Origin of the sequence: Blautia schinkii (assembly GCF_013304825.1) — a bacterium.
In the GTDB taxonomy this organism is placed as follows: domain Bacteria; phylum Bacillota; class Clostridia; order Lachnospirales; family Lachnospiraceae; genus Blautia_A; species Blautia_A schinkii_B.
The window spans coordinates 115,343-173,013 of sequence record NZ_JAAWUO010000002.1 but is presented as its reverse complement, the minus strand read 5'-3'; the positions used below and the strand labels follow the sequence as shown (position 1 = coordinate 173,013).

At 40.9% G+C, this 57,671-nt stretch carries 54 protein-coding genes, 3 pseudogenes and 1 riboswitch (2 of these 58 running past the window's edge); of the genes and pseudogenes, 53 read left to right on the top strand and 4 right to left on the bottom strand.

What is annotated here, in order from left to right; genetic code table 11:
* From HFM85_RS02275 to HFM85_RS02190, 18 genes are all read left to right on the top strand, one after another.
* On the top strand, window positions 1–587 hold the 3' portion of the coding sequence (locus HFM85_RS02275; protein WP_173737180.1) for an efflux RND transporter periplasmic adaptor subunit. The gene continues 865 nt to the left of window position 1, outside the view; 587 of the gene's 1,452 nt are visible here — the last part of the coding sequence; its start codon lies beyond the left edge, outside the window; its stop codon occupies window positions 585–587.
* On the top strand, window positions 584–1,255 hold the full coding sequence (locus HFM85_RS02270; protein ID WP_119240375.1) for an ABC transporter ATP-binding protein: 672 nt from the start codon (window positions 584–586) through the stop codon (window positions 1,253–1,255). Before HFM85_RS02275 ends, HFM85_RS02270 begins: the two co-directional genes overlap by 4 nt.
* Before the next feature lie 4 nt (window positions 1,256–1,259).
* Entirely contained in the window at window positions 1,260–3,392 is a 2,133-nt protein-coding gene (locus tag HFM85_RS02265) for an efflux RND transporter periplasmic adaptor subunit (RefSeq protein ID WP_173737181.1), read from the top strand.
* 17 nt (window positions 3,393–3,409) lie between these two features.
* Window positions 3,410–4,672, top strand: coding sequence for an ABC transporter permease (locus tag HFM85_RS02260; protein ID WP_173737182.1), 1,263 nt, complete (start codon window positions 3,410–3,412; stop codon window positions 4,670–4,672).
* Between the two features lie 243 nt (window positions 4,673–4,915).
* Window positions 4,916–6,532 (top strand): phosphoenolpyruvate--protein phosphotransferase, encoded by a 1,617-nt coding sequence (ptsP, locus tag HFM85_RS02255; RefSeq protein WP_114002607.1) that lies wholly within the window; start codon window positions 4,916–4,918, stop codon window positions 6,530–6,532.
* Window positions 6,533–6,808: 276 nt separating this feature from the next.
* Complete coding sequence (locus HFM85_RS02250) at window positions 6,809–7,678, top strand: DegV family protein (RefSeq protein WP_119240369.1); 870 nt, start codon at window positions 6,809–6,811, stop codon at window positions 7,676–7,678.
* A gap of 21 nt (window positions 7,679–7,699) precedes the next feature.
* Window positions 7,700–9,466 carry an arginine--tRNA ligase gene (gene argS / locus HFM85_RS02245; protein ID WP_119240368.1) on the top strand — a complete coding sequence of 589 codons (1,767 nt, stop codon included), beginning with the start codon at window positions 7,700–7,702 and terminating at the stop codon, window positions 9,464–9,466.
* Window positions 9,467–9,700: 234 nt separating this feature from the next.
* A complete protein-coding gene (locus HFM85_RS02240; RefSeq protein WP_173737183.1) occupies window positions 9,701–10,954 on the top strand; it encodes a serine/threonine protein kinase in 1,254 nt (417 codons plus the stop codon).
* Window positions 10,929–12,005, top strand: a complete 1,077-nt coding sequence (locus HFM85_RS02235) for a hypothetical protein (protein WP_173737184.1) — start codon at window positions 10,929–10,931, stop codon at window positions 12,003–12,005. The genes HFM85_RS02240 and HFM85_RS02235 overlap by 26 nt, the downstream gene beginning before the upstream one ends.
* A 42-nt stretch (window positions 12,006–12,047) precedes the next feature.
* Entirely contained in the window at window positions 12,048–12,695 is a 648-nt protein-coding gene (locus HFM85_RS02230) for an HAD family hydrolase (RefSeq protein ID WP_173737185.1), read from the top strand.
* 29 nt (window positions 12,696–12,724) lie between these two features.
* Window positions 12,725–13,525 carry a CPBP family intramembrane glutamic endopeptidase gene (locus HFM85_RS02225; protein WP_243873789.1) on the top strand — a complete coding sequence of 267 codons (801 nt, stop codon included), beginning with the start codon at window positions 12,725–12,727 and terminating at the stop codon, window positions 13,523–13,525.
* 316 nt (window positions 13,526–13,841) lie between these two features.
* On the top strand, window positions 13,842–14,216 hold the full coding sequence (locus tag HFM85_RS02220) for a GntR family transcriptional regulator (protein ID WP_119241011.1): 375 nt from the start codon (window positions 13,842–13,844) through the stop codon (window positions 14,214–14,216).
* Window positions 14,209–15,108 (top strand): ABC transporter ATP-binding protein, encoded by a 900-nt coding sequence (locus HFM85_RS02215; RefSeq protein ID WP_119241010.1) that lies wholly within the window; start codon window positions 14,209–14,211, stop codon window positions 15,106–15,108. The genes HFM85_RS02220 and HFM85_RS02215 overlap by 8 nt, the downstream gene beginning before the upstream one ends.
* On the top strand, window positions 15,086–17,269 hold the full coding sequence (locus tag HFM85_RS02210; protein WP_173737186.1) for a DUF6449 domain-containing protein: 2,184 nt from the start codon (window positions 15,086–15,088) through the stop codon (window positions 17,267–17,269). The genes HFM85_RS02215 and HFM85_RS02210 overlap by 23 nt, the downstream gene beginning before the upstream one ends.
* On the top strand, window positions 17,269–18,036 hold the full coding sequence (locus tag HFM85_RS02205) for a pseudouridine synthase (RefSeq protein WP_173737187.1): 768 nt from the start codon (window positions 17,269–17,271) through the stop codon (window positions 18,034–18,036). The genes HFM85_RS02210 and HFM85_RS02205 overlap by 1 nt, the downstream gene beginning before the upstream one ends.
* A gap of 178 nt (window positions 18,037–18,214) precedes the next feature.
* Entirely contained in the window at window positions 18,215–18,958 is a 744-nt protein-coding gene (gene rpsB, locus HFM85_RS02200) for a 30S ribosomal protein S2 (protein WP_044960678.1), read from the top strand.
* A 36-nt stretch (window positions 18,959–18,994) separates the two neighbouring features.
* Window positions 18,995–19,933, top strand: coding sequence for a translation elongation factor Ts (tsf, locus tag HFM85_RS02195; protein ID WP_110102467.1), 939 nt, complete (start codon window positions 18,995–18,997; stop codon window positions 19,931–19,933).
* A 331-nt stretch (window positions 19,934–20,264) separates the two neighbouring features.
* Window positions 20,265–20,603 (top strand): type IIL restriction-modification enzyme MmeI, encoded by a 339-nt coding sequence (locus HFM85_RS02190; protein ID WP_330594689.1) that lies wholly within the window; start codon window positions 20,265–20,267, stop codon window positions 20,601–20,603.
* A 23-nt stretch (window positions 20,604–20,626) separates the two neighbouring features.
* On the opposite strand, the gene HFM85_RS02185 is transcribed toward HFM85_RS02190, so the two are convergent.
* Window positions 20,627–21,076: an Rrf2 family transcriptional regulator gene (locus tag HFM85_RS02185; RefSeq protein ID WP_173737189.1), complete on the bottom strand. Its 450-nt coding sequence runs from the start codon at window positions 21,074–21,076 to the stop codon at window positions 20,627–20,629.
* 308 nt (window positions 21,077–21,384) lie between these two features.
* On the opposite strand from HFM85_RS02185, the gene HFM85_RS02180 reads away from it, so the two are divergent.
* Window positions 21,385–22,011: a DUF3786 domain-containing protein gene (locus HFM85_RS02180; protein ID WP_173737190.1), complete on the top strand. Its 627-nt coding sequence runs from the start codon at window positions 21,385–21,387 to the stop codon at window positions 22,009–22,011.
* On the opposite strand, the gene HFM85_RS02175 is transcribed toward HFM85_RS02180, so the two are convergent.
* Window positions 21,933–22,580, bottom strand: coding sequence for a TetR/AcrR family transcriptional regulator (locus HFM85_RS02175; RefSeq protein ID WP_173737191.1), 648 nt, complete (start codon window positions 22,578–22,580; stop codon window positions 21,933–21,935). The two genes, HFM85_RS02180 and HFM85_RS02175, sit on opposite strands and share 79 nt — an antisense overlap.
* 168 nt (window positions 22,581–22,748) lie before the next feature.
* Between HFM85_RS02175 and HFM85_RS02170 the strand changes: the two genes are divergently transcribed.
* The 19 genes and pseudogenes from HFM85_RS02170 to HFM85_RS02080 all read left to right on the top strand — a co-directional run.
* Window positions 22,749–23,519, top strand: a complete 771-nt coding sequence (locus tag HFM85_RS02170; RefSeq protein WP_173737192.1) for an ATP-binding protein — start codon at window positions 22,749–22,751, stop codon at window positions 23,517–23,519.
* An 85-nt stretch (window positions 23,520–23,604) separates the two neighbouring features.
* Entirely contained in the window at window positions 23,605–24,537 is a 933-nt protein-coding gene (locus HFM85_RS02165) for an AAA family ATPase (protein ID WP_173737193.1), read from the top strand.
* A 6-nt stretch (window positions 24,538–24,543) separates the two neighbouring features.
* Window positions 24,544–26,361: a cobaltochelatase CobT-related protein gene (locus tag HFM85_RS02160; protein ID WP_173737194.1), complete on the top strand. Its 1,818-nt coding sequence runs from the start codon at window positions 24,544–24,546 to the stop codon at window positions 26,359–26,361.
* Between the two features lie 16 nt (window positions 26,362–26,377).
* Complete coding sequence (locus HFM85_RS02155) at window positions 26,378–26,563, top strand: hypothetical protein (protein WP_173737195.1); 186 nt, start codon at window positions 26,378–26,380, stop codon at window positions 26,561–26,563.
* Window positions 26,564–26,594: 31 nt separating this feature from the next.
* Complete coding sequence (locus HFM85_RS02150; RefSeq protein WP_173737196.1) at window positions 26,595–27,365, top strand: ATP-binding protein; 771 nt, start codon at window positions 26,595–26,597, stop codon at window positions 27,363–27,365.
* A gap of 90 nt (window positions 27,366–27,455) precedes the next feature.
* On the top strand, window positions 27,456–28,205 hold the full coding sequence (locus HFM85_RS02145) for an ATP-binding protein (protein WP_118411561.1): 750 nt from the start codon (window positions 27,456–27,458) through the stop codon (window positions 28,203–28,205).
* Window positions 28,206–28,407: 202 nt separating this feature from the next.
* Window positions 28,408–29,112 carry a LytR/AlgR family response regulator transcription factor gene (locus HFM85_RS02140; RefSeq protein WP_019162588.1) on the top strand — a complete coding sequence of 235 codons (705 nt, stop codon included), beginning with the start codon at window positions 28,408–28,410 and terminating at the stop codon, window positions 29,110–29,112.
* Window positions 29,113–29,135: 23 nt separating this feature from the next.
* On the top strand, window positions 29,136–30,443 hold the full coding sequence (locus tag HFM85_RS02135) for an ATP-binding protein (protein WP_173737197.1): 1,308 nt from the start codon (window positions 29,136–29,138) through the stop codon (window positions 30,441–30,443).
* Between the two features lie 183 nt (window positions 30,444–30,626).
* A complete protein-coding gene (locus HFM85_RS02130; RefSeq protein WP_173737198.1) occupies window positions 30,627–33,488 on the top strand; it encodes a glycoside hydrolase family 3 C-terminal domain-containing protein in 2,862 nt (953 codons plus the stop codon).
* Between the two features lie 26 nt (window positions 33,489–33,514).
* Entirely contained in the window at window positions 33,515–35,953 is a 2,439-nt protein-coding gene (locus HFM85_RS02125; protein WP_173737199.1) for a glycoside hydrolase family 3 C-terminal domain-containing protein, read from the top strand.
* The gene (locus HFM85_RS02120; RefSeq protein ID WP_005423172.1) at window positions 35,950–36,540 is read left to right on the top strand and encodes a hypothetical protein; all 591 of its coding nucleotides are present in this window, start codon (window positions 35,950–35,952) and stop codon (window positions 36,538–36,540) included. Before HFM85_RS02125 ends, HFM85_RS02120 begins: the two co-directional genes overlap by 4 nt.
* Window positions 36,541–36,566: 26 nt before the next feature.
* Window positions 36,567–37,208, top strand: coding sequence for an aminotransferase class III-fold pyridoxal phosphate-dependent enzyme (locus HFM85_RS02115; protein WP_173737298.1), 642 nt, complete (start codon window positions 36,567–36,569; stop codon window positions 37,206–37,208).
* Window positions 37,209–37,372: 164 nt separating this feature from the next.
* Window positions 37,373–38,254, top strand: a complete 882-nt coding sequence (locus tag HFM85_RS02110) for an SIR2 family NAD-dependent protein deacylase (protein WP_173737200.1) — start codon at window positions 37,373–37,375, stop codon at window positions 38,252–38,254.
* Window positions 38,241–39,086, top strand: coding sequence for an SIR2 family NAD-dependent protein deacylase (locus HFM85_RS02105; RefSeq protein ID WP_173737201.1), 846 nt, complete (start codon window positions 38,241–38,243; stop codon window positions 39,084–39,086). The genes HFM85_RS02110 and HFM85_RS02105 overlap by 14 nt, the downstream gene beginning before the upstream one ends.
* Window positions 39,083–39,409, top strand: coding sequence for a TIGR04076 family protein (locus HFM85_RS02100; RefSeq protein ID WP_173737202.1), 327 nt, complete (start codon window positions 39,083–39,085; stop codon window positions 39,407–39,409). Before HFM85_RS02105 ends, HFM85_RS02100 begins: the two co-directional genes overlap by 4 nt.
* Before the next feature lie 4 nt (window positions 39,410–39,413).
* Entirely contained in the window at window positions 39,414–40,262 is an 849-nt protein-coding gene (locus HFM85_RS02095) for a Sir2 family NAD-dependent protein deacetylase (RefSeq protein WP_243251668.1), read from the top strand.
* A gap of 1,064 nt (window positions 40,263–41,326) precedes the next feature.
* The gene (locus tag HFM85_RS16765) at window positions 41,327–41,428 is read left to right on the top strand and encodes a DUF4357 domain-containing protein (protein WP_244092496.1); all 102 of its coding nucleotides are present in this window, start codon (window positions 41,327–41,329) and stop codon (window positions 41,426–41,428) included.
* 154 nt (window positions 41,429–41,582) lie between these two features.
* Window positions 41,583–42,062, top strand: a complete 480-nt coding sequence (locus tag HFM85_RS02085) for a hypothetical protein (RefSeq protein ID WP_173737204.1) — start codon at window positions 41,583–41,585, stop codon at window positions 42,060–42,062.
* A 320-nt stretch (window positions 42,063–42,382) separates the two neighbouring features.
* Window positions 42,383–43,087: pseudogene (locus HFM85_RS02080) on the top strand (ADP-ribosylglycohydrolase family protein); the annotation flags it as partial.
* A 161-nt stretch (window positions 43,088–43,248) separates the two neighbouring features.
* Here HFM85_RS02080 and HFM85_RS16610 read toward each other — a convergent pair.
* Window positions 43,249–43,524, bottom strand: a complete 276-nt coding sequence (locus HFM85_RS16610; RefSeq protein WP_243873797.1) for a helix-turn-helix domain-containing protein — start codon at window positions 43,522–43,524, stop codon at window positions 43,249–43,251.
* On the opposite strand from HFM85_RS16610, the gene HFM85_RS16120 reads away from it, so the two are divergent.
* The 7 genes from HFM85_RS16120 (at window position 43,480) to HFM85_RS02045 (ending at window position 52,135) form a co-directional block, all read left to right on the top strand.
* Window positions 43,480–43,845 (top strand): hypothetical protein, encoded by a 366-nt coding sequence (locus HFM85_RS16120; protein WP_243873800.1) that lies wholly within the window; start codon window positions 43,480–43,482, stop codon window positions 43,843–43,845. The genes HFM85_RS16610 and HFM85_RS16120 overlap by 45 nt on opposite strands.
* A gap of 610 nt (window positions 43,846–44,455) precedes the next feature.
* Window positions 44,456–45,748 (top strand): ABC transporter substrate-binding protein, encoded by a 1,293-nt coding sequence (locus HFM85_RS02070; RefSeq protein WP_119240731.1) that lies wholly within the window; start codon window positions 44,456–44,458, stop codon window positions 45,746–45,748.
* A 79-nt stretch (window positions 45,749–45,827) separates the two neighbouring features.
* Window positions 45,828–46,715: a carbohydrate ABC transporter permease gene (locus HFM85_RS02065; RefSeq protein WP_119240730.1), complete on the top strand. Its 888-nt coding sequence runs from the start codon at window positions 45,828–45,830 to the stop codon at window positions 46,713–46,715.
* A 12-nt stretch (window positions 46,716–46,727) separates the two neighbouring features.
* Window positions 46,728–47,573, top strand: coding sequence for a carbohydrate ABC transporter permease (locus HFM85_RS02060; protein WP_119240729.1), 846 nt, complete (start codon window positions 46,728–46,730; stop codon window positions 47,571–47,573).
* A 32-nt stretch (window positions 47,574–47,605) separates the two neighbouring features.
* Entirely contained in the window at window positions 47,606–49,705 is a 2,100-nt protein-coding gene (locus tag HFM85_RS02055; protein ID WP_173737206.1) for a glycoside hydrolase family 3 C-terminal domain-containing protein, read from the top strand.
* 4 nt (window positions 49,706–49,709) lie between these two features.
* Window positions 49,710–50,480, top strand: a complete 771-nt coding sequence (locus HFM85_RS02050) for a polysaccharide deacetylase family protein (RefSeq protein WP_173737207.1) — start codon at window positions 49,710–49,712, stop codon at window positions 50,478–50,480.
* An 86-nt stretch (window positions 50,481–50,566) separates the two neighbouring features.
* On the top strand, window positions 50,567–52,135 hold the full coding sequence (locus HFM85_RS02045; protein WP_173737208.1) for a glycoside hydrolase family 43 protein: 1,569 nt from the start codon (window positions 50,567–50,569) through the stop codon (window positions 52,133–52,135).
* 370 nt (window positions 52,136–52,505) lie between these two features.
* Here HFM85_RS02045 and HFM85_RS02040 read toward each other — a convergent pair.
* Window positions 52,506–52,751 (bottom strand): annotated as a pseudogene (locus HFM85_RS02040) (IS1634 family transposase); the annotation flags it as partial.
* Between the two features lie 261 nt (window positions 52,752–53,012).
* Between HFM85_RS02040 and HFM85_RS02035 the strand changes: the two are divergent.
* The 8 genes and pseudogenes from HFM85_RS02035 to HFM85_RS02005 all read left to right on the top strand — a co-directional run.
* Entirely contained in the window at window positions 53,013–53,405 is a 393-nt protein-coding gene (locus HFM85_RS02035) for a pyridoxamine 5'-phosphate oxidase family protein (protein WP_173737209.1), read from the top strand.
* An 83-nt stretch (window positions 53,406–53,488) separates the two neighbouring features.
* Window positions 53,489–53,773 (top strand): fatty acid/phospholipid synthesis protein PlsX, encoded by a 285-nt coding sequence (locus tag HFM85_RS02030; RefSeq protein WP_243873784.1) that lies wholly within the window; start codon window positions 53,489–53,491, stop codon window positions 53,771–53,773.
* Window positions 53,774–53,777: 4 nt separating this feature from the next.
* Window positions 53,778–54,146, top strand: coding sequence for a DUF4186 domain-containing protein (locus tag HFM85_RS02025; RefSeq protein ID WP_173737210.1), 369 nt, complete (start codon window positions 53,778–53,780; stop codon window positions 54,144–54,146).
* A pseudogene (locus tag HFM85_RS16825) lies at window positions 54,146–54,259 on the top strand (YaiI/YqxD family protein); the annotation flags it as partial. The gene HFM85_RS02025 and the pseudogene HFM85_RS16825, both read left to right, overlap by 1 nt.
* A gap of 251 nt (window positions 54,260–54,510) precedes the next feature.
* Entirely contained in the window at window positions 54,511–54,942 is a 432-nt protein-coding gene (locus HFM85_RS02020) for a flavodoxin family protein (protein WP_173737211.1), read from the top strand.
* 104 nt (window positions 54,943–55,046) lie between these two features.
* A riboswitch (FMN riboswitch) is annotated at window positions 55,047–55,161 on the top strand.
* A gap of 218 nt (window positions 55,162–55,379) precedes the next feature.
* A complete protein-coding gene (ribD, locus tag HFM85_RS02015; protein WP_119240721.1) occupies window positions 55,380–56,507 on the top strand; it encodes a bifunctional diaminohydroxyphosphoribosylaminopyrimidine deaminase/5-amino-6-(5-phosphoribosylamino)uracil reductase RibD in 1,128 nt (375 codons plus the stop codon).
* Window positions 56,489–57,142 carry a riboflavin synthase gene (gene ribE / locus HFM85_RS02010; RefSeq protein ID WP_173737212.1) on the top strand — a complete coding sequence of 218 codons (654 nt, stop codon included), beginning with the start codon at window positions 56,489–56,491 and terminating at the stop codon, window positions 57,140–57,142. The genes ribD and ribE overlap by 19 nt, the downstream gene beginning before the upstream one ends.
* An 18-nt stretch (window positions 57,143–57,160) precedes the next feature.
* A protein-coding gene (locus HFM85_RS02005) for a bifunctional 3,4-dihydroxy-2-butanone-4-phosphate synthase/GTP cyclohydrolase II (RefSeq protein ID WP_173737213.1) crosses the window boundary here: on the top strand, window positions 57,161–57,671 show its 5' portion. The gene runs 707 nt beyond the window's last position; 511 of the gene's 1,218 nt are visible here — the first part of the coding sequence; it begins with the start codon at window positions 57,161–57,163; the stop codon falls past the right edge of the window.

The window sequence follows — 57,671 nt, the reverse complement described above, 5'->3', positions numbered from 1 at the left end:
CCGATGCAGCGATGTCTGGCTATTCCAGTTCCGGTGATGACCAGACTTCATCCAGTACATATCCTTTTTATGTGAATCTGGATTCTTCTGACGGACTAATGCTTGGACAGCATGTTTATATCGAAGCAGATGAAGGCCAGGATGAGGAAAAGATCGGTATCTGGCTGAATGATTATTTTATTGTTGATGCAGATACAGACAGTCCGTATGTGTGGGTTGCAGGAGATAATAATAAACTGGAGAAGAGGAGTGTTGTACTGGGACAGTACGATGAGAATCTTGCAGAATATGAAATTGCAGATGGTCTTACAGAGAAAGACAAAATTGCATTCCCGACAGAAACTCTGAAAGAAGGAATGTCTGTGATAGAGGGTACTACAGATCAGACTACTGCAGCTATGTATGATACCGGAGATGATGCAGATTACGAAGACGGTTCTGAGGCAGATTATGGAGATATGGAAAGTGATGGAGCAGAGCCGGAGATGATCGAAGAAGGAATGTCCGACAGCGATATGGAAGATATGACCGGCGAAATTTCTTCTGAAGATGATCTTGTTCCGATGGAAGGAGCACCGACAGAATGATTTTAGACTTAAAAGGAATATATAAAGATTACCAGCAGGGAAAAATGACAGTTCCTGTACTGAAGGATGTGAATTTTTCCATGGAAGAAGGGGAATATGTGGCGATCATGGGACCGTCCGGTTCCGGAAAGACCACACTGATGAATATTATCGGATGTTTGGATAAGCCGACCAAAGGTACTTTCCTTCTGAATGGGGAAGATATTGCCAAATGTTCTGAGAATGAGATGTCAGATCTCCGCCTTAAGACGATCGGTTTTGTGTTTCAGAGTTTTCATCTTCTTCCAAGGCAGAGTGCACTTACCAATGTGGAACTGCCTCTGAATTACGCGAAAGTTCCCAAAAAAGAACGCAGGGAACGTGCATTGAAGGCACTGGAACGAGTTGGACTTGCAGAACGAGTGAATTTCAAGCCGAACCAGTTATCAGGAGGACAGATGCAGAGGGTTGCCATTGCAAGAGCTATTGTGAACAATCCGAAGCTGCTGCTGGCCGATGAGCCTACCGGTGCACTGGATACGAAGTCCGGAGCACAGGTTATGGAACTTTTTCAGAAACTGAATGATGAGGGAGTTTCTGTATTAATGATCACCCATGACCCTGAGATCGCAGCACATGCCAAGAGAGTTGTTACCATCCGTGACGGTGAGCTGCAGGAAAAGAGGTGATAACATGAAAATTGTGAAGAGAGTCATTGTAGGTGTGCTGATCGTGGCACTTGCTTCGGGAGGAATCTACACAGGCTTGAGACATGTAAAAGAATCCAAGGTAACAGAAGTACCGGTAACAAGTGTCAGCAATCTTCAGACAGACTGGTATTCTGAAACAACTTTGGACGGAACCATTACTACCAATGTTACCCAGAATATAAACATGGATAAGGATATGATCATTGATAAGATCTATGTTTCACAGGGGGACGATGTAAAAAAAGGTGATAACCTGATCTCCTTTGATATGACACTTGTGGAGATGGAACTGAATATTGCGAAACTGAAACTGCAGAAACAGGAGCAGGATCTTGCCAGAGCACAGAAACGGCTCGTAAGTCTTCAGAACGGAGGCCCTATCGAGGATAACACAGACAGTACAGATGATACGGGACCGGATTCTGTAAGTGGAAACACAGGTGGCGATAGTGAAATGAGTACTTCAAATCAAGGTTCTGATGGAAGCGCAGATGATTCTATGCAGTCCATAACCGGATCAGTCCCATCGGCGGCAGACGGAAATTATCTGGCTTCTGCAGCACAGCCTTTGCTTCTCAGTGTATTTACAGAACCATCTGATACAGCTGTGCAGGCAGCGGAAACATCACAGGCAAAAGCAACTTCAGAATTTACAGAAGATTCGTCCGGGGAAGATTCATCTCAGGATGCAGAAGACATTTCACAGGACATATCCTCCGGAGCTTCAGAAAGTGAAAGCAGTCAGAATTCAGGCAATGTTACAGATGCTTCTGATGATGCCACTGCCGGACCTTCTTTCCAGGATCCTTCAGCCGGCGATTTTACAGATGGAGGCGCAGACTGGAATTCCGGAACGGATGATACGCCGACAGTATCGCCTACACCGACACCTACCTTAGAACCAAATGAGCTTCCGAATCCGGATTTCACAGAACCTGAGATTCCTGGAATTACAGATGGAGAACCGCAGTTTTACCAGAAACTGGATTATAAATCAGAGCCTTTTACAGGAACAGGTACAGAGGAAGATCCATATGTTTTTCTGGTAAGCAGTGCCAAAGGCAAAGTTACAGTTATGGGATCTTTCTTTAACCGTATGGCCGGCTACAGTGAAGATGGAACAAAGGTAGTACAGGAAGGCGGAAGCTGGTTCCAGCTGGAATTCCATGAGAATGACACCATTGCAGATTTTAATGACAGGAAAGTATCCTGTACAGGATATTATCTTATTGATGGAAGCCTTCTGGAAAAACCTGTTTATATGTATGCAGAGACAGAATTTACATTGGATGGAGCATCAAAGTATGATAAGAATTCCGGTGATGATGATATTCCGGGTGATGGAGGAGACGGAGATGACAGTACAGATGGTAGTGCCATGTCAAGAGAGGATGCCATCAAGATTCAGAAGAATAAGATATCAAGTCTGAAGCTTGATATTGAAGAAAATAATCTGAATATCACCAAACTTGAAAATAAGGTAAAGAACAAACTTGTGACAAGTAAGCTGGATGGAACAGTTGCATATATTGGCGATGAGGCAACCGGTTCTTACAATGGAGATGCTTTTCTTAAAGTAAAGAGTAAGGATGGATTCTATGTGACCGGCACAGTCAGCGAGCTGATGAGGGATCAGATGCAGGAGGGTGCACTTCTTCAGTGCACCAGTTATAATTCCGGAAGCTTTGAGGCCAGGGTTTTGAATGTATCGGATTATCCGGTGGATTCCTCCAACAATTTTTATTATGGAGGAGATTCCAATCCTAATGTATCTTACTATACATTTAATGCGGAGATCACAGATCAGTCCCTGCAGTTTACAGATCAGGATTATGTGACTATAACTCTGCAGTCTAATAAACTTGCAAAAGGAAGCCTTGTTGTGATGAAAGTTTTTATCCGGACAGAACATGGAAACAGCTATGTTTATAAAGATAATAACGGAACTTTAAAGAAACAGCAGGTTACGGTTGGAAGTATTGTAAACAGTGGCTACTATGCAGTTGTAACATCTGGTCTGAAATCGGATGATCTTCTGGCATTTCCTTACGGGGATACTGTACAGGAAGGTGTCCGGACAAAAGAAGTATCGCTGGATGATATGTACAACGAATAACAGGAAGGAGAAATTTCATGTTTGAAAATATACGCCTGGCTTTTCAGGGAATATGGTCACATAAGATGAGATCCTTTCTGACCATGCTTGGTATTATTATTGGTATTGCATCAATTATTGCAATTGTGTCTACGATTAAAGGAACCAGTGAACAGATTAAAGAAGATCTGATAGGTTCCGGAAATAATACGGTACAGGTTCTTCTTTATGATGGAGACAGCACCTATGATATGGATTACGGGTCCTACGGAAACAGTTCTACGCCCCCGGTAATTTCCAATTCCCAGAAAGCAGCTATCGGAGATCTGGATCATGTGATCAGCTCTACATTTTATTACAGCAGCCAGTCTGCAAGCGTTTATTATATGAACACAAGCTTTCAGGGAGGAACGGTATACGGAATTGACCGGAATTATCTTAAAACCATGAGTTATATGGTTCAGTCCGGAAGGGGGTTTGTGCAGAAGGATTATGACAGCTACCGCAAAGTTGCTCTTGTAGATTCCAATGCCGCACAGAATATTTTCGGAAGTGAGAATCCTGTAGGAAAAACCATCGAGGTTGGTTCAGAGCCATATGTTATTGTAGGAGTGATTACCCAGAGTGAGGACAGTATGCCTAAGATCAACACACTTTCCGAGTATGAGGAATATTCCCAGACGATCATGGGAAGCGTGATGATTCCGGATGCTACCTGGCCGATCGCATTTAAGTTTGATCAGCCTCAGAATGTGATCGTCCGTGCAGACAGCACAGATAATATGAGTGCCGTGGGCAAAGCAGCAGAGGATGTGCTGAATACAGGAATCCAGAATGAACAGAATAAGACGAATTTCAAATACAAGGCAGAGGATATCATGGAGAAGGTCAAGAACCTGCAGAAGCTCAGTGAGAGTACCAATCAGCAGCTGATCTGGATCGCAAGTATCTCTCTTCTTGTAGGTGGTATCGGTGTTATGAATATCATGCTGGTATCTGTCACAGAACGTACCAGTGAGATCGGTCTGAAAAAGGCTATCGGAGCAAGAAAGAATATTATCCTGGGGCAATTTCTGACTGAGGCTTCAGTACTGACCAGTATTGGAGGAATTATAGGAGTTGTTCTCGGAATCATACTATCCAGGGTGGTGGCTCAGGTCTCAGGGGCACCAACGGCTATCAGTGTACCGGCTATTATCGGTTCTGTGGTATTTTCCATGCTGATCGGACTGATCTTCGGACTTCTCCCATCTGTAAAGGCAGCTAATCTTAATCCGATTGATGCCCTTCGCAGTGAGTAATAAAAATCAAATCAATGTTGCGGATGCCAAAACTGAGATGCAGACAGAGCAGAGTATTTATGGTTTTCGCGGTACCACGGCAGCTATTTTGTCACTTTTGCTGTATATCTGGTATAAAAAGATAGCATAAATAGAAGTTTTACAGGTTTTTTCAGGATTGCAAAAAATCATGGCAGAATCTTCAGGTTATATGCTATAATATATATCAAGTGGGCAAATATTATAACAGAAGGAGATAATTTCATGAAGGTTTTGGAAGGTAAATCTGTATTTTCCGGTATTGCGATCGGTAAGATCTCAATCCTCCAGAAAGTTGACGCCAGTGTTAAACGTGTTCACGTGGAGGATCCGGAAGAAGAGGTAAAGCGTGTGGAGGCCGCCAGAGAGCAGGCTGTGGCACAGCTTCAGAAGCTTTATGACAAGGCTCTTCAGGAAGTTGGAGAGTCCGGAGCGGCAATCTTTGAGGTTCATCAGATGATGCTGGATGATGATGACTATCTGGATTCCATCCACAACATTATCCGTACAGAGTCTGTAAATGCAGAATATGCGGTTGCAACAACTGGTGATAACTTCTCATCAATGTTCGCACAGATGGACGACGATTATATGAAAGCAAGAGCAGCTGATGTAAAGGATATCTCAGACCGTCTGGTACGTGTGCTTTCCGGCCATGGAGATGGAGAGCTTGAAGCATCCGAGCCGGTGATCGTAGTTGCAGAGGATCTTGCACCAAGTGAGACTGTACAGATGGATAAGAGCAAGGTTCTTGCTTTTGTCACAAGAAAAGGTTCTTCTAACTCACATACTGCGATTCTTGCGAGAACCATGAATATTCCGGCGCTGATCAATATTGAATACGATGAGTCCATGGACGGTAAGATGGCAGTCGTAGACGGAAAGAGCGGAAATCTGATCGTTGGGCCGGATGCAGAGACCCTTAAAAAATATGAGGATATGCGTGCCGATGAACTTGCACAGCGTGCAATGCTCAAAGAGCTGAAAGGTAAAGAAACTGTTACCAAGAGCGGTCGTAAGCTCCACCTTTATGCCAACATCGGAAGTACAGGTGATGTTGCGAATGTACTTGCCAATGATGCGGAAGGCATCGGACTTTTCCGAAGTGAGTTCGTATACCTGGAAAAAGAAGACTATCCTACAGAGGAAGAGCAGTTCCAGGTTTACAAGACTGTAGCTCAGAATATGGCCGGCAAAAAAGTTATCATTCGTACTCTGGATATCGGAGCGGACAAGCAGATCGATTATTTCAATATGGCGCATGAGGAGAACCCTGCAATGGGATATCGTGCGATCCGTATCTGTCTGGACCGTCCGGAAGTATTTAAGACGCAGCTGAGAGCACTTTTCCGCGCAAGCATGTTCGGAAATATTTCTATCATGTATCCGATGATCATCTCTGTAACAGAGGTGAAGCAGATCAAGGCCATTGTAGCAGAAGTAAAAGCAGAGCTTAAGGAACAGGGGATCCCGTTCCGTGATGACGTGGAGCAGGGTATCATGATCGAGACTCCGGCAGCTGTTATGATCAGTGATCTTCTTGCAAAAGAGGTTGATTTCTTTAGTATCGGAACCAATGATCTGACCCAGTATACACTGGCTATTGACCGTCAGAATGCAAAGCTGGATAATATCTATGATTCCCATCATGAGGCAGTTCTCCGTATGATCCAGATGGTTGTGGACAATGCACACAAAGAAGGTATCTGGGCCGGAATCTGCGGTGAGCTTGGTGCAGATACTACACTTACTGAGAGATTTGTAGAGATGGGACTGGATGAGTTGTCCGTATCTCCGACATTTGTTCTTCCGGTTCGAAAGATCGTAAGAGAAATGAAATAAAACACAGATCATAAATAGATAAGGATATTTTTGATAAATAGTGTGACAGCTGCTGTGCATAAATATTTGTATGGCAGCTGTTTTTTTAGTTACTGTTCACGAAGTGAACAGTAATCTGTTTGCGGAATCTTCATGGAAAATTTCCAATTGTGGTATAGAAAAAAATATGATACACTAACATCATGGCTTTCTACAGCAGTTCAAAGAATTAGTCCATCAGGGGCTGATGCATTAATTCTTTGAACTGTGAGATAACAGACCAGGAGGAGAGAAAGAATGGGCAAAATTGCCATTGTAACAGACAGCAACAGCGGTATCACACAGGCACAGGCAGAAGAGCTTGGCGTTTATGTAATTCCGATGCCATTTTATATTAACGAAAAAATGTACCTTGAAGGCGTAACTCTCACACAGGAAGAGTTCTATGAGAAGCTGAAGAAAGATGAGCCGATCTCCACATCTCAGCCGAGCCCGGCCGATCTCTGTGATCTCTGGGACAAACTTCTGAGAGATTATGAGGAAATCGTTCATATCCCGATGTCAAGCGGATTGAGCGCATCCTGTTCTACAGCAATGGGACTTGCTATTGATTATAATGGTCGTGTTCAGGTAGTGGACAATCAGCGGATTTCCGTAACACAGAGACAGTCTGTAATGGATGCTAAGATGCTTGCCGAGGCAGGAAAAAGTGCCGCAGAGATCAAGAAGATCCTTACGGATCAGAAATTTGATTCCAGTATTTACATCACACTGGATACACTGAAATATCTGAAGAAGGGCGGAAGAATCACACCGGCGGCAGCAGCTATCGGAACAGTTCTCAACCTGAAACCGGTGCTTCAGATCCAGGGAGAGAAGCTGGATGCTTATGCAAAAGTCCGTGGCAAGAAGCAGGCGAAACGTGCCATGCTGAAGGCTATGAAGAAAGATTGGGAGACTCGTTTCCAGGAATATGCTGCAAAAGGTGAGATGTGTCTGGAAGCTGCTTATACCGGAAATCTGGAAGAGGCAGAAGAATTCAAGAGAGAGCTTCAGGAAGTATTCCCGGGACAGGAGATACATATGGATCCCCTTTCCTTAAGTGTTGCCTGCCATATCGGATACGGCGCACTTGCAGTTGCATGTTCAAGAAAAGTTACATTATAAAGATATGAGGAGTTTTGAAACATGAAGAAGATTATGGAACAGATGGCGGAAGAACTTTCCGCAGCATTTGAAAAAGCAGGTTACGATCCGTCCTACGGAAAAGTTACTGTTTCCAACAGACCTGACTTATGTGAATATCAGTGTAACGGAGCTATGGCCGGAGCCAAGGCATACCACAAAGCCCCGTTCATGATCGCAGATGATGTTGTTGCACAGCTTGCAGACAGCCAGATCTTTTCCAGGGCAGAAGTTGTTAAGCCTGGATTTATCAACCTGGATGTTAAACCTGAATTTGTTGCTGAATATATGAATAAGATGGCAGAGGATGAGAAGCTTTCTGTTGAGACTGCCAAGAATCCGAAGACCATCATTATCGATTATGGCGGACCAAACGTTGCCAAGCCGCTTCATGTAGGACATCTCCGTTCTGCGATCATCGGTGAGAGCATCAAGCGTATCGGACGTTTTGTAGGACATAAGGTGATCGGTGATGTACACCTTGGAGACTGGGGTCTTCAGATGGGACTGATCATCACCGAGCTGAAACACCGGAAACCGGAGCTGGTATATTTTGATGACAGCTTTACCGGTGAATATCCGGCAGAAGCACCGTTTACCATCAGCGAGCTGGAAGAGATCTATCCATGTGCCAGTGGGAAGTCCAAAGAGGATGAGGCTTACCGCAATGAGGCACTTGAGGCAACCCATCTTCTTCAGCAGGGCAAACCAGGATACATGGCTCTCTGGAACCACATCATGAATGTATCTGTAACAGATCTTAAGAGAAACTACGCGAACCTGAACGTAGACTTTGACCTCTGGAAAAAAGAATCCGATGCACAGCCGTACATCCCGGATATGGTAGAGGATATGAAGAAGCGAGGATTTGCCTATGAGGATCAGGGCGCTCTTGTTGTAGATGTAAAAGAAGAGAGTGATACCAAGGAGATCCCTCCATGTATGCTTCTGAAATCAGACGGAGCTTCTCTCTATACAACTACAGACCTTGCTACTATCGTAGAGCGTATGAAACTCTTTCAGCCGGATGAGATCCTTTATGTTGTTGACAAGCGTCAGGAGCTGCATTTTATCCAGGTATTCCGCTGCGCAAGAAAAACCGGTCTTGTAAATCCGGAGACCAAGCTTTCCTTCCTTGGTTTCGGTACCATGAATGGAAAAGACGGTAAACCGTTTAAGACAAGAGAAGGCGGTGTTATGCGGCTGGAGAACCTGATCGCAGACATTGATGAGGAAATGTACCGCAAGATCGTGGAGAATCGCAGTGTAAAAGATAAAGATGCAAAGGATACTGCCAAGATCGTAGGACTTTCTGCGATCAAATACGGAGATCTTTCCAACCAGGCGACCAAGGATTACATCTTTGATGTTGACCGCTTTACATCCTTTGAGGGAAATACAGGTCCGTATATCCTTTATACTATCGTTCGTATTAAGTCGATCCTGAACCGTTATGTACAGGAGGGAGGAGATTTAAGTACAGGTAAGATCCTTCCGGCAGTCAATGCCAGTGAGAAGAACCTGATGCTTCAGCTTTCCGGCTTTGCAGCAATGGTTGAGAACGCTTTTGAAGAAAAAGCACCACATAAGATCTGTGCATATATCTATGAGGTATCCAATGCATTTAACAGCTTTTACCATGAGACCAAGATCTTAAGCGAAGAGGATCAGGCACAGAAGGAATCCTTCCTTCAGCTGCTCCAGCTTACAAGAAGAGTACTTGAAACAAGCATCGATCTTCTTGGATTCTCTGCACCGGATCGTATGTAATTTGTAAGGCAGGTATTTTGGTAAAATAGAATATTGAAGTGAGATTATTCAGTCCGCAGATATGCCATGGAAAGAGAAAACTCCCTGCATGGCTTCTGCGGACTGTTTTTAGAAAAAAACACTTTTCAAAAAGAACATCATGTGCTATAATACAATACATCTGATTTATCGATCTCCGGGGGTCCCCGGAATTTATCCCATTTATTATTTTTATTAATTTTAACCAAGAGGAAGGTGATCTGTCTGATTGGAACAGTTTTAAAAGACCGTTATTGCGTGATGGAACGGATTGGTCAGGGCGGAGGTGGAAGTCTTTATCTTGCCAGAGATATGGAACTTGGTGTTTTCCGCGCAGTAAAAGAAACTTCCATTATCAGAAAGCAGGAGGCAAAACTGATGCGGTTCCTGGAGCATCCTGCCATACCGAAGATTGTAGATTATGTGGAAGAGGAAGAGTTTTGTTATCTGATCATGGAATATATCCGCGGCCAGTCGCTTGGAGAGATTCTTAAAAACAAAGGGGATTTTTCCATAGAGGAAACTCTTCGGCTGGGAAATGAGATTGCGAAAGTGCTGGAATATCTTCACAGCAGAAAGCCAGCTGTTTGTTATGGAGACCTGAAGCCGGATAATCTTATGCTGTCTGAGAACGGACATCTCTATCTGGTGGATCTGGGAAGTGCCATGCTGAATTACGAAAGAAAAGGAAGGATCTGTGAAGGAACAAAAGGATATGCTGCACCGGAACAGTATCAGGGCAGGGTCAGTCCGGCAAGCGATATCTTTGCTTTGGGAAAAACGCTCCAGATTCTCAGCGGCAGAAGAGGTCTGATGTTCTTTCTATACCCGGAATTTTTCTGGTTTCTGTTTCGCTGTACGAGAAAACAGGAGAAATACAGGTATCAGAATATGGCTTCTGTCAGAAAAATTCTTGAAAAACTGGGGAAAAGATATCGTACCGTTACCTGGCGAAAACGTTTTCTGGAAAGCTTTGGCGTGATGTTTTTTGTGACTGTACTGGTTTTGCTGGCAGGGATCATGAAACCTGCAGAGTTTTCGGCAGCAGTGGCCGAGGTGACAGATCTGTATTATCAGGCCGAGAGATACCAGACAGATTCCGGTTTTTCTGCATCCGGACAGAAGTTTCTACAGGCAGCAGAGAAGAAACTTCAGAAGCTGAGCAGGATCGATCAGGGAAAAGAGGAACAGAGATATATTGCTTTATTACTGGCCTGGAATGCAGAGCTTTTGGATGAGCCGGAACGAGCTGCTCTGTATTATGAAAACCTGCTTCTTTACGATGAAGGATTCAGGGATGGATACGGAGAATATGGAATGTTTCTGATCCGAAGAGAACAGAAGGGAGCCAGCGAGAAATTATGGAAGGATTATCAGGAAAAGGAGAAAAAGAATCTGTTGGAAGAAGGGAAAGGCAGAAATCTTCTGTTGTGGGAGGAGATCAATGAGAAGACGAAAAAAATATCTTAAATATGGTATGAACATTATGAGAAATGTGGGAGGGATTATTCTGTGCATGGCAGTTTTGGGAGGACAGACAGGGGGCTTTCAACTGGTTTATGGCTCTGCTGAAAATGCTGGATACAGTGAGTTCCAAAGTTTTGATACAGGTGGATTTGACATGGACATTGGAGAAGGAACAGGGCAGTTTCCGGATAACTGGGACAGTGCAGATAGTGGAAGTGGAAGTCAGATAGATGATGGCAGGAGTTACGGAGATTATGGAGATTACAGCGAGAGTGGAAATACAGGAGGAGATGTTGAAATTTCCGGGCTGGGCTCAGCAGCAGGAAATGGCGAGTCAGATTGGTCGGGGAATAACGATACCTGGCAGGACAGTACGCATTGGGGGAATACACAGACAGAGTCAGGAAATTATTATGGAACTGATAATGGTGAAAATGCAGGTTCCGGGAATAGCGAAAACTCGGGGAGCACCGGGAGTATAAGTTGGAATGAAAGCAATTATGGAACGGAAGACAGTTTTCAGATAAGCGGTTCGACAAACAGCGGAGATAACAGAAATACAGGAAATCACAGATCAGAGGCAACATTAACACCGAAAATTTCTGCCAGTCCAACACCCGTTCCAACCCGAAAACCAGAGAAAATCCAAAATCCAACGTATCCCCCAAAAGTATCAAAAAGTCCCAGGATTTCACCAGCTTCCCAGAAACAGCAGAAACTGGCTCTTTTCTATTACCGGACAGACAAAACAGCTGATGCAGCATCAGATAAAGAAAAAAATAAAAAAACAACAGAAGAGAAAATACCGGAATTTATAACAGAAATAAAAGATTTCCACATTCAGCTAACCATAAAAGAGAACAACTGTAAGATTCCTGTACAGATCTTTTCTTTCCGTATCAACGGAAAAGAATCCGTCTGGTACTGGCAGGAACAAAAATTAACAGCCAGGATTCCCAAAGGCATATCCAATATAAAAACGGTGGAACTCCTGCTATCTGTACGTTCGGGCAAACTGTATCATGAAATCATGGACTTAAAAGACGAACAGTGATACAATAGGCATACTTACTGATTTTTGCACAGGAGGAATTATATGTATAAAGCAATTTTTTTTGACCTGGATGGAACCCTTACAGAGTCCGGAGAGGGCATTACAAAATCTGTACAGTATGCATTGGAGAAACTCGGAGTTTCCGCACTTGAACTGGAACCTTTGAAGGTTTTTGTAGGACCGCCGCTTCTGGAACAGTTTATGAAATATGCAGGATTTGATAAGGAAACTGCAGAGAAAGCAGTAGAGTATTACAGAGAACGGTATTCAGATAAAGGAATGTTTGAAAATACAGTTTATCCGGGCGTAGAGGAGGCTCTTAAGGAACTGAAGATGAGAGGATACCGTCTTGCAGTTGCGTCTGCGAAGCCGACCTATTATGTAACACAGATCATGGATCATTTTAATCTTACCAGATATTTTGAGGTGATCGCAGGAACAGATCTGCATGGACCGAAGGTTACGAAGTCCCAGGTTATTGAGGAGGCTCTGGAGAGAATGAATCTTTCTGATCACAGAGACCAGGTGATCATGGTAGGTGACAGAGAGCACGATGTTCTGGGAGCCAGAAAATGCGGGATTGAATGCGTAGCAGTATCCTATGGTTATGGAAGCAGGGAAGAACTTGAGAAGGCTCAGCCGATCCAGATCGTAGCTTCTGCTGAAGAACTTCTGAATTTTTTCGACTGACCCCTCTGCACAGGCAGAATATTTTTCGAATGGTGTGGAGGGAACTCTATCCGGTAGGGATCCACTATCTGATTGGTCAGATCCTGGGAAGTGCAGTGCTTTTCTGGCTTATGGGACGAAGTGGGAATGTAAAGGATTCTTATTATAGTTATACCCTTGTGATCACAGGACTTACGGGAGTGCTGGTAATGTTTCCGGCCGTGTATTTTTACAGAAAAGACCGTGTGGGAAGGCTGATCGGAGGACTGACATCAATAGAAGAGCAGAAGCTGACAATCCCGGAAATACTGCTTCTTCTGGCAGCAGGAGCAGGTTTTGCCCAGTATGCCAATGTTCTGGTGGCGATTCTGCAGAACTGGATCCAGTCCACCACATATGGAGATACCATGTCCAAGATCACTTCAGGAAAAAGTCTTTTTATGATGATCTTCTGGATGGGGATCATTGCTCCGATAGCAGAGGAAATGATCTTCCGCTGGTTGGTTTATCTGAGACTTCGGGATCACTTTTCTGTTCTGGTTTCTGCTGTGATCTCGGCAGCATTTTTCGGGATCTATCACGGAAACATCCCACAGGCTGTTTATGCGTTTATTCTGGGGGCTCTCTTTGCCTGGTTCCTGGAAATGGGCGGTAATAAATGGGTCAGCATTTTCCTGCATGTAGGTGCGAATACATGGATTCTTATATTTGGAGAATATGCTGAGATGTTGGTAAAGAAATTCGGGGCAGGAATGCTGCTGATGAGTTATGGTATCCTGGCAGTGGCGATGATTGGTGCATATCAGTATTTTGCACGCAAAGGCGAGAAGCGTGGCTACCGGGCTGTGTGATCCGCGAAAAGATAACTGAAAATTAACATATAAAAAAGAATCTGCATCAGAAGGATAAGTACCTGGAAATTCAGGTACACGTATGCATACTTATCTGGTGGCAGATTCTTTTTTTATGAATCAGATGATTTCAATGTTTTAATTACGAAAAATAATAAACAGTGGGTAGGGAAAATGGAACTGTTATGGTAGTTTATATATTTTTTATATTTATTTAAGACCAGGCATATTGTAGTTTAGACTCATACATGCTAACATAAGTGTATTAAAAAGATTAATACACTTAATACACATATTACAGAGAAAGGAGTGTCATATGCTATTCTTGGATTATCAGGACAGGCGGCCGATCTATGAACAGATCGTGGAGAAATTCCGGCTGCTGATCCTGTCGGGGGCAATGGAACCAGATTCCAGAATGCCGTCAGTCCGCCAGCTGGCCATGGAATTGTCAATCAATCCCAATACCATCCAGCGTGCCTATATGGAACTGGAGCAGCAGGGACTGATCTATCCGGTAAAAGGAAGAGGCAGTTTTGTTACAGGCAGCAGCGAGATACGGCGGATCGGAATGGAAGAAATTTTGCGTGAGCTGAGAGAAACGACAGAGAAGTGCAGAACTTTCGGCATAGAAGAAGAGGAAATTATACATGTGATTAGAGAATGCTACAAGGAGGGAGACAATGATTGAGATCAGAAACTGCAGCAAGGCATTCGGTAAAGTGCAGGCAGTAAATCAGGTAAGCATGGATATCGGAGAACATGAAGTGTTCGGACTTATCGGTTCCAATGGAGCAGGAAAGAGTACGCTATTACGTATCATGGCAGGAATCATCTGTCAGGACAGCGGAGAGGTACTGCTCGATGAACAGCCGGTTTTTGAAAATGAGAAGATAAAGGAGCAGTTTTTTTACATACCGGATGATGCCTACATCCCGGCTAACTATACAGCTTCTGATATGACAGAGTATTACAGATGTTTTTACCCGGGATTTCGACAGGAACAGTTTGAGAAACTGATAAAACAGTTTCATCTGGATAAAAAAAGAAAGATCAGTACTTTTTCCAAAGGAATGAAAAAACAGCTTCTTGTAATACTGGGAATCTGTGCAGGAACGAAATATCTGTACTGCGATGAAACCTTTGACGGACTGGATCCGGTAATGCGCCAGGCAGTAAAGAGCCTTTTTGCATCGGAGATCATGAACCGGGAATTTACACCTGTGATCGCCTCTCATAATCTCCGTGAGCTGGAAGATATCTGTGATCATATCGGCCTTCTTCATAAGGGCGGAATTCTTCTTTCCAGAGATCTGGAAGATATGAAATTTCATATTCATAAGATACAGTGTGTACTTACAGACAAGTCAAAAGAAGAAATGCTGATAAAAGAACTGGACGTTCTTAAGACAGAACATCAGGGTTCCCTTTTACTTCTTACGGTAAGAGGTACAAGAACAGAGATCATGGAGCGCGTTCAAGCGAAAAATCCTCTTTTCTGTGAGATACTTCCACTGACTTTGGAGGAAATTTTTATCAGTGAAACGGAGGTGGCAGGCTATGAAGTCAAAAATTTATTCTAGCGAATATATCAAAAATTCTTCAAAAGGACAGAGGTGGATTCCGGCATTTGCCATGATCGCATTTCTCCTTGCATTTCCGGTAGCGGAACTTATTCTGATGGGAAAATGGAATGAGCGTAGCTACACTCAGAGTCAGCTTGCCTATCTGTATTCAAGCTTGTGGAGCAGTGATTTTCTTACAATGGGAGCGATCGTTGCTGCAGTAACAGCATTTTTGGCTGCAGTAAGCGGATTCTGGTATCTGTATTCTCCAAGAAAAGTGGATTTTTATCACAGCCTTCCGGTAAGGAGAAGTGCACTGTTTTTGCACAGAGTATTACTGGCTGCTATTTATTATCTGATTCCATATATAATCATGGAATTCGTTGCAGTATGCATCGGAGCAGCCAGAGGATATTACAGCCTCTCCATCATGAAAAAGGCACTGATACTGTTGGTAATCCATCTTCTGATGTATCTTCTGGTGTATTTTTCCACAGTGCTGGTGATCGCCTGCACCGGTACCATGCTGATGGGAGCACTTGCATGGGCAGGGCTGTTTATATACAGTATCGTTCTTGCAGTGATGCTGCAGATAAGTGGACATTTGTTTTTTGATACCTGGTACGAAGGCAGTTACGGGATCCTGGCAGCAGTGAGGGATCTGGGGTCTCCCCTTATGGTGATCGTAAGCTTTATAGATAAATACAGCAGCGGGAACTATGGAAAACAGTTAATGATACTGATTCTTGTGCTGCTTGTGATGGCAGTATTATCATGGATGGCGTTTTGCAGGCGGAGATCAGAAAATACCGGAAAAGCACTGGTATATACCTGGATGGAACCGGTCTTAAGTGCCCTGATCACAATACCATCCGGTCTGGGTATCGGTCTGATCTTTTATATGATCCCGGAAGATTCATCCAAAACTGCATGGTGGATCTTCGGAATGATACTGGGAACGATCCTGGTCCATGGAATTCTGGAAGTGATCTACGAAATGGATTTTCACAGATTTTTCCGCAGAAAAGTGCAACTTATGATCTTTGGAGGATTCGTGGCAATCTGTGCACTGACCATGAAAATGGATCTTCTGGGATATGACAGTTATTTTCCGGCTTATGACAATCTTCAGGGAGTTGTGGTAAATGTATGCAATCTCTCATATACAGAGCAGCTTTGCAATGTGGAAAAAAAAGAAAACGGAATCTATAAGATCCGGTATACTGCTACATCAGACAATAGTTCCGGTCTGCTGGATCAGCCGGTGATGAAGAGTAAAGCATTGTATAACAGTCTGAAGGATATCAAACTTCAGAATGAAAAAGAAAAAAGATCCGGAAGGCGTATGTATGTACGCTACATAAATAAACAGGGGTTCAGTGTCTGCAGAAGCTATAGTGTATCTTCTGCACAGGCGCAGAATCTTATGGAAGCCCTGTATGATGAGCAGACATGGAAAGAAGACAGATATTCATTTTTCCAGCTGGACAAACAGTATCTGAAAGAGGTCACCGGTATTTTCTGTGACGGAGATATTCATTCCTTATTTGAAAAAAATGCAGAGAAGCGTCAGGCACTGGTAGAGGCACTTGGAAAGGACATTCTGGAAAACGGCGGTCAGACAGTAAAAGACCAGCCATGTGCAATGCTGATGTTCGATTATACGGGAATTCCGTCAGAAGGCTACATGGATGAAGGGGGAATGAATGTACCGGCTGTGCAGGAAGGAGAGAATGTGTCTACCTCCGTTCTGGTGTATCCGTCATATAAGAGAACACTTGCAATTTTGGAAGAAACAGGATATCCTCTTTCCATGGATGAGCTGCCTGTTGAGTATATTGATGTTTATTACTTCAGCTCCGAAGCTGCCGGCGAAGATGATGAAGCTTTTTCCGACATTGAGTCCACTTCGGATCTTGAAGAAACAGAAAACGGTTATAAAGTCCGTTACGATAAAAAAGAACAGCTGGAAGCCCTGAAAAAATGTATCCGTCCATCACAGCTGGTAAATGGATGGACTATCTGGAATGCAGATGCCACAATGGAAGTGGTTCTGGAAGGACAGGAGAGTACTGGCGAGGATTCCGGACTTTATATGACATTTGCCGGTGAGATCCCGGATTTTATCAGAGCAGATGCAAAGGCAGCCCATGTAACAGAATGGGAGGTAAATGATTAATGGAAAAACCAGTCCGGCTGGATAAATTTCTGGCAGATGCCGGCGCAGGTACAAGAAGCGAGGTAAAAAAATACATACAGAAGGGTCAGGTGCAGGTTAACGGGAAACCTGTGAAGAAACCGGAGCTGAAAATAACAGAAGAAGATCAGGTGGTTATGAACGGGCAGGAGATCCATGCTGCACCGGAATATGTATACTATCTTTTTAACAAGCCGGCGGGCTGTGTCAGCGCAACGGAGGACTCCAGAGATAAAACGGTTCTTGACTATATTGAAGAGAAGGACAGAAGAAAGGGACTTTTTCCTGTGGGACGTCTGGATAAAGATACAGAAGGTTTTCTTCTGATCACAGACGACGGTCCTCTGGCACATGAGCTTCTTTCCCCGAAAAAGCACGTAGATAAGACCTACTATGCAAAAGTATCCGGGAAAGTGACAGAAGAAGACGCTGCAAGGCTCGCAGAAGGTGTGGATATCGGGGAAAAGGATCTCACACGTCCGGCAAGGCTGGAGATCCTTTCTACCTGGGAGTCTGGTACGGAATCTGCAGAAGCTGGTAATAACTGGGAATCTGAGATCCGACTTACCATTCACGAGGGAAAATTCCATCAGGTAAAACGGATGATGGAGGCATTAGGAAAAAAAGTGACTTATCTGAAAAGACTATCTATGGGACCGCTGGCGCTTCCTTCAGATCTTCCGACAGGAAAATACCGTCCGATCACCGAAAAAGAACTGGAACTTCTGAAATCCTCCGGAAAGCGCTGAAAAACAGAAAAAATGGAAAAATCCCCTTTACATAAGGGGATTTCCTATGCTATAATTCAGAAGTTGCAAAAATAAGCACGCACGGCGATTCTGTAAGGATGGTGCCCTACGGTGTGAGGATGGGTCCAGAGAGAAGGCGACCTGTGCGGAAGAATTTAACCAAAAAAGGAGAAAAGACATGAGCGTTATTTCAATGAAGCAGCTTTTAGAGGCGGGTGTTCATTTCGGACATCAGACAAGAAGATGGAACCCTAAAATGGCTCCGTACATCTACACAGAGAGAAATGGTATCTATATCATCGATCTTCAGCAGTCTGTAGGAATGGTTGACGATGCTTACAATGCAGTAGCAGATATCGTTGCCAACGGTGGACACATCCTTTTCGTAGGAACTAAGAAACAGGCTCAGGATGCTATCCGTACAGAGGCAGAGCGTTGTGGAGAGTTCTTCGTAAATGAGAGATGGCTTGGTGGTATGCTTACAAACTTCAAGACAATCCAGAGCCGTATCGCAAGACTGAAAGAGATCGAGACAATGGAAGCTGACGGAACATTCGACGTACTTCCTAAGAAAGAGGTTATCGAGCTTCGCAAAGAGCTTGTTAAGCTTCAGAAGAACCTTGGCGGAATCAAAGAGATGAAGAGAATCCCAGATGCTATCTTTATCGTAGATCCTAAGAAAGAGAGAATCTGCGTACAGGAGGCTCATACACTTGGAATCCCGCTTATCGGTATCTGCGATACTAACTGTGATCCGGAAGAGCTTGACTATGTAATCCCGGGAAATGACGATGCTATCCGTGCAGTAAAACTCATCGTTTCCAAGATGGCTGACGCTGTTATCGAGGCTAAGCAGGGAACTGCTGAGGCAGATGGCGAGATCGAGGCTGAGTCTGAGGAGTTTGCAGCTACAGAGGAATAATTCGTATAAACAGAATATTTCAGGAGGAAACGAACAATGGCTATTACAGCAGCACAGGTAAAAGAGTTAAGAGAGATGACCGGCGCCGGAATGATGGATTGTAAGAAAGCTCTTACATCTACAGATGGTGATATGGATAAAGCAGTTGAGTTCCTGCGTGAGAAAGGTCTTGCTACAGCACAGAAGAAAGCAAGCCGTATCGCAGCAGAGGGTCTCTGCAAAACTCTGGTAACAGAGGATGGAAAGAAAGCAGTCGTTGTTGAGGTTAATGCTGAGACAGACTTCGTTGCAAAGAACGAGAAGTTCCAGAGCTATGTTGCAGATGTTGCAGCACAGGCACTTAACACAACAGCAGCTGATATCGATGCTTTCCTTGCCGAGGCATGGGCACTTGATACAACTAAGACTGTAAAAGAGGCTCTTGCAGCTCAGATCGCAGTAATCGGCGAGAACATGAACATCCGTAGATTTGCTCAGGTTGAGGAGCAGAACGGATTCATCGCTTCCTACACTCATATGGGTGGAAAGATCGGCGTTCTTGTAGATGTTGAGACAGATGTTGTTAACGATGCTGTTAAAGAGATGGCTAAGAACGTAGCTATGCAGATCGCAGCTCTGAAACCGCAGTACACAAGTGACAAGGAAGTAAGCGCTGACTACATTGAGCATGAGAAAGAGATCCTTATGGCTCAGATCCAGAACGATCCGAAGGAGTCCCAGAAACCGGCTAAGGTTATCGAGGGAATGATCACAGGACGTATCAAGAAAGAGCTTAAAGAGATCTGTCTTCTTGACCAGACATACGTAAAAGCAGAGGACGGAAAACAGTCCGTTGCCAAATACGTAGAGCAGGTAGCAAAAGAGAATGGTGCTAAGATCCAGATCAAAGGCTTCGTTCGCTACGAGACAGGCGATGGTCTTGAGAAGAAAGAAGAGAACTTCGCTGAGGAAGTTGCAAAACAGATGGGTAAATAATCCATTAACTTAAGTTTTCATTATATTATTTTAATAAGTCTGAATTTAAGTATTTAAAGGCTCTGAAAGCCTTATAAACACTACGTTTCACAGTGATTATAAGGTCTTCGGGGCTTTTTTCTATATTTTTCTAAAAAAGTCCTAAATACCGCCAAGCATCGCTGGAAATCACCAAGAATTTCCTCAAATTGAGTATTGAGTAAGGAAAAACTGAGTAAAAACTGAGTAAAAGCAAAGACTTGCAATCTTCAGCGAAGTTACTCAAATTATCAGCGGTTTCATCAGATTACCATAATTTCAAAAATCAAATTATTAACTTAAAAACTAATCTATATACCATGATTATCTGGAAGGGTTTGATACAAGGCACATGAGAAAAGCTGTGATTGAGCTGTTCCAGGTGCCTGATACAAAACCAGAAGACAGAGATCCATATATGGAAGAATTTCTGGCACAGTTCCCATATGTAAATGGTGGGTTGTTTGCAAATGAAGATATTGAAATTCCACAGTTTACGGATGAAATCAGAAATCTTTTACTGGAAAAAGCATCAGCAGATAACGGTTCAGAGAACAAAGAGACCAGCTTCCTTTTGGCGTTAATACAGGATCAATTAAAAATTATTTTCCACTATAACATAAAAAAAATGGTGACATTTCGTATCTGCTGAAGGTACATAAGAATATTCTCCTGTCATATAATGTTCTGTAAATCAATCTGCATGGATGTTCGCTGATAATAGGTATTTATGATGTCCTGTAAAGTAATCGTACTCATTTTTTCTTCGGCAGCCTTTTGAATTTCATTATAGAATTCCTGTAAAGACAACTGAATATTAATGCCAACGCCACAATCAGGGTTGGTATGAGTATCTAAATGAAGCAGCGGTTTCTCGCCTTCAACTGCTTTATAAATATCCAGCAATGTAATCTGGTCGGCTGGTTTTGAAAGAGAAGGACGGGCATGTCCGGCTACACTGGTCATAAGTCCGGCTTTTTTTAGTTTTAACATAAGCTGGCGCACAAATCCGGGATTTGTATGTACACTTTCTGCAATTGAGGCACTGGAGAGAGATTTTTCCTGGTTGATAGCAATCAGAACCATCACATGAACAGTATCACTTAATTTCGTTGAATATTTCATGATAAGAAACTCCTTGTAGTATGATATAATGATTTTGCTTTCACATTTTTGAGACAAAATATTTCTGGTTTGTTAAAAACATCTCAAGTTCTCAACAGTTCTTTTCAATGTGTTGAGAAATTGTACATATTCTTTATTTTGATGATTGTAAATAATATAATTACAACTATAATGAAATTTAAAGGAAAAGTCAATACAGGAATAAAACTTACGGAGGATTGTCTAATATGTTGATCGCAGGCAAGTTAAAAGGAAATATAGACATTGATTATTACATGATGCGATAAAATATTTACAAAGGAGAACTTATGGAATACAAAAATCAAACAGAAAATCGTGCATTTCAGGAAATGTTGCAGGCAGCAGTAAAACGGCTGCAAAATCGTTCCGGAGAGGAGATTGCTGCAAAAAGCGGGACTGTTTTTCATAGCAGCCGAAATGTACTTGAGATAATGAGTTTTTATGAAACGATTGAAATTCAACTTCCTGAATTCTATATTAACTCAGACATAGATGAATGGCATTATCTGACATTGTTGCATTATCTGGATATGGCCGATGGCACAGAGGGCTCACAGAAGCTCATTACTTTTGGTAACCTGAAAGATGGATTGATACGGGGAACCAAGTTTGACCGGACAGCAGAGCAGAAACTGGAAAAACTCTTACAGGGCAAAGATCCTGAAAAAATTAAAAAAGCATGTAAAAGTCTGGGTGCAGAATTCACAGAGACAAAGGCGGATCTGTGTGCTGTTTTTCCAGTTCTGCCAAGATATCCGGTAACTTTAAAGATATGGTTTGCGGATGAAGAATTTCCTGCATCTGGAAAACTATTTCTTCAAGATCATGCCGATCATTATTTGAGTGTAGAAGATGCAGTAACAGTCGGAGAAATCTTGCTGCAAAAATTATCGGAAGCATTTTCTTCCCTCTGATCATGAATCAGAAAACTTTCCAGTCCGGCTTTGATAAATTTGTCAATTGTTGTCTGAATCTGTTGCCAGTCATTACAGTGATTGCGGAGCATCAGTCTGTTGATGGAAAGGCAGCCATTCATTTGAAAATAAAAAACCGATTCTGCCTGCTCAAAGGTCAGGAGGCTGTGTGACATAAGCCAGGTCACATAGCCTTCTTTTGTATTTTCTGCTAATTTTTCCAGAAGAATGGGGGCAATTGCATCATCCAGAAACAGTGCCCTGTATTGTGATTCCATCTGTATTTTCTGACAGAACGGATAGGAACAGCTTTTTTGATTTAGACAGAATAAATGATCTACAGTTGTTAACATATCCTGAGTCATATCATTAAAAATATCTGATAATACATCATGGACATCGTAGTAATGAAGATAAAAAGTGCCACGGTTGATTTCAGCATTTTTGCAGATCTCTGTAACTGTAATTTTCGTAAAACTTTTCTGCTTTAACAATTCTAAGAACGTATCTTTTATGGTTTGCCTGGTATAGCGGGTACGGCGATCTTGTTTTCTCGTTTTTTCTGACATTATATACTCCTGTATTATTTGGTATCATATGATTTCTCAACAATTTTTCTGATGTGTTGAGTAGCCATACAAATCTCACAGATTGATTATTGTAATTCATATAGTAACAACTATAATGAGATTTAAAGAAAAAGTCAACATATTGTTCAGAATTTTAGGAGGAAAAACATGGGACATGTAATTGCAGTATCAGGAAAAGGCGGCGTAGGAAAAACAACTCTTTGTGGATTGTTAATTCAATATTTATGTGAAAATAGAAAACATCCGGTTTTAGCTGTAGATGCAGATGCAAATGCGAATTTGAATGAAGTGCTCGGCGTTGAACCGGAGATTACACTCGGAGAGCTGAGAGAAGAAATTGAGCGGGCAGGCGTAGACCCACGATATCAGATTCCCTCCGGTATGACAAAACAGGCATATCTGGAAATGCGTCTTTCTGATGCGATTGCAGAAGAAGACGATTATGATCTGATGGTAATGGGACGAACCCAGGGACAGGGCTGCTATTGCTTTGTAAATGGTCTTGTGCAGACCCAGGTTCAGAAACTGCAAAGCCATTATCCATATATTGTGGTTGATAACGAAGCAGGTATGGAACATATCAGCAGAGGAATCCTGCCAATGATGGAAGTTGCGATTCTTGTAAGTGACTGTTCCAGAAGAGGTGTTCAGGCAGCCGGACGTATTGCAAAGCTGATGAAGGAGTTAAACTTTAAACCACAGAAAACTGGATTAATCGTGAATCGTGTTCCAGATGGAAAACTGGATGCCGGAACTCTGGAAGAAATCCGAAATCAGGGACTGGAACTGTTAGGGGTTGTACCACATGATGACCAGGTATATCAGTATGACTGTGCTGGAAAGCCGATCATACGGCTTCCGAAAGATTCTCCTGTAAGAAGTGCACTGGGAGAAATTGTAAAGAAGTTAGGATTGTGAGTTGGAGGATTGAAAGTTTGAAGATTGAGTAAACAGAAATATTATCTGATTTGGTATAACCAATTGCAAAGAAAGGAATATCTTCATGAGAAATCATTGGACAGAAATAGAAAAATATTTAGAAGATCAGAAGATAGCGCAGGAACTGATTGGAGAACTGAGAGATTTTCACATGCGTTATGAGGTAGAGGATCAGGTAAAGGAACGGGTAGAAAAACCGGATATCCTATTTTATGGGAAAAAGATTCTGGAAATGTCAATAGCAGCGCTTCTTCAGGGAGATAACCTGTTACTTTCCGGTGCGAAAGCTACAGGAAAAAATGTACTATGTGAGACACTGGCATGGATATTTGGAAGACCGGAATACGACATTTCTTTTCATGTAAATACAGACAGTGCCGATCTGATTGGAACGGATACCTTTATAAATAATGAGGTTCGCCTTCGGAAAGGCCCCATCTACCAATGCGCGGAATTTGGAGGATTTGGAATCCTGGACGAAATCAATATGGCAAAAAATGATGCGGTTTCTGTACTGCATGCCACACTGGATCATCGGCGCAGAATCGATATTCCAGGATATAACAGGATTTTACTTCATCCGGCAACACGATTTATCGGTACGATGAATTATGGTTACGCAGGTACCAGAGAGCTAAATGAAGCATTGGTTTCAAGGTTTATGGTAATTGATATGCCTGAAATGGATGAGGATAGTGTCCTTTTTGTATTAAGACAACATTTTCCAGATGGGAAAAAAAGTGCGCTGAAAGCTTTTGCAGGACTGTTTCTGGATTTGCAGATCAAAGCTTATCATGGAGAAATCTCAACAAAATCTCTTGACCTGAGAGGATTGGTTTCTGCTGTAAAAGCAACAAAAAGCGGACTTTCTCCAATTGATGCAATCCAGATGGGAATCATAAATAAAAGTTTTGATGTATTTGAAAAAGAGATCATAGAAGATGTGGTTTCTACCAGAATCCCATCTTCCTGGACCGGAAAAGACATATGGGGGTAAACTTGTATGGAGGATGTCAGATGGCCGGCGGAACAACTGGAAGAACATCGTCTGGAGATCAGCAATCGTATCAGAAATCTTTTTTGGACAGTCAGTGGTGATTATGATATGGAATTTGAACCGGACACAGAAAAATATGTTTACTCAAAACAAACGGTTCTGTATGAGGCAGTGAAGCAAGGTGCCTTTGCACGATATTTTGATCAGAAGAAACTTGGCATGTATTTGATGAAAAAATTACATTTTTCTGCTAGCGAAGATATGCTTTTGCCTCTTGCTGGATTATGCATGGATGCTGCAGTGAATCGTTTTATCATTCGAGAACGTTTGGGAACAAAGGAAATCAGAGAACAGGCGTTCAGAGAATTGGAAAAGGCCGAGGAAGAGCAGGTATCAGACAAAGCTGGAACAGACCTGATTCATAGGATTAGGCTTCTGTATATAAGGCATGTTCTGGAGAACACAGACGATGAGGGAGTGGATCCACAGGCAGAGATTTCATTGTACAAGATTCTTTCTCTGAAGGATGCGGAAAATATGGAAGATGTCATAAACGTGATAGATGAGATTTATAATCATGTTCTGGATCCCTCTTTTGAAAAAAGGAATGGAAATCTGGAGAAGATTCTGAATTTACCGGATATGGCATTGGCCAATGACGCGTGGCAGGAATGCATGACGGATGAACAGATGGAAGACATCATTCAAAAATATCTTTCTAATCTCAAAAAAAAGATGATGAGTCTGGATATCAGAAACAAAAAGAAAAAAAGATTTTATTTCTCTCCGGAAAATGAAGAAGTTCCGGAAAGCTCGGAGAATATAAATCCACAGGCAGTGCGACGGATACGGGAATATGTGGAACTGAATTACGGGAAATCGTATCTAAGTGAAGCGGAGCAGGCCAGAGTCAACCGGAAATTTTGTACAGGAATCCACAAAAACTGTATCCTGTATCTTACAGATGGAATTTTACAGAACCCTGTGATAAAAAATAATCAATACCGTTTTTCTCAGCTGCAGTTTGAAAAAAATAAAGCCTATTATGGAAATAATCACTGGATCATCAAAAGAAATATTTCTGAGTTGACAGAGTCACTGAAACGGGCATTTATAATCCGAAAGGATGATTTTGTCAGCAGATCTGATGCAGGGCAGCTTGTTCCTGAAAGGTTATGGAAAATTGGAAGAACAGACGATGACAAGTTATTTAATAGAAAAAAGAGATCAGAAGATTCTGAGTTTGTAATAGATGTCCTGATTGATTCCAGTGGTTCCCAAGCTGGCAGACAGGCTCAGGTAGCGGCGCAAGGATATATTATCAGTGAAGCATTAAGCCAGGCAGGAATTCCTCATCGGGTGACAGGATACTGTGCTTTCTGGGGATATACAGTACTTCAGAGATTTCGGGATTATGAAGATCCAAGGGAAACAAATGAAAGAATCTTTCAATTTCGGGCGTATGCCAATAACAGAGATGGGCTTGCACTGAAAACAGTCTCTTCCTCTCTCATGGGGCGACCGGAAAAAAATAAGATTTTAATCGTATTAAGTGATGGAAAACCCTGTGATATGAGCATACAACGACCAGGAACCCGCCAGCCCAAGATCTATGACGGAGAAGGAGCTGTGAAAGATACTGCATATGAGGTGCGTCGGGCCAGAAATCAGGGAATTTTCGTAATTGGTATTTTTGTAGGGAATGAAGAAGAGCTCTCCGTGGAAAAGAGAATCTATGGAAAAGATTTTGCCTATATTCGTAATATCAGCAATTTTTCCCGTATGGTAGGAACTTTTTTGCGAAGACAAATTGATATGGAATGAAAATGGAGGAATCACTATGGGTAAAATTGAATTTGCCAATTGCCAGGATGTAAGAAATCAGAAAAAGATACAGGAATTAGATTGTCCACGCTGTCATGAACCGGGAGGCATTGAAGTCTTTGTGAAAGACGGGATACTTGCAGAGGATGGAGTATGTGATAACTGCGGATATATTCTTCCGGAAGGAACAGAACTGGAGTAAGTGGAGTAAGAAGCATTTAAGGAGATAAGAGATGAAAATTGCTGTAACTGGAAAAGGCGGAGTAGGAAAAACTACGATATCTGCAGTATTAGCACGGCTGTATGCAGAAGAAGGGAAAAAAGTATTTGCAGTAGATGTGGATCCAGATGCAAATCTTGGACTTGCACTGGGTTTTTCAGAAGAAGAACTGGAGAGTATTACGCCTATCAGTAAAATGAGAAGGTTAATTGAGGAGAGAACAGGTGCAGATAAAAGTAATACTTTTTATAAAGTCAATCCAAAAGTGGATGATATTCCTGAAACTTACGGAAAAGAAAATAATGGTGTTCGACTTCTGGTTTTGGGAACTGTGGAAACTGCGGGAGGCGGATGTGTATGCCCTGAAAATGTAATGTTGAAACGAATTATTAATAATTTGGTTTTACATAGAGATGATATAGTAATCCTGGACATGGAAGCAGGACTTGAGCATTTAGGACGGGGAACAACGGAAGGAATGGATCAATTTATCGTCGTGATAGAGCCGGGGGCCAGAAGTGTTCAGACTTATAAAAATGTAAAACGTTTGGCAGAAGAATTGGGTGTAAAGGAAGTAAAGGTCATAGCAAATAAAATCAGAAATGATGAAGATGAAAAGTTTGTAAGGTCTAGAATCCCGAAGCAAGATTTTTTGGGATGTGTTCATTATAATGCAGAAGTTATAGAAGCAGACAGAGAAGGAAGATCCCCTTATGGATGCAGCAAGACAGCTACGGATGAAATTCGAGAAATTAAGGAGATATTTGATGTAATGGCAAAATAGACATTATATTAATTTAATTATTTTTCGAAAACAGTTTGAAGCATGGCCATATGTAATGCTTATTATTAAAAAAAAGGAGTAAATATAGAGATGAAAATAGCAGTTTGCGGAAAAGGTGGATGTGGAAAAAGTACAGTAACCAGCCTTTTGGCTAAGGCTTTAGCCAGACGAGGAAAAGAAATTTTGGTAATTGATTCCGATGAATCTAATTATGGTCTACACCGACAGCTAGGTATGAAGCTTCCCAGAGATTTTACAGACTATTTCGGTGGTAAGCAAAATGTTTTAAATGATATGATGTTATCAAAATTTACTCATCAGTTTTTTGAGGAAACCTGGACTATAGATGATATACCGGAAGATTATTATAGTCTGAAGGACGGTGTAAAACTGATGAGCAGTGGAAAAATTCATCAGGCAAATGAAGGGTGTTCTTGTGCTATGGGAACTGTTATGACTCAATTTATCCAAAATCTCAGGCTTACAGAAGACCAATTTGCACTAATGGATATGGAGGCTGGTATTGAACACTTTGGACGTGGAATTGATAACGGTGTAGATCTGATATTGATAATCATAGATCCATCTTATGAATCCCTGCAGCTTTCCAAAAAAATCGGGGAATTATCGGAAAGTATTCGAAAACCATTTTATTACGTTCTCAATAAAGTAACAAAAGAGAATCAGGAAATGATGTATGAAGCTGTATGGAATTCAAGTCGAGTCGCTGTATCTCTTGGCGCGGATCCTAGTATTATGGGAGAGGGACTGATGGGGAAAGAACTATCAGAAAAACCAGATGCTATTGAAAACTTAACAGAATTTCTACTTTCTATTTAAAGAATGAGGAGATTTACTGTGGATATATGATAAAAGAAAACCAGATTATACAGCTATAATTTGTAATATTACATCCACTTGACGCAAGAAATAAGCAGTGATATACTGAAGCAAAAGTTATTTATAAAATAACAATAAAACCTGGGACTATATTGTGTGATTGAACAGTTACAAAAAATGCAATTCTTGTGGAGGGTATAGGATGATACAGATTGCAATTGTGGAAGATGAAGAAATTTACGTAAAACAATTAACAGAGTATATCCGGAAATATCAAACGGAAAGGGGAAGATCAATAAAGGTTACGGTATTTGGTGATGGCGAAGATATCACTGAGAATTACAGTGGCGGTTTTGACATTATTCTGATGGATATTCAGATGCGGTTCATGGACGGTATGACAGCAGCAGAAAAAATCCGTCAGATGGATCAGAAAGTAATTATTATGTTTATTACAAATATGATTCAATATGCAGTACGTGGATATGAAGTTGATGCAATGGATTATGTAGTAAAACCAGTTGAGTACTTTTCTTTTTCGCAGAAACTGGATAAAGCAGTTGGACGTATGCGCTCTGAGGTTAAAGAATTTCTTACGATTCCGATTGGGGAAGGAGTTGTAAAGATAGATATAGCAGATATCTATTTTATTGAGGGGCAGAGACATAATGTAATTTATCATACTTCGAGAGGAGATTACTGTTCAAGAATTACGATGAAAGAACTCGAAGAAAAACTTGCGGTACATAATTTTTTTCGATGTGCAAAGGGATATCTGGTAAATATGAATCATGTAGAGGGATTTGTTGGTTCTGATTGTGTGATCCATAATGTACATATACCTGTCAGCAGAACCAGAAAAAAAGAATTCATGAATCTGCTTCTGCAAAACCTCAATATGGAATGATTTCATGTGAAATGGAGGATACTATGTTATATCAGGATATTCCAAGAATTTATACGGCAATAGCAGAGTGGGGATCATGTCTGGTTTATCTTTATATCCTAAAAAAAGAAAACATGAAATCTGTACATTTTCTTATAGGCAGTCTTTTCATGTTGGCAATGCAGAGTATTTTTCTGACTTTGACAGGCAGCGTAACTGAAATTTTGTGGATTCCCTGTATGATGATCGCTGCAGGTATGATGTATGGATTTCTTATGGTCGGAGGAAATATGAAGCCTCTGGGAGCGGCTTATTGCTGTGCCCGTGCATTTGTTCTTGCTGAGTTTGCAGCTTCGCTGCAGTGGCAGATGGTATCTATTGTACAGGCATGGGGGAATCAGAGCCTCTGGGTTGAAATTCTGATCACGATGGTTGTTTTTGGAAGCTGCTTTACGATTGATATTTATTTAGAAAAAGATCTTCTGAATCAGAATTATCTTGAACAGATGACAGTAAAGGAAGTAACAGCGGCGGCAATCATGGCTGTTGCAATCTTTGCTTTTAGTAATCTGAGCTTTTTAAATGAAAATGCACCATTTGCGAGCAGAGAACGTGCAGATATTTTTTCTATCAGAACACTGATCGATTTTGGGGGAATTGCAATCCTGCATGCTTATCAGAGCAGGATCAGTGAGTATGTTGCCGAGAAAGAACTTTCAGTAATGAACGTGATGCTGAAAAGCCAGTATGATCAATACCGAAATTATCAGGACAGCCTGGATCTCATACAAATGAAATACCATGATCTGAAACACCAGATAACGGGACTTCGTGCGGAATCAGATGAAGAAAAACGAAAAAAATGGATTGATTCCATGGAAAATGAAATCGCTGCTTTTGAAAATATAAGCAGAACGGGGAATCAGGTACTTGATACGATTTTGGCAGCTAAGATTTTCCATTGTCGAAAAAATCATATACAGATTACCTGTGTGGCAGATGGAAAATTATTGGATCATATGCATGTAACAGATATATGTTCTATATTTGGAAATGCTTTGGATAATGCGATTGAACATGTAATTTTAATTCCAGATCCGGAAAAAAGACTGATCCATCTGACAGTATCCGCTCAAAAAGGATTTGTGTTCATCAAGATAGAGAATTATTGTGAAGCAGAAATTTCCAAAAATGAAGAGGATCTGATTACAACAACAAAAAAGGATAGTAAAAACCATGGTTTTGGATTGAAGAGTATTCGTAAAGCTGTAGAAAAATATGATGGTTCTGTAGTATTTGGAGTACAGCAGAACTGGTTTGAATTAAAGATTCTTTTACCCAGAGTATTGTAATGCTCTGGGTATTTTTGTTGCCAAGCATACGACAAAAAGGTCCGGTGGACCTTTTTTAGTATTTTGTGCCATATTTGCTGCATCTTGTGCCAAAAACGGCACGAAATAATAACCATGTTATAGTAATGCCAACAGGAAATGATACCTGAAAAAGACGAGAGAGTCAAAGGAGGAAAAAAGAGAATGATCAGTGTTGAAATGGAAGATGTTCTGGCGGTATTACAATTATGCAAACCGTATATTATCGGTATTATTGCTGCACTTGTAATTGGAATCGTATTTATGATCGCATGCCGCAGGATGTCCAGGGGCAAAAGATTTCTGATAAGAGGAGAAGCTGCGATCGCAATGGTTCTTGCAGTTGTTGTCTGCGTGAATATGATCTGTTTTGGACCAATGTCTACGTTGATTGGACTGGCAACGGGAAATGGAACTTTAAGCGATGAAACAAATGAGGAAGCTGCGGAAGTAGCAGAAGAAATTATGGAAGACGGAATTGTTCTTCTGAAGAATGAAAGCCTGCTTCCTTTAAATGAAACAAAAAAACTGAATATTTTTGGCTGGGAATCTATTAATCCGGCTTACGGAGGAGCTGGTTCCGGTGGAATTAATGATCTGTATGATATTGTCAGTCTGAATCAGGGACTTGAAAATGCCGGATTTTCTATTAACCAGGAGCTGGTTGATTTTTATAACAATTATGGTGCAGATAATCCGGAAATGTCTATCCAGAAACAGAGTTGGACGTTACCGGAGCCACCTGTAGATACTTACAGTGATGAGCTTATTAAAAGTGCGAAAGAGTATTCTGATGTGGCAGTTGTGGTTCTTTCCAGAAAAGCAGGTGAAGGTCATAATGATATTCCTATGGATGTAAAAAAAGCAGCATATGATAATAATTCAGATGAATATGATGATTTTCCTGAGGGAGAGCATTATTTACAGCTTTCACAAACTGAGAGAGATATGGTGGATATGGTTTGCTCAAACTTTGATAATGTGATTGTGATTTATAATGGAGCAAATCAGTTTGAACTTGGTTTCGTAGATGAATATCCTCAGATTAAATCTGTTGTATGGTGCCCCGGAACGGGAAATGTAGGATTTAATGCACTTGGTAAAGTATTTTCAGGTGAAGTCAATCCTTCCGGAAAAACACCGGATACCTTTGTTTATGATATGACGACTGCTCCGTGGTGGAATAATGCAGAAAAAACGGAGTATACAAATCTGGCAGATATGGCCGTTGAAGGAATGAACGCAGGAACTGCGCAGGTGTATGCTCCGGCATTTACCAATTATGTGGAAGGCATTTATGTAGGATACAAGTACTATGAAACAGCTGCACAGGAAGGTGCGATTGATTACGATAAGACTGTACAGTATCCATTTGGATATGGTCTGAGTTACACGGAATTTGAACAGAAAATGGGTGAACTGAAAGAAAAAGACGGACAGATTTCTGTAGATGTAGAAGTAACCAATACCGGAGATGTTGCCGGAAAAGATGTAGTAGAAGTGTATTATAAACCGCCATATACAAATGGCGGAATTGAGAAATCTTCTGCAAATCTGATCGAGTTTGCAAAAACAGATCTGCTTCAGCCGGGAGAATCTCAGACTGTTACAGTTACATTTAGTATAGAAGATATGGCCTCCTATGATGAGAATAATGCAAAAGCGTATGTTCTTGAAAAAGGTGACTATGTAATCTCTATTAACAGTGATTCACACACTGTGCTGGATCAGAAAACTTATACTGCAGATAAAGATGTAGTATATAAGGGAGAAAATAAAAGAGCATCAGATGATACTGCAGCAACAAATGTATTTGAAGATGCAAAAGGCGATGTGACATATTTATCACGAGCAGATCATTTTGCAAATTATGAAGAGGCTACAGCAGCACCGGCATCTGCAGAGCTGGGTGAGCCATATGTTTCTGAATATCATCTGAACAGCAATTTTGATAAGACTACATATCTCAATGATGAGGATGTAATGCCGACAACGGGAGCAGATAATGGACTTACATTAGCTGATATGCGTGATGCTGATTATGACGATCCTCGTTGGGAAAAACTTCTGGATCAGCTTACTGTTGATGAAATGGCAAATATGATTGCAATGGCTGGTTATCAGACAGCAGCCATGGATTCTGTGGGAAAAGTGGCTACACTTGATTTCGATGGACCAGCAGCAATTAATAACAACTTTACAGGAGTTGGTTCTATTGGATTTCCAATTGAAGTTGTGGTTGCTTCCACATGGAATAAGGAACTTGCACAGGCCTGGGGTGAATGCATGGGCAAGATCAGTCAGGAAATGGGTGCAGAGGGCTGGTATGCACCAGGTATGAATACTCATAGAACCGCATTTGGAGCAAGAAACTATGAATACTTTTCAGAAGATGGAGTTCTTGCAGGAAATATGGGAGCAAAAGCAGTAGAAGGAGCAAGAAAATATGGAGTTTATTCTTATATCAAACATTTTGCTCTGTATGAGGGAAATGCAAAGATGGTAAGTGTCTGGTCAAATGAGCAGGCAATCCGGGAAATCTATCTGAAACCATTTGAAATTTCTGTAAAACAGGGTGGCGCAAATGCGGTTATGGTTTCCTGGAGTTTCCTTGGAGATAAATGGACTGGAGAAAGCAGTAACCTTATGAATACAGTTCTCAGAGATGAATGGGGATTCAGGGGAATGGCGCTTACAGACTTCTTCCGAAACAATGGTCATGGATTTATGAATGCAGATGCAGCTTTGGCGAATGGAGTAGATGCAATGTTGTCCACATTCAACGGAGAAGAGAACAATGTAGCCAATCCGGAGCATCCAACATCTGTACTTCAGATGAGGAATGCCTGCAAAAATGTCATGTATACAGTTGTAAGCAGCTGGGCTTATGATGGAGAACACGAAGAAACAGGTATGGAAAACTGGAAAAAAGCAGGAATTGGTATCGACATTGTAATAGCACTTTTCATGGCAGGAATGGAAGTACTGGTAATCAGAGGATATAAAAAAAGAAAGAATGCTGAATAAGGATGAAAGTGGGATGGAAAACAGTTATGAAACAGCAAAAATTGGTTGAAAAGATGACAATAGAAGAAAAGGCAGCGATACTCAGTGGAAAAACTGTCTGGCAGACCAGAGAAATTGACAGGCTTTCCATCCCGTCCATCTTTCTTTCAGATGGACCGCATGGAATCAGAAAACAGGCAGGAGCAGGAGACCATCTGGGACTGAATGCATCCTTGAATGCAACTTGTTTTCCCACAGCAGCGACGATAGCAAACAGCTGGAATCAGGATCTGGGGGAAGAGATTGGACAGGCTCTTGGAGAGGAAGCAGCAAGTATGGATGTAAATATCCTGCTTGGTCCGGGATTAAATATTAAAAGAAGCCCATTATGCGGAAGAAATTTTGAATATTTTTCAGAAGATCCATATCTTTCCGGGAAGATGGCAGCGTCATATATTCGTGGAATACAGAGTAAAGGCGTTTATGCCTGCCCGAAGCATCTGGCGGTTAACAGTCAGGAACTCCGGAGAATGGCAATGGACGCAGTTGTTGACGAACGGACATTAAGAGAAATTTATCTGACCGGTTTTGAGATAGCTGTTAAAGAAGGACACGCAAAAGCAATCATGAGCAGTTACAACCAGATTAATGGGATTTATGCTAATGAGGACAAACATCTTTTGACAGATATCCTGCGCAAAGAATGGGGATTTGATGGAATTGTAGTAACAGACTGGGGTGGAAGCAATGACCATGTGAAAGGTGTTGCTGCCGGCTCAAATCTGGAGATGCCGTCCTGTGGGTACGATTCTGCAAGAGAAGTGATTGCTGCTGTCCGAAATGGAAAGCTGAAGGAAGCGGATTTGGATGAAAGAGTTGGAGAACTGGTGGATGCAGTGATGGAACTGACATCAGAGAAGAAGCTTTCAGATAAAAACTTTGACAGAAACGCACATCATCAACTGGCAAGGAAAGCAGCAGCAGAAAGCATGATTCTTCTGAAAAATGAAAAACAGATTCTTCCGCTGGATACCAAAAAATCCATCGCTGTTATTGGAGATTTTGCTTTTTCACCCAGATATCAGGGGGCAGGATCTTCTATGGTCAATCCAACAAAAGTAGAAGATATGTCATCTATTTTGCAACAATATGATCTGAATATTCTGGGGATGACAAGAGGCTATCAGAGAAATGGAGATGTAGATGAGAATGATAGAAAGTTTGCATTAAATTTGTCTATGAACGCGGATATTGTGATTTTCTGCTTTGGTCTTGATGAGATTAGTGAATCAGAAGGACTGGACAGAACCCATATGCGTATTCCACAGGATCAGATAGATCTTCTGCAGGATATCAGTAAAGTGAATGAAAATATTATTGGAATACTGAGTGCAGGATCTGCGATAGAAATGCCATGGCACACCTGCTGCAAAGCAATTTTGCATGGCTATCTGAATGGACAGGCAGGCGCTTCTGCAACATTGGATATTCTGACCGGAAAAGTGAATCCATCAGGAAGACTGGCAGAAACATATCCCATGTCTTATGAACAGACACCGGCATTCCGATATTATCCAAGTAATGAGAAAACATCGGAATACCGCGAGAGTGTTTATGTGGGATATCGCTATTATGATACTTCAAAAGTCCGGGTGCAATATCCATTTGGCTTTGGGCTTTCCTATACGGAATTTACATATTCTGATCTTATCATAGAAGAGGATGGAATCAAAGTTTCGGTTACCAATACAGGTGACAGAGACGGAGCTGAGGTTGTTCAGATGTATGTAGGACTTCCTAATGCAATCGTGTTCCGACCGGAAAAAGAACTGAAAGGTTTTGCAAAAGTTTATCTAAAGGTAGGAGAAAGCAGACAGCTCAGGATTCCGTTTGATGATAAGACATTCCGTTATTGGAATATAAAAACGGGACAGTGGGAAATAGAAACAGGAACTTATCAGATTATGGTAGGAGCCAGTGTTGCAGATATTCGTTTAACAGGTATGACTGAGAGAACAGGAAACAGTAAAGGGTATCCGTATAATCCGGCAAAAATGCCTTACTATTATACAGGAATCGTGCAGAAAATATCAGATGAGGAATTTCGTGAACTTCTTGGCCATGAGATACCGAACAGAAGATGGAGTGGAAATCTGGAAATCAATGATGCAATTTGTCAGATGTATTATGCAAAAAGCCGACTTGCAAGACTGATATACAGATGTCTCACAAAAATGAAAAAGAAGAGTGAGGCACAGGGAAAGCCGGATCTGAATATTCTTTTTATTTATAATATGCCGTTTCGGGGGATTGCCAAGATGACCGGCGGGGTAGTCAGTATGGAAATGGTATATGGAATTGTCGATGCTGTAAATGGCCACTTTATGCTTGGAGTAAAAAAAGTAGTTGGCGGATATTTCAGAAACAGAAAAAATAATAAGAAATATGAAAAATTATTAAAAGGAGCCGGAGAAAAGTGCAGATGAATCATATAAAAAATATATGGAAATGTTTTGAAGAGAAACATTCTGCTATTGCAAAATGGCTTTATCAGATATTCTATTTTGTTATATTCAGTATGGGCGTGACAGTATTCCAGTATCTTGTATTTACATTTTTACCAGGGATTTTGGGAATTGGTCTGGCTGGTACAGAATTTATGTGGCCAAAGGTTTCCATGAATCTGTTTGGAGTAAAATTTACATGGAGTTTGCTGGGGTATAATGTATTGCGTGATGCAACGGGAAATATACTGATCGGTGGTGGACTTGGCTATTTTATCAGTTATGAATTGGGGTCATTTCTTGCACAGTGTATCAATTTTCCACTGCAGAGAAATATTACTTTTAAAAGCCATGGAAATCCTGTATATCAGGCAATCTGGTATTTTGTTGCATGGGTGGTAATTTCACTGATTTGTAATGGATTTAATAATCTGTGGATGCCAGTTGCATCTGCATATGTGGCCCCGGCAGTCTATAACATGCTTGTGACAATTATTACAGGTGGAGTTTCCATGGTGATTTTTTTCTTTGTGTTTAAAATTATTTTCCCGGAGGGGAAGGCTGAATAGAAGAAAATAGCAAGTATGCCTGAAAAATTGTTTTAACAAAAGAATTTGTAGAAGGAATCAGAGCAATCACAAAGGAATTAGGTATTGTCTTGATTTTTGATGAAACATGTACCTTAAGAGCTGGATATCATGGTATGCAAGGAATCTATGGTGTAAGACCGGATTTGACAGTTATGGGCAAAATTATTGGTGGTGGTGTTCTAATTGGTGCAGTTGGTGGCAGCAAGGAAGTTATGGAAGTGCTTGAAAATAAAGTAGCTTTATCAGGAACACATCATGGTCATCTAATGGCAGCCATGGCAGGTATTGCCACATTAAAGCAATTAGATGAAGCTGCATTTGAAAAGTTAAATGGACAGGCAAGCAGAATTAAAAATGAAATTAATTCATGGGCAATTGAAAATGAAATACCATTTAGTTATTATGGAGAGCATTCTATTCTTGGATATGCATTTACAGATAATGTAGATAGAAAAATCAACACAATCAGAGATTACTGGGGTAATACTAACGGTAATGCAATGCAGATTTACGCATTAGAGATGGCTGTCAGAGGGTATTATCCAGTTGTGAGAGGACAGATTGCACTTACACTTCCCATGACAGATGAGAATATTACTGGATTTATTGAAACATCTAAGGAATTAATCACAGAGATTTATAAGTAATTTGTTATTATTTGGAGCCAGCTATTACTGTTTTAGCTGGCTCTGATTACGATGTAATTAATAATATAACAGCTACTTGACGCGCAGATGAAGTGATGATATACTACTACAAAGAAGTTAGTTATAAAATAACAACAAGAGAAAAAGTGAGGAGAACTTCCATTATGAAAAATGAACAGTATAAAGAGGCAGTAAATTCTCTGGTTCGACACATTCGAGATGCGGATGCTATTGTTGTTGGGGCTGCTTCCGGGATGTCTGCAGCGGCGGGATTTCGTCATTATTATGAGCATGATAAGGATTTTATAGATAATCTTGGTGAGTTTGAAAAAAAGTATGGATATCGTAATTCATTTGATGGATTTTATTATCGGTATCGAACCAGTGAAGAACGTTGGGCATTTATCGCAAGAAATCTTTGTATGATCCTGGATGCGGAAACGGGTCAGCCTTATTATGATTTGTATGATATTTTAAAGGATGAGAATTATTATATTTTAACGACCAACCAGGATACACAGTTTACCCGTGTATTTCCAGAAGAAAAAATCAGTGCAATTCAAGGTGACTGGAGATACTTTCAGTGCAGCCGCAGATGTCATGATGAGCTTTACAGCTCGGTGGACACACTGCAAAAGTTAAATAAAAGTATTGATGAAAACCTGCGTGTTCCAAAGAATATGATTCCACGTTGTCCAAAATGTGGTGCAGAAATGGAACCATGGGTTCGGTCATGGACATTTCTGGAAGGTAAAAAATATCGTGAAGAATACAATAAATTAAATGCATTTTTAAAGACAAACAAAAATAAAAAGATACTGTTTTTGGAACTTGGTGTAGGTCGTATGACTCCTATGTTTATTCAGGAACCATTCTGGCAGATGACATATGCATGGCCGGATGCTTATTATATTACGATTAACCCCAGAGATGCACTTGTACCGGAAGAATTGAAGCAGAAAGGTTTTGCCATTCACGAAGATATTGCAAAAGTATTAGCTGATGCCAGAAAGAATTTTAATGAGGGGCGGAATGAATCAAGATAAAATAAAAAATGTAGCAGAACTGATCCGGCAGGCAGATGCAGTTCTTGTAGGGGCTGGATCTGGAATGTCCAGTGCAGCGGGATATAATCATTATCATTGCAATGAAATGTTCAAAAAGTATTTTAAAGATTTTGAACAGACTTATGGAATCAGAAATCTATTTCAGGGATTTTATTATGTTTACTCAAAGCCAGAGCAGCAATGGGGATTTTATTCCAGATATATTACATTCATGGAAACGTCTCCTGCCGGACAGCCGTATCGTGATCTTTATGAATGCCTGAAAGGAAAAGAATATTTTATTCTGACGACAAACTGTGACATTCAGATTCCGAAAGTTTTCCCAGAGAATAGAATATGTCAGTTCCAGGGAGACTTTCGATACTTCCAGTGCAGTCAGCCTTGTCATGATCAAATATATGAAAACTATGCTATGATCCAGGATATGCTGGATTCAATGAATGATAACCAGGAAATACCATCAGAAAAGATTCCACGTTGTCCGAAGTGTGGATGGAAGATGGTTCCGTGGGTACAGGATAATACTTTTTTGCAGGGAGAATACTGGAAAACGGCATATCAACAATATAAAAATTTTGTTGATACCTACAAAAATAAAAAATTGTTATTGCTGGAATTAGGTGTTGGAGATATGACACCGAGTGTGATCAAATTACCTTTTTGGGATATGGCATATAATTTTTCGGATACTTTTCTGGTAACAGTAAATCTGGATGCAGGTAGTTCACCTGAGCATTTAAATGGAAAATGCTTAACTATAAATGAAGATTTATTGTATTTTTTGCAAAAATTACGGGGACAGATTCAATGAAGCGAGATGTAAGAATAACGATTTTAAAATCAGAAATGGATCAAAAGCTTGCAGAGCAATATGCAGTTTCAGGGTTTGAAGCTTGTCCATATCATAAAACAGGGCAGGTTTTTGTCAGTGACGGTGAACATAAACCGGAAGGATTGTGTGAGTATGCCTGGAAACCAATAAAAGAGATGGTAAAAATGCTATCAGAAGGAGAACTTCTCCAGCCGAGAGGTACATGGATGGTAGATGATGACAAAGGTGTTTTTTCCTGTGTAGATGGATTAAGACCGGTTATTATGCTGATTGAGGCGATTCATGCAGATGAGGATGAATGAAATAATGGAAGAAAAATATAAACAAATTGCTGAAAAAATAAAAGACGCAGATGGAATTCTGATTGGTGCAAGTAATGGATTATCCATAGCGGAAGGATATAATATTTTTGCAAACGATGAGAGATTTCAGAGCTATTTTTCTGACTTTCAGAAAAAATATGGTTTTAGAAGTTTGATTCAGGGAAGTTTCAGCAGATTTGAATCAGAAAATGAAATGTGGAGCTATTATAGCCGTATGGCATATTATTATATGTATCATACACAGTCAAGCACGCTCATGCAGATACTATATACACTTGTAAAAGATAAACCATATTTTGTGGTGACTTCTAATACAGATGATCATTTTGCAATGGCAGGGTTTGAACGTCAGCATATTTGGGAATTAGAGGGCAACATGAAAGATATGCAGTGTGCGAACGGTTGTCACAAGCAGATTTACTCCAATCGAGAAGTAGTATTAACTATGAGGGAACATGAGCATGGAATGGAAATTCCGTCAGAATATTTGCCGAAATGTCCAAAATGTGGTGGTGTTATGAAGATTCATGTGCCAGTAAATCAGAACTTTATCAAGGGTTCAGAGACACAGATGAGTTATCAGAATTATCAGAAATTTATGGCGCGTTTTCAAGGGAAAAAACTGCTGATTTTGGAATTTGGAATCGGTGCCAGAAATCAGATGATAAAAGCACCGTTTATGAAAATTGCAGCAAAAGAACCAAATGTTTTTTATATAACTTTTAACAAAGGTGAGATTTATATTCCAACACAGATTGCAGATAAGGCAATAGGGGTAGATGGTGATTTGTCGCAGATATTACCTCAAATAGAGAGAGCTTATAGGGAGTGATAATGTTGGAAAAATTTTATTTTTCTGATATTGTTCGGCATATTTTAGCATTTCTTGAAGATGACGTATCTGAGATTCGAGAGAAACAACAGTGGAATTTACCTCTTTTTGCTGCATATGTAACAAGACTATGCGGTCTTCAAGTTCTGAAAAAAATTATGTAGATTATGTGTGAGCATCTTGTTATATTCAGCAGAGACAATTTTCCTGGCGCAGATATATCAACATAAGGCAAAACTTCTTTGATTTTTTTACGATATGCTTTTGTTCCGCTTCCGGAGGAACTGGTATAAGTGCTCGATGTAGTTTAGTATCGTTGATTAATAGATCCAATATCTATATAACAGAAATCATCCGCAGGTTTCATTTGCTCTTTATTGTAAACAATTCTTCCTAACCTTACCCATTCCCAACTCTCTGGAATGTCAAATGGTACTTCATCCGCAATACATACTGGTTCGTTCTTTCAAATCTTCTCATAAGGCAAATTATGGATACTTAATTAAGCAATATATGCTATACTGAGAATAGTTGTAATTCATTATAAGTATCAGATAACTGCCATGCCAGTGAAGAGGATAGTAGGTTGCAAGATTATCTTACGAGATTAGTAAAACAAATTGATGAATATGATGGCGAAAATTGGATTGAAAAGTATGCTGAGTAGGTGTTAAACCAAGGATAGAACAGGGGAGGAATAGCAATGGCGTATGGAAAGTCTATAGAGCTGTTTTTGGTCAATGGAACAGCCGATAGCTTGACTATAGCGGAGTTGTCAAATTGGAATAGAAAAGCAATTAAGATACCAAGAATTGAATTATCTTCGTGCTATAGAGAGGATATTACTCAAGCAGGAGTATAGTTCCTCTTTTGCAAAGAAGATGATGGAACAGATTCAGTATATATCGGAGAAGCAGAAAATGTAAAAGAACACTTGGAGTCATATTGCTCCAGAGGATGATGAGACAATCTCAGCGGGTATTAAAGAAAAGAGGAATAAAGCCAATATTGTAGAGGGCATTCTACAGGAGGATGTTTTGTTTTCAAGTCCATCTGGAGCAGCAATGTTTGTGGTAGGTAAGAGCGCTAACGGGTTGACAAGCTGGGAAAATGCAGACGGTATTACACTTAAAGATATTGAAAGCGATGAAACAAAATGCAACTAATGTTATTGCGAATCGGATGAGAATTAGGAGATAAGGCGAACTGTCCGGTCAGATTGTTGGGGATATTGATTCTTATATAGATGCAAATTACGTCAGAGAAATCCATAGAAAAGAGTATCCGATAAGGAGCAGAAGAAGTACTCGTATAAAAGAATTGGCAGAAGAAGATTTCAATGAAGAAATGCTTCAAAGAGAAGAAGACAACTATCCATTTGAGGAAATGACAGATACTGGCATGACAGAATTGCTCATGTCGTTAGAAAATATATCATTGGAAGACCAGCTTGCGAATATTGGAGTTTCGTTTCATGACAAATTATTTGAGCTGATTGATGAAGCACATCTCGATAATAAGGATGTGTGGAAACGGGCAAATCTTGATAGGAAACATTTTTCAAAGATTCAGTGTGACCAGAACTATCATCCAAAGAAAAAGACGGTAATGGCACTCTGTATTGCACTGCACCTTGATTTGGAACAGTCAAAAGACTTACTTGCCAGAGCGGACTGGGCGTTCAGCCCAAGCAGTAAGGTAGATCTGATTGTACAGAAGGCAATAATAGATAAGCAGTATGATATGATGCAGTTGAATGTAACTTTGTTTAAGTATACGAATGAAATTCTTGGAGTATAGGAGCAAGATGTATATGGAAGTATGATGCATACAGCTTTTTGTGATAAAAGGCATAGTCAGGAAGTCTTTGATAACATGAAAAAAGATCTACAGGAATTTATTGATAAGGACACAACTGCTGAGGAAGAAGACATTTTCTATGAAGAGTTTACAAGTAAATATTGATTGTCATATGTTACGTCGGTACTTATAGTATCGGCGTATGTTTTGTCCTAAAAAGTGTCGCCCGGACAGCGACCATATAAAGATGCCGCTCAACTATACTCATATTGTAACAAAGAAAAAGAGCTGCCGGAGCAATCCGGAGATTGGAGGCATATATGTACGGAGCAATTTTAGGAGATATTATAGGAAGTCCATTTGAATTTGATAGAGGAGATAAAACAAAGGAATTTGATCTGTTTACTAAAGGCTGTGACTTTACAGATGATTCTGTTATGACAATAGCAGTTGGAGAAGCTCTTCTTGCAGTTGGACCGGAAGCTACAGTAAAGGAAATTGAAGAAGCAGTAGTAACTAATATGCAGGATTGGGGAAAAAGATATCCATATGCAGGTTATGGTGGAAGATTCAGGTATTGGCTTAGAGAAAGAAATCCTAAGCCATACGGAAGTTATGGGAATGGATCCGCCATGAGAGTGTCAGCGGTGGGATGGCTTTATGATTCGCTGGAAAGAACGAGAGAGGTGGCAAGAGCGACAGCAAATGTGACACATAATCATCCGGAAGGCATTAAGGGTGCAGAGGCAACAGCCAGTGCAATATACATGGCTAGGAATGAATCTTCAAAAGAAGAAATTAAAGAATACATCGAGAGAGAGTTTCATTACAATCTTGATAGAACACTTGATGAGATCAGACCGGGATATCATATGGACGAGACTTGTCAGAGAACAGTACCGGAGGCAATTATTGCATTTCTGGAATCCAAAGATTTTGAGGATGCCATACGGAATGCAGTATCACTTGGTGGAGATACTGACACGCTTGGTGCTATTACAGGCAGTATTGCAGAAGCATTTTATGGAATTCCGGCTGTATTGATTGCAGAGTGTAGAAGTCGGATTGACGAAGGCTTGATGACGGATATTTTTGATGAGTTTGATCATATACTTGGCAGAGATAAAAATGCTGATTCGGATGAGAAGAATGGGACACAGGCAAATACAGACACCTGCTTCCGGGATTACTTTTTCCCGGAAGCAGGTGTTTTTTGGAAGTGTGAATCATACATATTTCGGAATTCTGTGGGAGTGCACAGGTTTAATTGTTTGAACATCCGTAAAAAGGCGGACAGGCTGGAAAAGCCTGATTGTACTGCCACTTCGGTAACAGCAAGCTCCGGATCCAGCAAAAGAGATTTTGCGTATTCAATTCTTTTCTGGTTCAGAAATTTGTAGAAGGAGGAATTAGTATATTGTTTAAAAAGGCGGGCAAAGTGATATTTGCTGAACCCTGCCAGACTGGCAACCTCCTCCAGAGTAAGGTTTTCAGAAAAGTGGTTGCTGATATAGTCGGTGATAAACAGAAATTTTTCCATATATTCTTTCTGATGGTGAATATCACGGTCTCCGTCCTGCTGATGAAAAGCTTTGTGATTTCTGCCAATATCCACAAAGATTTCCAGGAATTTTGCAATGATGGAAATTTCAGAATAGGTGGTAAAATTCATATATTCATCCTTGATTTCCAACATAAGACGGTGGATGTGTTCATAGACCTGTGGATATTCTTCCTTGGTGACCAGAATGGCAGGACTGAGGAGTGGTGTGATCAGATCTAGCTCTTTTAGCTTGATGTGGTTCAGGCCGGGCTGAAAAATAATCCTTTCTCCTGTAGCCGGAGCAAAGAGCTCGTGAAGTATACAGGGACATATAACAAGAATTTCTCCTTCTTTGATAAGATAATCGTTATGACCGCAGACAACCCGGTAGTCATTAATAACAGGCATGATCACTTCGAATGAGGGATGCCAGTGAGGCGGATAGTTTTCGGCTTCCTTATTGTAATAAAGACAGATCTGGGTATCTGCTTTGTAATCAACGGTTTCATGAATTCCCTGTAAATTATGGATCATATGGACTCCTTCCACACCTAATTATTGCTTTTGATAGCAAATGTTGCTTTTTAATGTTTGTGTATATAATGTATCAAAAACATGTATAAATGGCAATATATAACATTGGAAAAATTGAAATAATAAAAACATATGTCAAAATACACAAAAAAGAATATAAAAATCTATTAAAATTGACATATTAAAGAGAATAGTAGTAGATAAATAGCAAGAATTGATATCAACATGACAAGAATTATGGAGCCAATCACAGGACATTCTGATATAGTAGAACCATCAAGAAACGAGGTAATGAATCAAAAGGAGGATTAAAAAAATGAACAAGAAGAGATTACTTTCAGTATTACTTTCAGCAGCTATGGTAGCGGGAACCATGGCAGTAGCAGTGCCTGTATATGCAGATGACACAGAGGAAATCAAATGGATGTTCTGGGATGACCTGGAAGCTACAGAGGATCTGGTTTCCAAAGGATACAAAGATGTTATTGATCGCTTCAATACAGAATATGAAGGGAAATACCATGTAACACCGATCACAACAAATCTGGAAGAATATGATGGAAAATTAAATGCCCTGATCGCAGCAGGACAGACACCGGATGTATACATTTGTAACCCGGGACCCAACATGGATGTATATGTAAATGCAGGAGCAGCAGCAGACCTGACAGATATTCTTGAGAATCAGGAAAAAGACTGGTACGCAACATTTACAGATGGAATCTTTGACAGACTGACTTATGATGGAAAGATTATGGCAGTTCCTACAAACTTCGCAGCTGCCTGTGTATACTATAACACAGAGCTTTTTGAGAAGGCCGGAGTAGAAGTTCCGACTACCTATGATGAACTGATCGATGTATGTAAGAAACTGCAGGATGCTGGTATTACACCAATCTCCTGTTCCGCAGGAACTTCATGGTGCCTGTCAATGATCGCAGGTTATCTTTGTGACCGTTCAGGTGTAGATCTTCAGGCAATCGCAGATCATAAAGCAAACTGGACAGACGATAACTGTATTGCTGCAGGTGAGAAATTAAAAGAGTTATCTCAGTATTTCCAGGAAACAGCAGCTGGTGACTCCAATGATCAGGCTACAGCAAACTTCTACAATGGAGATGCAGCAATGCTGGTACAGGGATCATGGGCTATGGCTCAGATCAATGGCAATAATCCTGATTTCCAGAGCAAATGCGGTGTATTCCAGTTCCCTGGAATCGACGGAGCGAATGATCCGAACCGTATGATCGTTAAAACAGACAACTTAATGATGAGCTCTACAACAGAGCATCAGGATGCAGCAATTGCGCTGATGAAGATGTTTACAGATGAAGAAGCACAGAAATATACAGCAGAAATAGGAGGAAAATTCCCGGTCATCAAAGATCTTGACATTGACTATGACAAAGCTCCTGCACAGCTGAAATATGTTCAGGATATTATGGACAAAGCAACTGGTACTTTTGGATTCTACAATGAATCTCTGGCATCTGTAGAAGCAGGTGACTGCTTCGACAATGCAATGGTTGATATATTCCTTGGAAACCAGACTCCGGAAGAAGCCTTCCAGACAGTACAGGATTTCTATGAAGAAAACGTCTGGAAATAATTGTGGATAGATAGTACAGAATTTACATGGCTGCTGCGGAAGAAAAAAGTTCCGTAGCAGTTTTTAAATGGAGGCAATTATGGATAAAATTTTACGTAATAAGAAGGCTATTTTCATATTTATCGCACCGGCACTGATCATGTTTGTCCTGGTACTGGTTATCCCTATGGTGCAGATGGTTTATTATTCTTTATGCGATTATGCGGCATTGACACCGCCCAAATTTACCGGACTTGCAAACTATAAAAATCTATTTTTTAAAGATTCTACATTTAAAATTGCGTTAAAGAACTCTATTTTCTTTATGATCTTTTCTGCTATCACTCAGCAGGTGATCGGCCTTGGTCTTGCAGTTATGCTTACCAATATTAAGAAAGGCAGAAACCTTTTCAAAAATATTTATTATCTTCCATCCGTTCTTTCCTCAGCAGCCTTAGGTCTTTTATGGGCATTTATGTTTAACCCAAAGATCGGTATCAATAATCTGCTGGCACAGTTCGGAATCAAAGGCCCTCTTTGGCTGATGGATTCCAAAGGTTTTATTGTACTTCCCATGTGGGTGATTGCGTTTGTTGCCTTATGGCAGTATGTTGGACAGAATATGATGCTTTATATGGCTCAGATCACAGGAATTTCCAGAGACATATATGAAGCTTCTTATATAGACGGCGCATCAAAGACACAGTCATTCCGTTACATTACACTTCCGTTGATTAAACCAATGATGGTAACTTCACTTTCATTGAACTGTATCGGTTCTCTTAAATTCTTTGACCTTGTGTATAACATGACTCAGGGTGGACCAAACCACAGAACCGAGGTGCTTGCGACAGAACTTTATGCGGAAGGTTTTAACTATTTTAAATATGGTTATGCCAGTGCGATTTCTGTAGTCTTACTGGTTATGTGTCTGATCGTAACATTATTGGTTAAAAAAGTAATTAAAGTTGAAACTTACGAGGGCTAGGAGGTAACAGAGATGCAGACAAAAAAATCAAGAAAACCGGTAAAGCCTGTTACAGTAATTCTTTATATATTTCTTATTGCACTTGCTGTGATTTATGTGGCTCCGCTGTTATGGATGTTATGTGTTTCATTAAAAGATAATGCAGGCGTAATGGCAGCTCCATTTGCCCTGCCGGAAGTATTTCACTGGGAAAATTACCAGCAGGCATGGACAATGGGTAAGCTTGGAATTGCACTTGTAAACTCAGTACTGGTCTGTGGGATCACACTTGTAGTCAGTCTGTTTTTTGGAGCAATGGCAGCATTTGCCATTGCAAGAATGCATTGGAAATTATCAGAAGCAGCACACACATTTTTCCTGATCGGAATGATGGTTCCGGTACATTGTATCCTGATTCCGCTGTTCGTACGTTTTGCAGGGCTGGGATTGACTAACTCAAGAGTAGGTCTGATGATCCCGTATATTACGTTTTCCCTTCCGATGACTATTTTCCTTCTGACAGGATTTTTCAAATCTATGCCTGGAGAATTATTTGAGGCAGCAGCCATTGACGGATGTGGAATTTATGGATGCTTTTTCAGAATCGCACTTCCCCTTTGCAGAACAGGATTCTTTGTTTCAGGTCTTATGACATTCGTAGGTAACTGGAATGAGCTGCTGATGGCTATGGTATTTGTCTCAGATCCGGCAAAGAAAACACTGCCTGTAACACTTACATATTTCGTAGGACCATATGCCACAAACTATGTACAGATGTTCGCAGCAATCATTATCGCAATTGCACCTACCGTTATTGTATACTGCCTGTTCAGTAATCAGATTGTAGAAGGTCTGACTACAGGTGCTGTAAAAGGATGATGTATGAAAGGAATGTGTAAAAGGAGGCTTGTATGAACAGAGACGAGGCAAGAAAGAAAGCACAGGAACTGGTATCCAAAATGACACTGGAAGAAAAAGCCAGTCAGTTAAGATATGATGCGCCGGCTATAAAGAGACTTGGTGTCCCTGCTTATAATTGGTGGAATGAAGGACTTCACGGGGTAGCCAGGGCAGGACAGGCAACTGTATTTCCGCAGGCAATTGGCATGGCTGCCACATTTGACAGAGATTGCGTAGCTGAAATGGCAGATATTGTAGCAACAGAAGGACGTGCAAAATACAATGCATATTCCAGTGAAGAAGACAGAGATATTTATAAAGGACTGACATTCTGGTCCCCCAATGTAAATATTTTCCGTGATCCGAGATGGGGCAGAGGTCATGAAACTTACGGGGAAGATCCGTATCTGACCAAAGAGCTTGGAGTAGCTTTTGTAAAAGCTCTTCAGGGTAATGGAGAAACTATGAAAGCTGCGGCATGTGCAAAGCATTTTGCAGTGCATTCCGGACCGGAAGCGATCAGACATGAGTTTGATGCAAAGGCATCTGCAAAAGATATGGAAGAAACGTATCTGCCTGCATTTGAAAGCCTGGTAGAGGAGGCTGATGTAGAGGCAGTTATGGGAGCATATAACCGCACAAATGGAGAACCCTGCTGTGGAAGCCCTGCTCTGCAGAAAAAACTGAGAGATGACTGGAAGTTCCAGGGACATTTTGTATCAGACTGCTGGGCGATCAGAGATTTCCATGAACATCATATGGTGACTAATACGGCTTATGAGTCAGCAGCACTTGCCATTAATAATGGCTGCGATCTGAACTGTGGAAATACATATCTTCATATTATGAAAGCATATGAAAAGGGGCTTGTCACAGAGGAAAGGATTACAGAATCAGCAGTAAGACTTTTTACTACCAGATATCTTCTTGGGCTATTTGATGGCAGTGAATATGATAATATTTCCTATAGGGAAGTAGAATCAGCAGAACATCTGGCAGCAGCAGAGAAAGCAGCAGCGAAGAGTTTTGTACTTTTGAAGAATAATGGAATTCTTCCATTAAAAAAAGAGGATATCAAAACAATCGGAATTGTGGGACCTAATGCAGACAGCAGAAAGGCTTTGATTGGAAATTATCATGGAACTGCATCCAGATATATTACAATCCAGGAGGGAATCCAGGATTATGTAGGTGAGGATGTGAGAATTCTTAGTTCTGTAGGAAGCGAGTTGTTTAGAGACAGAACAGAACCTCTGGCATTCAGCAGAGATCGTCTTGCGGAAGCTAAGATCGTTGCAGAAAACAGTGATGTGGTGATTCTTTGTGTAGGTCTGGATGAGACACTGGAGGGTGAAGAAGGAGATACCGGAAACAGCTATGCATCCGGAGATAAAGAGAGCCTGAAGCTTCCTCAGTCCCAGATTGATTTAATGGAAGCAATGGCTGGTTCCGGAAAACCGGTGGTTCTTTGTCTGATGGCAGGAAGTGATATTGATATGAGCTATGCAGCAGAGAAATTTGATGCAGTTATGGTTCTGTGGTATCCGGGAAGTCAGGGCGGAAAAGCGGCAGCAAAAATTCTGTTTGGGGAAAACTCCCCATCCGGCAAACTTCCGGTTACCTTTTACGAGAGCCTTGAAGAACTTCCGGAATTTACAGATTATTCCATGAAAGGCAGAACCTATCGTTATATGGAGGGAAAAGCACAGTTCCCCTTTGGATATGGACTTACCTACAGCAATGTAAAAGTAGAAAATGCAGAGGTAAGACAGTGCGGACGGAAGATAACAGTAGAGGCAGAAGTATATAATAAGGGTAATGCAGATACTGAGGAAGTTGTCCAGGTTTATGTAAAAAATCTTGACAGTAAAAATGCAATTCCAAATCCTGCACTGGGAGGATTCCAGAGAATTTTTATAAAAGCAGGAGAACGCAGAAAAGTTATGGTTCCTGTCTGGGAAAAGGCATTTACAGTGGTAAATGAAAATGGAGAACGCGTAGAGGATGGCAGGAAATATGAGATTTTTGCAGGCTGCAGCCAGCCGGATGAAAGAAGTATAGAGCTTACCGGAACAGAACCTGTAAAGATAATCTGGGAGAAAGAAGACTGAGCTTGTGAAATTTGAATTGTTTTATCCGCAGTGGAAAGACCGGGCAGTTACATTCAGCTATGATGATGGCCAGATTTTTGATAGAAGACTGGTTGATATTTTTAATAAATATAATCTGAAAGCAACATTTCATCTGAACTCAGGAACTTTGGATACAGAAGGATTTATAAAAACACAAGAACTGAAAAGCTTATATCAGGGACATGAAATTGCCTGTCATGGTGTTGCACATGAGTATCCCACACATCTTTCGCAGGAAAGACTGGTTCAGGAATTTTATCAGGACAGATGCAGTCTGGAGAGAGAAACGGGAAGGATTATCAGGGGATGTTCTTATGCATTTGGAGAATATGACGAAAGGGTCATCAATACCCTGAAGAATCTTGGGTTTGCATACAGCAGGATTGTGGAGTCTACAGAAAATTTCCGCATTCCGGAGGATTTTATGAGGTGGACTCCGTCCTGTCATCACAATGATGCATTCAGGGGAATTGCAGAAAAGTTTTTGCACAAACCAGATTATCAGAAGCTTCCTCTTCTCTATGTATGGGGACACAGCTTTGAATTTGACCGGGAACAGACATGGGAGCAAATGGAAAGCTTCTGCAGAAAGATTTCAAACCATGAAAATGTGTGGTATACCACTAATATGGATTATGTGAATTATATGAATGCAGCCAGAAATCTGATATTCAATGCAGAATGTACCTATGTAGAAAATTTATCAAAAATAAAAATATATTGTAAAATAAATGGAGAGTGCCAGATCTTATAATCTGGCATTCACTGATATAGGGTTTGCTGAAAAGCATATAAGAGAGTCTACAGATTTCATATTTGATTTACGGGAGGAAATGATCAATGATAACTTGTAAAAATCCGATTTTAAGTGGCTTTTATCCGGATCCGTCCATATGCAGGGTGGGAGAGTGGTTTTATCTGGTTACATCTACTTTTGCATATTTTCCGGGAATTCCTGTATTTCGCAGCAGAAATCTGGCACAATGGGAGCAGATCGGAAATATATTGACACGGGAGAGCCAGCTGCCCTTACAGGGCTGTGAACATAATGAGGGGATTTATGCTCCTACACTTCGGTGGCATAAGGGAACTTTTTATCTGATTACTACCAATGTATCTGGCGGCGGAAATTTTATAGTAACTGCAAAAAATCCCCAGGGTCCATGGTCAGAGCCTCATTTTTTGGAAAATGCCAGGGGAATCGACCCTAGCTTATTCTTTGATGAGGATGGAACCTGTTATTATATCGGGCAGAGAGAAAATTCCCGTGGCGGCAGGTACAATGGTGATTGCGAAATATGGATACAGAAGCTGGATTTGCAGACTTTCAGGCTAGAAGGGGAGGCGCATCCTGTTTTATATGGATTCCAGAGAAATGCAATCTGGCCGGAGGGTCCTCATCTTTATAAAAGAAATGGTTATTACTATATTTTTCATGCAGAAGGTGGAACAGAGGAGCATCACAGTGAAATGGTGGCCAGGAGTAAAAATATTTTTGGCCCCTATGAATATGCAGGGACAAATCCGATCCTGACACACAGACATTTGGGAAAAAATGCGGAGATTACCTGTGTAGGACATTGCGATCTGACTGAGGATGAACAGGGAAACTGGTTTATGGTTGTTCTGGGCTGCAGACCTGTGGACGGAAAGACATTTCTGGGAAGAGAGACTTTTCTGGCAAAGGTAGAGTGGGAGGATGACTGGCCGGTGGTAAACCCGGGAGTAGGAATGCTGGAAAAGGAAATCTGTCTGCCTGGTGAGAAGGATAACTCTATGCCCGGAGAACTGAATGAAGTCAGAAATTACAGTTTCAAAAATATGACAGATAAAAAGCTTCCACCGGATTTTATGATGCTCAGAAATCCCCAGCCGAATGCTTATACAATAGATGAACAGGAAGAATGTTTAAAACTTCCTGCAAAAGCTGTGGCAATTGGGGATAATGGGAGTCCTTCGTATGTTGCGGTGAGACAAAAGCACCATAGATTTCAGGCAGAGACGGAGTTTTTGTTAAAAGCAGGAGAAAAAGGTGACAGAGCCGGAATTGCCTATCTTCAGAATTCTCAGAATTATCTTCTGGCAGAATATGGAGAAGTGGGGGCAGACGGCTATATCTATGTCACAGTATGTATCAATGGAACAGAGAAGATACTTGCAGAAAAGAAAACAGAGAAAAGAGGTATGCAGACCCTGAGATTGAGCGTAGACCAAAGCCTGGCACAGGTATGGCTGATTCGGCCTGAGACGGAAGAAAAATCACAATGTATAATCAGGGAGGTGGATATCAGCCATATGTGTACAGAAGCGTCAGGCGGTTTTACCGGCTGTACAGTGGGAATGTATGTACACTCTGAACAGAAACAGAGTACAGGCTGTGCGCAGTTTTGCAGATTTACGGTAAAGTAACAATCATTCTGATGATTCCGGCAATTGGTTGTTCTGCCTTTGCGTTTGTGTTAAGATCCCATCTTTGACAGTTGTAAGGTGACAAAACGGCTACAAACCCAGTAAATATGGGTGTTGTGGCCGTTTTTCTTTTTGCAGCGATATGTACTATATTATCCTTGCTTTGATTTTATCTGTTTTGTATTCTTGATGAGGGTCCGCATATCTGCTTTAGTAATGAATTCATGATCCGTTCTAAAATCAAATATTTTATGTAAGGCATCGGTTAGTTCGGTTCTTGTATAAGAGGGGATATATCCGCTCGCTGTGTTCAGCAGAGTCATTTGCATAGAGCGTAATATTTCCAATATCTGGTCTGCTGTATAAAAGTTGCCGCTTTGGAGAACTCTACAGACACTTTTCCGGTATGCTGCTTATAAAGTTCTGTTTCTTTTGCTGCCTGTTCCTTTTCCCACACCATCAACTTGTCTTCATTCCCATCAAACTGTTCCAGAAGGGCATTGTACTTCCCAAGTTTTTTATAAATACATGAAGAGGCTTTTCCGTTTTCTTTGCGGAAAGAACGATAAATATATACATCTTTATTATTTTTACTGCCTGTGATTGCGATATACATGATAAATAAATCCTTTTTTCTTTTATTACACTACACTATTATAAACAAGTACATATAAAAACGTAAAATTTGACATAAAAAATGCAGGTTTTATAAGGCCGGCAGGGTGATTTTTAATTATTTAACTGTCAAACTCCCGAGTTACTGTAGTCTGGACAATAGCTTATGTCTGAGAAAATCTATGGTATTGTGTTTGGCGAAAAGTGGAAATAGTGGTATAATTCTATTATTGACAGATTTTAATAACAGGAGGCTTATACCATGGAACGAGTAGTAAATTTTTTAAAAGAAGCAGAGACATATTATTTGGCAACAATGGAAGGAGACCAGCCAAGGGTAAGACCTTTTGGAACAGCACATATTTTTGAAGGAAAACTGTATATTCAGACCGGAAAGGTGAAAGATGTTTCAAAACAGATTCATGCAAATCCAAAGGTGGAAATCTGTGCATTTAAGAATGGAGAGTGGCTTCGTGTAGCAGGAGAACTTGTAGAAGATGATAGAAGAGAAGCAAGACAGTCTATGCTTGATGCTTATCCATCTTTACAGAATATGTACTCAGCAGATGATGGAAATACAGAGGTATTTTATTTTAAGAATGCGACAGCTACATTTTCATCATTTACACATGAACCGGAAGAAGTGAAGTTCTAAGGGCAACAAAAATGGCGAAAAGTATTGTTGATTAGGACAGGGCATCCGTTGTTATATGCAATCTTAAGCATGAGATTATTTACATGAATCCGGCAGCTGTTATCAGCTATGCGAAGGGAGATGGCGATAAACTTATTGGAAGAAGTCTGTTAGAGTGTCATAATCCGGAATCAAGAGATAAAATACAGCAGGTAGTGGACTGGTTTGCAGTTGATGAAAGTCATAATATCGTTTATACTTTTCACAATGAAAAACAGAATAAAGATGTTTATATGGTGGCACTCAGAGATGATGGGAAGTTGATAGGATATTATGAGAAACATGAATATCGAAATGCAGAAACTATGAAACAATACGATTTGTGGTGATGATATGACGAAGGATGAATGGTACAAGCAGTTATTTGAGCGACTGGATAATTCCAAGTTCCGAAGCAGTTTCCATCTGAAACAGAAAGATATTGACTACATAAATGAAAAAGGACTGGATACAATCAGACAACATGCAAAGGACTTTATCGCAAAGAGAGAAGCTCCGGCATATATAGCAAATGATGGCAAGCAGACACCAATGCGTGGTCATCCGGTATTTATTGCACAACATGCAACGGCAACATGTTGCAGAGAGTGCATCCGTAAGTGGCATAAAATGCAACCGGAAAAGGAACTAAGTCAAGTGCAGCAGGAATATCTAGTAGATGTAATTATGACATGGATTCAAAAAGAAATGGAGAGACACTAGTGCAGATATTTGTAAATGCAGATGCGTGTCCGGTAGTGGGCATTATCGAAACAATAGCAGAGAAATATAATATTCCAACCACATTGATGTGTGATACGAATCATATTCTTTATAAAAAGTAGAAGAAAAGTGCGTTTTATTGTACATAGTATGGGTTATAATAAATCAGAACAAATAGTACTTGCTTGCGCCAATGTAGAACAGAAAGGTTAGGAAGCATCTATGAAAATTACATCCGGCTATAGCGTAGAATTACGAAAACAGAATATTCCGATCCGACAGATACTGGATATCTACAGGTCTGCGGTCAGTTATCTGACAGAGGTCTATGAACAGGTGTGGGAAGAACTGGAAAGGAAAACAAATGAGAAAAGCAATCGTATATGCATCTGTACATCATGGAAATACAGAGAAATTAGTAAAAAGCATAGCAGAAGAGTGTCAGGTCGATTTGATTGATGCTGTAAACCAGCCAGATGCAGATCTGAGCAGTTATGATATGATTGGGTTTGCATCAGGAATCTATTTTTCGAAATTTCATCAGTCAATGTTGGGTTTTGCAGAGAAAAACTTACCGAACGACAAAAAGATATTTCTGATTTGTACTTATGGTGGTAGTGCGAATTATAAATCCATAGAGCAGATTTTGGACAAGAAGCATTCTAAAGTGATAGGAAAATTCGGATGCAAGGGCTATGACACATTTGGTCCATTTAAACTGGTAGGTGGTATTGCAAAAGGGCACCCTGATGAAGAAGATATAAAAAATGCAGTTGAGTTTGTAGAAGGATTGTAGTGAGTTTTGATTATTCAACTGTCAAACTCCCGAGAAAAATGTGAAATGCGTAAAATAAAAATTCTGCTTTACAAATAATAGATAAAGTATTAAAATGAACAAAAAGATATCTTCAGGGCAGGGTGAGATTCCCTACCGGCGGTAAAGCCCGCGAGCCGAAAGGTATGATCCGGTGAGATTCCGGGGCCGACAGTACAGTCTGGATGGAAGAAGATGATAGTACAGTTGATTTTTGTATGAATGAATGTAGTATCAGAGCTCTGAGATGGTGATCCATTTCAGAGCTTTTTATGTAGGAAATAATCAGACATTCATTTATCGATCATATGTAACAGATTAATTCCACCCTGCAGATATTTCTGCAGGCTTTTTTTGTATCTGGTACATCGTTTTCGAAATACCAGGCAAAGAACAGGAATAAGAAAGAAGGAATAGAAATGACGGATCAGGAATATATGCTTCGGGCGATTCAGCTGGCCAAAAAAGGAGAAGGCTGGACGAATCCCAATCCGATGGTAGGGGCAGTGATCGTAAAAGACGGAAAGATCATTGGGGAAGGCTATCATAAAAAGTATGGAGAACTTCACGCGGAACGTAATGCAATTGCTTCTCTTACAGAATCAGCAGAAGGTGCGGTGATTTATGTTACGCTGGAGCCTTGTTGTCATCATGGTAAAACACCTCCATGTACGGAAGCGATCATTGAACAGAAGATCAGAAAAGTGGTGATCGGTTCCAGAGATCCGAATCCGAAAGTGGCAGGAAAAGGTGTACAGATGTTAAGGGAAGCCGGCGTAACAGTAGTTGAAGATTTTATGAGAGAAGAATGTGATCAGCTGAACCCGGTGTTTTTCCATTATATTACTACGAAGACTCCGTATGTAGTGATGAAGTATGCCATGACACTGGATGGGAAGATCGCAACGAAGACAGGGGCATCAAAATGGATCACCGGAGAAGCTGCACGAAAAGAAGTACAGCATATGCGGCATCAGTACATGGGGATCATGGCAGGCATTGGAACTGTGCTTGCAGATGATCCGATGTTAAACGTCCGGGTAGAAGGCTGGAAAAGTCCTGTCAGGATTGTGTGCGACAGTAAGCTCAGGATCACGCCGGACAGTCAGATCGTAAAAAGTGCGGGAAAATACCGGACGATCGTGGCTTATGCAGATTGGAAAAATACAGAAGAGAAAATAAAAATATTACATACCATGGGAGTTGAAACCATCTGTTGTCCGGATGAAAAGAATCAGATAGACCTTAAGAAGCTGATGACAGATCTTGGAAACAGAGGCATTGACAGCATCCTTCTGGAGGGAGGCGGTACGTTAAATGACAGCGCACTGCGAGCTGGAATTGTAAAGGAAGTACAGGCTTTTGTGGCACCAAAGCTGTTTGGCGGTGTGGCTGGGAAGACACCGGTAGAAGGTATTGGAGTTGAACTGCCGTCTGAAGCAGTGGAACTGAGATATACAGATATCTGTCAGATCGGTGAGGACATCCGGATAAGATGTCAGGTGTGTGAGAAAAAACAGGAGGAATTATGTTTACAGGAATCGTAGAAGAGAAAGGAAAAGTCCGTTATATACAGCTGACAGGGGAATCAGGGATCCTGGCAGTGAAAGCCAGGAAGGTACTGGAAGGCACAAGAATCGGTGACAGCATTGCCGTGAATGGCGTGTGTCTGACAGTTACGTCGATCCAGCCGGACGGATTTACCGCCGATGTGATGGCAGAGACGATCAGAAGAAGCAGTCTTGGCAGCTGCAAAACCGGAAGCCAGGTAAACCTGGAACGTGCAATGGCTGCAGATGGCAGGTTCGGGGGACACATAGTAAGTGGCCATATTGATGGGACTGGTGTGATACGTTCCATGCTCCGGGAAGAAAATGCCATCTGGGTATCGATTGAGACATCACCACAGATTTTGCATCTGATCGTGGAAAAAGGATCAATCTGCATTGATGGGATCAGCCTGACAGTTGCAAGGATTGATGAAGTTGGTTTTCAGGTTTCGGTCATTCCACATACAGGAGAAGAAACAACTCTTTTGGAAAAAATGCCGGGGGATCTGGTTAATCTGGAAAATGATGTGATCGGAAAATACGTAGAAAAACTGCTTGGCATCAAAAAAAACGAAGAAGAGAAAAAAGAATCCGGAATTACGATGGAGTTTCTTGAAGAATTCGGATTTTAGAACAGGAGGATATACAGTATGTCACAAAACTATCAGTACAACACAATTGAAGAGGCACTTAGGGATCTTAAGAAAGGTAAAATAGTTCTGGTCACAGATGATCCGGACAGAGAAAATGAGGGAGATCTGATATGTGCGGCAGAGTTTGCGACCAGGGAAAATATTAATTTCATGGCGACCTATGCAAAGGGTCTTATCTGTACACCGATGAGTGCGGAACTTGCAGCGAGATTGAATTTTCCACCGATGGTTGCTGAAAATACGGACAATCACAGTACAGCATTTACCGTGGCAGTGGATCACGCAGATACAACGACCGGTATCTCAGCAGCAGAGCGCTCCTATACCATTATGAAGTGTGTGGATGATGAGTCGAAACCGGAGGATTTCAGAAGACCAGGACATGTATTTCCACTTATTTCCAGAAAAGGCGGGGTTCTGGTACGGAATGGCCATACAGAGGCAACGACAGATCTTATGAGACTTGCCGGGCTGAAAGAATGTGGTGTGTGCTGTGAAGTTATGAAAG

Bases quoted from the DNA above. Each gene is read 5' to 3' on its own strand.
- HFM85_RS02165 (WP_173737193.1), top strand. From the start codon at position 23,605: ATGAGAAATCATTGGACAGAAATAGAAAAATATTTAGAAGATCAGAAG.
- ptsP (WP_114002607.1), top strand. From the start codon at position 4,916: ATGAAGGTTTTGGAAGGTAAATCTGTATTTTCCGGTATTGCGATCGGT.
- HFM85_RS02100 (WP_173737202.1), top strand. From the start codon at position 39,083: ATGAAGCGAGATGTAAGAATAACGATTTTAAAATCAGAAATGGATCAA.
- HFM85_RS02095 (WP_243251668.1), top strand. From the start codon at position 39,414: ATGGAAGAAAAATATAAACAAATTGCTGAAAAAATAAAAGACGCAGAT.
- HFM85_RS02135 (WP_173737197.1), top strand. From the start codon at position 29,136: ATGTTATATCAGGATATTCCAAGAATTTATACGGCAATAGCAGAGTGG.
- HFM85_RS02110 (WP_173737200.1), top strand. From the start codon at position 37,373: ATGAAAAATGAACAGTATAAAGAGGCAGTAAATTCTCTGGTTCGACAC.
- HFM85_RS02150 (WP_173737196.1), top strand. From the start codon at position 26,595: ATGAAAATTGCTGTAACTGGAAAAGGCGGAGTAGGAAAAACTACGATA.
- HFM85_RS02170 (WP_173737192.1), top strand. From the start codon at position 22,749: ATGGGACATGTAATTGCAGTATCAGGAAAAGGCGGCGTAGGAAAAACA.
- HFM85_RS02265 (WP_173737181.1), top strand. From the start codon at position 1,260: ATGAAAATTGTGAAGAGAGTCATTGTAGGTGTGCTGATCGTGGCACTT.
- argS (WP_119240368.1), top strand. From the start codon at position 7,700: ATGAAGAAGATTATGGAACAGATGGCGGAAGAACTTTCCGCAGCATTT.
- HFM85_RS02155 (WP_173737195.1), top strand. From the start codon at position 26,378: ATGGGTAAAATTGAATTTGCCAATTGCCAGGATGTAAGAAATCAGAAA.
- tsf (WP_110102467.1), top strand. From the start codon at position 18,995: ATGGCTATTACAGCAGCACAGGTAAAAGAGTTAAGAGAGATGACCGGC.
- HFM85_RS02060 (WP_119240729.1), top strand. From the start codon at position 46,728: ATGCAGACAAAAAAATCAAGAAAACCGGTAAAGCCTGTTACAGTAATT.
- HFM85_RS02125 (WP_173737199.1), top strand. From the start codon at position 33,515: ATGAAACAGCAAAAATTGGTTGAAAAGATGACAATAGAAGAAAAGGCA.
- HFM85_RS02210 (WP_173737186.1), top strand. From the start codon at position 15,086: ATGAAGTCAAAAATTTATTCTAGCGAATATATCAAAAATTCTTCAAAA.
- ribE (WP_173737212.1), top strand. From the start codon at position 56,489: ATGTTTACAGGAATCGTAGAAGAGAAAGGAAAAGTCCGTTATATACAG.
- HFM85_RS16765 (WP_244092496.1), top strand. From the start codon at position 41,327: ATGTTTGTGGTAGGTAAGAGCGCTAACGGGTTGACAAGCTGGGAAAAT.
- HFM85_RS02175 (WP_173737191.1), bottom strand. From the start codon at position 22,580: ATGTCAGAAAAAACGAGAAAACAAGATCGCCGTACCCGCTATACCAGG.
- HFM85_RS02145 (WP_118411561.1), top strand. From the start codon at position 27,456: ATGAAAATAGCAGTTTGCGGAAAAGGTGGATGTGGAAAAAGTACAGTA.
- HFM85_RS02120 (WP_005423172.1), top strand. From the start codon at position 35,950: ATGAATCATATAAAAAATATATGGAAATGTTTTGAAGAGAAACATTCT.
- HFM85_RS02180 (WP_173737190.1), top strand. From the start codon at position 21,385: ATGGAATACAAAAATCAAACAGAAAATCGTGCATTTCAGGAAATGTTG.
- rpsB (WP_044960678.1), top strand. From the start codon at position 18,215: ATGAGCGTTATTTCAATGAAGCAGCTTTTAGAGGCGGGTGTTCATTTC.
- HFM85_RS02130 (WP_173737198.1), top strand. From the start codon at position 30,627: ATGATCAGTGTTGAAATGGAAGATGTTCTGGCGGTATTACAATTATGC.
- HFM85_RS02215 (WP_119241010.1), top strand. From the start codon at position 14,209: ATGATTGAGATCAGAAACTGCAGCAAGGCATTCGGTAAAGTGCAGGCA.
- HFM85_RS02225 (WP_243873789.1), top strand. From the start codon at position 12,725: ATGGTGTGGAGGGAACTCTATCCGGTAGGGATCCACTATCTGATTGGT.
- HFM85_RS02220 (WP_119241011.1), top strand. From the start codon at position 13,842: ATGCTATTCTTGGATTATCAGGACAGGCGGCCGATCTATGAACAGATC.
- HFM85_RS02105 (WP_173737201.1), top strand. From the start codon at position 38,241: ATGAATCAAGATAAAATAAAAAATGTAGCAGAACTGATCCGGCAGGCA.
- HFM85_RS02260 (WP_173737182.1), top strand. From the start codon at position 3,410: ATGTTTGAAAATATACGCCTGGCTTTTCAGGGAATATGGTCACATAAG.
- HFM85_RS02185 (WP_173737189.1), bottom strand. From the start codon at position 21,076: ATGAAATATTCAACGAAATTAAGTGATACTGTTCATGTGATGGTTCTG.
- HFM85_RS02020 (WP_173737211.1), top strand. From the start codon at position 54,511: ATGAGAAAAGCAATCGTATATGCATCTGTACATCATGGAAATACAGAG.
- HFM85_RS02065 (WP_119240730.1), top strand. From the start codon at position 45,828: ATGGATAAAATTTTACGTAATAAGAAGGCTATTTTCATATTTATCGCA.
- ribD (WP_119240721.1), top strand. From the start codon at position 55,380: ATGACGGATCAGGAATATATGCTTCGGGCGATTCAGCTGGCCAAAAAA.
- HFM85_RS02025 (WP_173737210.1), top strand. From the start codon at position 53,778: ATGACGAAGGATGAATGGTACAAGCAGTTATTTGAGCGACTGGATAAT.
- HFM85_RS02045 (WP_173737208.1), top strand. From the start codon at position 50,567: ATGATAACTTGTAAAAATCCGATTTTAAGTGGCTTTTATCCGGATCCG.
- HFM85_RS02235 (WP_173737184.1), top strand. From the start codon at position 10,929: ATGAGAAGACGAAAAAAATATCTTAAATATGGTATGAACATTATGAGA.
- HFM85_RS02270 (WP_119240375.1), top strand. From the start codon at position 584: ATGATTTTAGACTTAAAAGGAATATATAAAGATTACCAGCAGGGAAAA.
- HFM85_RS02030 (WP_243873784.1), top strand. From the start codon at position 53,489: ATGAATCCGGCAGCTGTTATCAGCTATGCGAAGGGAGATGGCGATAAA.
- HFM85_RS02250 (WP_119240369.1), top strand. From the start codon at position 6,809: ATGGGCAAAATTGCCATTGTAACAGACAGCAACAGCGGTATCACACAG.
- HFM85_RS02035 (WP_173737209.1), top strand. From the start codon at position 53,013: ATGGAACGAGTAGTAAATTTTTTAAAAGAAGCAGAGACATATTATTTG.
- HFM85_RS02140 (WP_019162588.1), top strand. From the start codon at position 28,408: ATGATACAGATTGCAATTGTGGAAGATGAAGAAATTTACGTAAAACAA.
- HFM85_RS02230 (WP_173737185.1), top strand. From the start codon at position 12,048: ATGTATAAAGCAATTTTTTTTGACCTGGATGGAACCCTTACAGAGTCC.
- HFM85_RS02205 (WP_173737187.1), top strand. From the start codon at position 17,269: ATGGAAAAACCAGTCCGGCTGGATAAATTTCTGGCAGATGCCGGCGCA.
- HFM85_RS02070 (WP_119240731.1), top strand. From the start codon at position 44,456: ATGAACAAGAAGAGATTACTTTCAGTATTACTTTCAGCAGCTATGGTA.
- HFM85_RS02160 (WP_173737194.1), top strand. From the start codon at position 24,544: ATGGAGGATGTCAGATGGCCGGCGGAACAACTGGAAGAACATCGTCTG.
- HFM85_RS02055 (WP_173737206.1), top strand. From the start codon at position 47,606: ATGAACAGAGACGAGGCAAGAAAGAAAGCACAGGAACTGGTATCCAAA.